The sequence below is a fragment of the Brevibacillus schisleri genome (genome assembly GCF_055685845.1).
This window is the reverse complement of record NZ_JBVNDM010000001.1, coordinates 4,438,248-4,495,918: the sequence shown is the minus strand read 5'-3', so window position 1 is coordinate 4,495,918 and position 57,671 is coordinate 4,438,248. Positions and strand designations below refer to the sequence as shown.

Annotated in this window: 20 protein-coding genes and 1 pseudogene (2 of these 21 cut by a window edge); 17 read left to right on the top strand and 4 right to left on the bottom strand. The window is 46.3% G+C overall.

Annotated features, from left to right (window positions below; all coding sequences use genetic code 11):
• From istB to ACUUHJ_RS20955, 9 genes and pseudogenes are all read left to right on the top strand, one after another.
• On the top strand, positions 1-67 hold the 3' portion of the coding sequence (istB, locus tag ACUUHJ_RS20995; RefSeq protein ID WP_087349016.1) for an IS21-like element helper ATPase IstB. Its footprint begins 677 nt before the window's first position; 67 of the gene's 744 nt are visible here — the last part of the coding sequence; its start codon lies beyond the left edge, outside the window; the stop codon is at positions 65-67.
• A gap of 576 nt (positions 68-643) precedes the next feature.
• Positions 644-1,039: pseudogene (locus ACUUHJ_RS20990) on the top strand (DUF4280 domain-containing protein); the annotation flags it as partial.
• Positions 1,040-1,915: 876 nt separating this feature from the next.
• The gene (locus ACUUHJ_RS20985; protein WP_472299806.1) at positions 1,916-2,326 is read left to right on the top strand and encodes a hypothetical protein; all 411 of its coding nucleotides are present in this window, start codon (positions 1,916-1,918) and stop codon (positions 2,324-2,326) included.
• Between the two features lie 339 nt (positions 2,327-2,665).
• A complete protein-coding gene (locus ACUUHJ_RS20980; protein WP_472299805.1) occupies positions 2,666-3,034 on the top strand; it encodes a hypothetical protein in 369 nt (122 codons plus the stop codon).
• Between the two features lie 102 nt (positions 3,035-3,136).
• Positions 3,137-3,547 (top strand): hypothetical protein, encoded by a 411-nt coding sequence (locus ACUUHJ_RS20975; RefSeq protein ID WP_472299804.1) that lies wholly within the window; start codon positions 3,137-3,139, stop codon positions 3,545-3,547.
• A 959-nt stretch (positions 3,548-4,506) separates the two neighbouring features.
• Entirely contained in the window at positions 4,507-5,019 is a 513-nt protein-coding gene (locus ACUUHJ_RS20970; RefSeq protein ID WP_472299803.1) for a DNA polymerase III, read from the top strand.
• Positions 5,020-5,292: 273 nt separating this feature from the next.
• Positions 5,293-5,949, top strand: coding sequence for a hypothetical protein (locus ACUUHJ_RS20965; RefSeq protein ID WP_064201998.1), 657 nt, complete (start codon positions 5,293-5,295; stop codon positions 5,947-5,949).
• Positions 5,942-6,478: an accessory gene regulator B family protein gene (locus ACUUHJ_RS20960; protein WP_289673752.1), complete on the top strand. Its 537-nt coding sequence runs from the start codon at positions 5,942-5,944 to the stop codon at positions 6,476-6,478. Before ACUUHJ_RS20965 ends, ACUUHJ_RS20960 begins: the two co-directional genes overlap by 8 nt.
• Positions 6,468-6,602, top strand: coding sequence for a cyclic lactone autoinducer peptide (locus ACUUHJ_RS20955; protein WP_015892250.1), 135 nt, complete (start codon positions 6,468-6,470; stop codon positions 6,600-6,602). Before ACUUHJ_RS20960 ends, ACUUHJ_RS20955 begins: the two co-directional genes overlap by 11 nt.
• Positions 6,603-6,853: 251 nt before the next feature.
• Here the strand turns inward: ACUUHJ_RS20955 and ACUUHJ_RS20950 are convergent, their stop codons facing one another.
• The 4 genes from ACUUHJ_RS20950 to loaP form a co-directional block, all read right to left on the bottom strand.
• Complete coding sequence (locus ACUUHJ_RS20950) at positions 6,854-7,267, bottom strand: hypothetical protein (protein WP_472299802.1); 414 nt, start codon at positions 7,265-7,267, stop codon at positions 6,854-6,856.
• 160 nt (positions 7,268-7,427) lie between these two features.
• The gene (locus ACUUHJ_RS20945) at positions 7,428-8,246 is read right to left on the bottom strand and encodes a lipase family protein (RefSeq protein ID WP_472299801.1); all 819 of its coding nucleotides are present in this window, start codon (positions 8,244-8,246) and stop codon (positions 7,428-7,430) included.
• A gap of 38 nt (positions 8,247-8,284) precedes the next feature.
• Complete coding sequence (locus ACUUHJ_RS20940) at positions 8,285-9,115, bottom strand: lipase family protein (protein WP_472299800.1); 831 nt, start codon at positions 9,113-9,115, stop codon at positions 8,285-8,287.
• Positions 9,116-9,309: 194 nt separating this feature from the next.
• Entirely contained in the window at positions 9,310-9,843 is a 534-nt protein-coding gene (gene loaP / locus ACUUHJ_RS20935; protein WP_289673749.1) for an antiterminator LoaP, read from the bottom strand.
• 285 nt (positions 9,844-10,128) lie between these two features.
• On the opposite strand from loaP, the gene ACUUHJ_RS20930 reads away from it, so the two are divergent.
• From ACUUHJ_RS20930 to ACUUHJ_RS20895, 8 genes are all read left to right on the top strand, one after another.
• Complete coding sequence (locus tag ACUUHJ_RS20930) at positions 10,129-10,977, top strand: 4'-phosphopantetheinyl transferase family protein (protein ID WP_289673748.1); 849 nt, start codon at positions 10,129-10,131, stop codon at positions 10,975-10,977.
• 85 nt (positions 10,978-11,062) lie between these two features.
• Positions 11,063-14,365, top strand: coding sequence for an ACP S-malonyltransferase (gene fabD / locus ACUUHJ_RS20925; protein WP_472299799.1), 3,303 nt, complete (start codon positions 11,063-11,065; stop codon positions 14,363-14,365).
• Positions 14,366-14,403: 38 nt separating this feature from the next.
• Complete coding sequence (locus tag ACUUHJ_RS20920) at positions 14,404-15,204, top strand: alpha/beta hydrolase (RefSeq protein WP_173605526.1); 801 nt, start codon at positions 14,404-14,406, stop codon at positions 15,202-15,204.
• 7 nt (positions 15,205-15,211) lie between these two features.
• On the top strand, positions 15,212-16,027 hold the full coding sequence (locus ACUUHJ_RS20915) for a methyltransferase domain-containing protein (protein WP_289673745.1): 816 nt from the start codon (positions 15,212-15,214) through the stop codon (positions 16,025-16,027).
• 19 nt (positions 16,028-16,046) lie between these two features.
• The gene (locus tag ACUUHJ_RS20910) at positions 16,047-24,260 is read left to right on the top strand and encodes an SDR family NAD(P)-dependent oxidoreductase (RefSeq protein ID WP_472299798.1); all 8,214 of its coding nucleotides are present in this window, start codon (positions 16,047-16,049) and stop codon (positions 24,258-24,260) included.
• Complete coding sequence (locus ACUUHJ_RS20905; protein ID WP_472299797.1) at positions 24,257-36,169, top strand: SDR family NAD(P)-dependent oxidoreductase; 11,913 nt, start codon at positions 24,257-24,259, stop codon at positions 36,167-36,169. Before ACUUHJ_RS20910 ends, ACUUHJ_RS20905 begins: the two co-directional genes overlap by 4 nt.
• Positions 36,166-57,609, top strand: a complete 21,444-nt coding sequence (locus ACUUHJ_RS20900) for an amino acid adenylation domain-containing protein (protein WP_472299796.1) — start codon at positions 36,166-36,168, stop codon at positions 57,607-57,609. The genes ACUUHJ_RS20905 and ACUUHJ_RS20900 overlap by 4 nt, the downstream gene beginning before the upstream one ends.
• A gap of 2 nt (positions 57,610-57,611) precedes the next feature.
• On the top strand, positions 57,612-57,671 hold the start of the coding sequence (locus tag ACUUHJ_RS20895; protein ID WP_472299795.1) for an SDR family NAD(P)-dependent oxidoreductase. The gene runs 11,142 nt beyond the window's last position; the window shows 60 of its 11,202 coding nt (coding positions 1-60); it begins with the start codon at positions 57,612-57,614; its stop codon lies beyond the right edge, outside the window.

Sequence of the window (57,671 nt, the reverse complement as noted above, 5' to 3'; positions counted from 1 at the left end):
CCGAGCTCACATTTTTGCAATGAACGGTGATAGTTACCGATTTAAGCAAAGTCTGAAGCAATCGTGATCATGAAAAAGTTACCCACCCGTCGGGTGGAATAATTTTTGCCATGGTGGTCAATTTTTTGATGAGCACGGTGGTCAACATTTTGATTGACATTCACATTAGCCGACAGCTTTTGTCTGGTGAAGAGAAAATAGGCCGATCACGGTCTATTTTTTATTTTGTTGCTTGAGACGAAAGGAACCGGGATGTTGTCGAGTATCCACTCATAAAAACATTTGTTAAAACCCTTGAGAAATAAGGGTTTTTTTATGCCCTCAACCATCCTCCCTGATTACATAACCCCCAAGAGGTTGCCGCTTGATTCTTTTTGCATTTTTGGCACCACATGGAAATATTCGTTTATTTAAATCCATGTTGCAGGTATATCGAGCTGGGTAGACTTAAAACCGAATAAGGTGGTTTTTTGTACATAAAGGTGTATTTGTAACTTTATACCTATTGCTCGTAATCATTCTACATCCGATACCTCAGAATGTGGGTATTATTTCCTTTTTACATATAGATTGGATATCCAGCATATCGATCACCATGAGTCTTCCATCTGTATTGAATCCTTTACAGAGAGGAGGAGACTGAATGCCCAATATTGAAGGTATCAACATCCAACAATCAAGTGCGGAACGCAAGAGCTACGTGGTTGTGGGAGCTATTTTATCTTGCAGCAGCGGAAGTAAACAGAGTCGGCTAAAAATGCCGTTCAGCCATGGTGTTTTTGTAAAAGGAAAACCGCAAATGAACATCATGGATTTTGTTCCAAATGTAAATATCATGCCCTTTGGAAAGTGCAGCAGCTTACAAAATCCCACAGTCGCTTCAGCCACGGCAGCTAACAACGGTGTACTTACGCCAATGCCATGGATAGATGGGAAAGCGGACAAAATGGTCGGTGGTCATCCTGCATTGCATAATAAATCAACAAATATGTGTTTTTATTGTGGGCAGATCAAGATAGAAGATGACGGGCAGGATTTGGGTGGTGTGACGATAGGAAATCAGTCGACTGCAAATAGCGGGCCGTCAACTGCTGGTTTTGGACAAGGACCAGCTTGCGAGAAGCCGCAGGAGAAGCCCGGCATGTGGGATAGTTTCGTCAAAGGAATCTCGATGCTGGGAGATGTTCCTGCTGCGATGCAAAAAGCGGCAAGTGAACTGCCAGGGGCTTTGGAGAAAGCTGCTAATGATTTGCCAAAAGGTTTGAAGAAGGCAGCAGAGGAATTACCAAAGGGTATTGAAGTGTTTGTGAAGGAAGGCTTTATCGAGCCAATGCAAGAAGACTTGGATACGTTGCGGGATGAGGATATCAATCTCGAAGATGCACTTGCAATCAGTGGGCTTGCCGTACATGCACTGACGTTGGGGAGAAGTAAAAATGTTAAGGATATAGTGAATGCGTTAAAGAAGGGAACGGGTAATGTTAGACCTGTACAGCAAATTAATAATAGATTTCCCGATGATGTTCAAACTGGAAAGGAGTTTTCTTTCAATATCGAAAATGGATATTTGAAAAACACTAATGGTCTTACAGGAGTAGATTTTGTTATAGACATGAATGGAGGACTTCATATTGGGAGAGGGCATTCCTTTTTGGCAAATGGGCAGTCAGTTCAAGCGGCAGGAAAGCTAAAGCTTAATGGTCAAGGACAGGTTCGAAGTATATCTAACCTATCTGGTCACTATACTCCTACAGTTGAGCAAGCAAAATTATTCCCACAAGTTCTTGAGCAAGCAGGGGTGAAGACTAAAAATGCTTGGTTTGATATTTATACTATAGAAACAACTCCTTCGGGTTACGTAAACACAAATGAACTTGTTAAGATTTCTAGCACTAAGTTAAAGTAGGTGATGAACGTGGAAGAAATAAAACAGATGAATAAAGATATTTTTAGAGAAAATTTATTAAAAACGATTGAGGAAATTTCCAAAAAGAAAAGATTGATTTTTAACGATTGCAAATTTGTTATACAGCCTGTGAAAGAAAAAGACAAGCCGCTAAACGGTGCAGATGATATGATGAGGCTAAACATTTTAAGTGAAGAAAACATTGGGAACAAGCGATTAACATTGGATAACACTGTAAATTTACTTTGTGGATTACAACCATTAGTACCAATATGGATAGATGTACTTTTCGTCGAAATGAATGAAAATGCTGCTATTTTTAAGTTACGGTGTAGTCTAAGGTTTAGAAAGCCGTCTTTATTAAGAAATGTAGAAACTGGACATGCTCCGTTCAAGGCTATAATAGAAGAAATTCTCTAAATAACGCTTAGGCTCCTTGTGAGGGCCTACCCAGTGCCGAATGAACCGCTTCACCTTACAATCACTAGATTAACCTTTGTTCTGCCTGAGGAAGTTTTAGAATGTTTGAAAACGGTATACTTAACTATGATTTGAAGGTTGATATATCTGACATTTTTTGCATTTTTTAAAGTCAATCAATAAACGGTCTATACTAAGGCTACGCACGATGAATAAGCCGCTCGGGTAAAGTACCGGGCGGCTCTTTTGTTGAAATAGTAGGTGAAGGACATAGTGCTTAAAAATTCTGGCGTAAGTCAGGGTGTTCCAAGCTAACAGCGGGACGTCTGCTGCTGGTTTTTGGCTTGGACTAGCATGTGGGATGATTTCGTCAAAGGAATCTCGATGCTGGGAGACGTTCCTGCTGCGATGCAAAAAGCGGCAAGTGAGTTGCCAAGCGCTTTGGAGAAAGCAGCAAATGATCTGCCAAAAGGTTTGCAGAAGGCGGCCGAGGATTTACCTAAGGGTGTTGGAGCGTTTGTAAAGGAAGGCTTTATCGAGCCAATACAAGAAGATTTGGATACGTTGCGGGATGACAAAGTTGATCTTGCGGATGGAATTGCAATTGGTGGACTTGCCTTGGGTGTACTTAGTCTGGGGGGAAGTAAAAGAATTAAGGGTTTATTGGATGCAGCAAGGAAAGGGAAGAAGAGAACTGGTGGAGGTTAAAACAATTTAAGGAAGATTAAAGATACTAAAGGTCTACGTAATGATTTACCTTTAACTGAGAGCCAAATCAAGGAACTTACAAATTATGCTGAAAAGTTAGGGATGCCGAAGGAAAACATTAATGTAGCAGGTCCTGATGATACCTCCCCGACAGGGTTATTATTTGATACGATTCTAAACATTAATAATGACGTTCTTCCTTCAAATGCAGCAGGGAAATTGTCTGCGAATAGTAGAATTACTGGAAAAGCTACCATAGCACACGAAGTAGTAGGGCATTATGAAGCGGGTCTAGCTGGGAGGTCCTTCCAAGTCATGGATGAAGAACTTAGGCCTATTATTAGGAATTTTGCGTTGGATGAAGCACAAGCAAGCATACGTGCTGCAAGGTTTGCTCCTGATTTAGCACAAACGGAAAGAATTATGCTTTTACGCGATGGAATATCTAGGCTACGAAACGCAGGAATCAGAATCAGAGATGTAAGGGAATTACTTTTCATTGATCGTCGATAGAAGGGAGAAAATCTTTTGGAGATAATGAGATTAGATAATGTAGTTGATATGCCCGGGCGGGGTTTGGTGCTGATCGTTAGCTTTGTTGAATCGGATACACACGACATTACACAACTAAAAAGAATAGTTGGTTCAAAGATAGTCGTAAGCAGCGTGAATGGAACGGATTTCGAATTTTTGGTTAAAGATATTAGCGTGTCATTTTCGATTTCAAATAGCCCTCTTATAGGAATAAATATTAAAGAACGAGTGAATATCGAGGAAATAAAGAAGGGATCCATAGTATATTTCAATAGGGATTTATCGGACGGTAATCCCCATAGAGTAGAGTGTAGCGATTAGAAATATGGATAGTATCTAGGACAATTTTACGAGGATCATACCGCACAACCAACACCCCTACCCTTGATTGGCTTCAATGGAGAAATATGTGCACTATACTTTTGAAGGGTTTACAAATCTGACAGACCTGACGCTCTTGACGGTTTTTGCAAGTCAATTGATAAACACTCTATATTAAGGCTACGCACGATGAATAAGCCGTTCGGGTAAAGAACCGAGCGGCTCTTTTGTTGGAGTGGTAAGCTGTGAGACAGAGTGATGAAAAAGTTCTTCCGTATGTGTCTAAAGTCGCATAAGGAAAATACTGTGAGTTCTTTAAGCAATAGGGCTTTACCTCCCATTTATACCACTCGACCCAAATAGACCATCTACCCATAATAGGGCTCAATATGGGAAAGCTGTTGATGTACAGAAATTAAGGCAAATCCAAACTGGCCAAATCCTAATAATCCGAATCCAAACCGGATAACCAAGTATTATAAAGAATTTGATGGAAACATCAGTACACCTGATACTCCAACGGGAAGTCACAGAGTTTTTGAACATCTAGATGACCCTACCAGAAGTTCACACTTCCCATATGTGCCAAGAAATAAAGAATGAGTGGGTGAGAGAAAGTGAGTATATTGTTGTATCATGCTTATTTACCTGAAAATCACGCACATTTTGTTTCGAAAGAACAAGTCATGCAAGAAGGAATACAATACTTTACAAAGTCTAATAATCGTTATAGTAACGGTGGTAGAGTAAAAAATGAAAAGACTGAAAGTTTGAGACCTTTTGGTATACCGGATTGGGTTAATTTTAAAGAAGCTATAGGTGTTGATATATCTAATCGTTTTTTTAAAGCGTTTTGTTTTCCTGTGTTTACTGATAAAATTCTCGTATTTGATAGTGAGATATCCATTTCTATCTATGACCAAGCGTTCTACGATGATTTCAAGGATTTTGATGAAGAAGCCTTGAACTTTGACACAGGAGAAAGCCTTGAGCATTGGATTAAGTTGTATTGGGATAGCATGATGACACTTCAAGAATACTTGTTAAGAAGACCTTATCCAAAACCAGAGATATTAGTGTTTGAGTCAATTCCTAAAGAGATTATTCGAGTGTGTGAAGAAAAATCGTAAACTGTGCGTATTTGGTTCGGTAGGGCTACTCAGTGCCGAGTGAGTCCCTTCATCTTACAATCCCTAACATAGGGTGTCCATAATGTCGTACAATCGACAAGGTTATTATCTTGATAATTTGTACCTCAAGCACTTCTTTACTTCAAAACTCATACTTCTAGGCTCAATGACACTCGAACGCACTAAAATGTCAAATCTGGTAAATTAAAGAAGGATTCTGTCGTTTCTAGTAGAATATAACCCTCATATAAGTAATTGAGGTGAAAAAGTTCCATGCTGTTTGTCCTATTTTCAACATTGGAATACCTTGCAATATTTGCTCTTATGACTACGCTATTTCGGTTTGGTTTTTTGGTGCATATCAATCGGATTCTCTTTGTGAGTCTGGTATTAATGCTTTTCTCGTTTGGGCTGCGACAATTTACGCCATATGGAGACTATGCAACCATAGCTCAAGTCGTCATAATCTTTGGGGCATTAATCCTGGTATGGAACGTGAATTGGGGACATGCTGCCTTAATGACCATTATAACAGCTGGAATTTACTTGGGGATTCAGATGATGGAAGTGTTCTTCCTGACCGTCATAGGAACCTTAGAGACAATTGAATCGTTAGAGGATCGAACCATCAACACCGGGTTCATATTCCAGACAATCTCCGCAGTACTCACCTTTGCATTATGCTACGGGCTTCGGAAATGTAGACTGCAATTTACATTCGTCAGAGACGGAGCGCCTTTCTCTCTTTACCACAGAGTCAACATGGTGATTTTATCACTAATCATTGTAACAGGTGTATTGATAACGGTCCTGTTTAAATTAGCAAGTACATATGGAATTGGTTCCCTTGTGTGGATTTTCTTTGGGATGGCAATCGGAATCACAATACTGGCATGGTTGGCTATAAAAAGGGATGGGGAATATGATTGAAACTCTTGCTGAAAGAATAGCCATACAACTAAAGGCGATCAATCCAAATGAAACGAAGTCAGTTCCTACCATGAAATTTGGGCTAATCCTTATCATCAACATGCTGCTCATCATTACGATTAGCCTTACCCTTTCCCTCATGATAGGGACATTTCAAGGAACATTACTCACATTGGCCGGATTTTTAGTACTACGCCAATTTTCAGGAGGATTTCACTATTCATCGTCTGTCTACTGCACCATAACAAGTATTTCGGGAGCGGTATTCATCCCTCTCATTACTCTTCCTACTGATTTTATCACCCCGATTATTATCATCACATTCGTTCTAGTAGCACTTTTTGCTCCGCAAGATATGGAAATGCAATCACGATTATTCAAACAGAATCAGACTTTGCTCCTCAAGATCATCTCAATTCTCATCGTCAGTTTATTATTTTTCATAGAAAGTGAGACACTGGTTAAGACCTTCTTTGTGCAAGCACTGACACTAATTCCACTGAAAGGAGGTGGAAAAGATGAAAAATAAAGCGATGATGTTCGTAGCGAAACATGTTTCAGCAATTGCTTCATTTGTTGCAGTACTGGCAGTATCTACAGCATCCTTCGGTTTCGTGGGAAAACCTGAAATTCCAGAAGAATTAAAGAAATAAGAAGCAAGGAACGACACAGACCATTTCTCACTCGATTTCATATCGACTGGGAAAGCTGGTTGCCTCATTGAGCTTTTGTGAAATCCTACTTTAGTAAGAGATGGTATAGTACTTATAGACTGCTTCTTTCAGAGCGTTACCAATTATCTCAACCCCTTGGTAGACAAGGGGTTTTCTTATTTTTTTGAATCAAAGGGGACTGTCTTATAGACGGAAAATCGACTTTTGAGACAGCCCCTTTCTCTTAACGCTTAATGAAACTTGGAAATAGCGAATTTAGCTGTAAAATTCATTTTTTTCATATAGGAAGAATTCGTTCCAGCTTGAAATTGGACAGAAATATTGCCGTCTTTTTCTGCTTGGAAGACGCGTCCGTACGGTGAATTAGCAGGGTATGTACCAATCACTTGATTATCTGCATCAAAGACGGTATAAGAGATCGGGAATCCTGAATTGTTTACAAAAATCGTAAGTTCTTCTCCCTTTTTCAGCGAAAAAGATTCTTTTTGCGTCACTTCGTATGAACTCAGAGAATAGTATTTCGTAACCTCTTGCATGTCTAAAGCCGTTGTTGCCGCGCTAGCTTTTGAGACTTCCACTCCTGGCAAATATCCACCCGAAAGTACTGCAATTCCTAATGCTCCAGCTAAAATGACTTTTTTCATAATCATAATGCCTCCTTTTTTGCTCATTCAAGAGCGAAAGTAAATATTTGGAAATTATAACCATTATAGTCTTGATGAAAATGATTATCAATAAGTTTTTCAAAGATTACTCTCACGGAGTGATAAACAGGACATAAAAAAAGAGAGTGATTCAATGGAATCAACATCCCCCTAAAAACGGCACACACATCCCCGTATCTGGACAAAACCCCTCATTCTCCACGCACAACCTCTCCGTAAATCCAGGGTCCTCCTGCGCCAGAAACTTAAAATAACAAACAATTTCATGATTCCTTACAGCTAAGCTATTCAACTGAAAATCCAACAAATGCTTTCGATCGACATGCTGGTAGTACAACCCTTTTTTCGTAAACGGAGGAGGGTACACCTTGGAAGGCAAAGTCGGAATAATATCATGAACATTCACGATCCGAACACTGTTCTTTACAGTCTCATTAAACCGCGAAGCAAAGACAGGATCTCCGACACGAGGGCTCCCATACGTATACACAAAAGGTCGCGTAAACTTCGTATTCACGGCAATATCCAAGCCGGCAAGTGCGGCCAAACCTCCCCCTAAACTGTGCCCCGCAACAAATAGTCTTTTCGATCTAGGGAGCTTGCTCAGCTCCTGAATCAATTCATCTCGCGCGGATTGGTAAATGCAAGTAAACCCACGGTGGGTCTTTCCTGCCTTTCTGACAAAAGGATAGGGGACTTGATACAAATCTTGATCTGACTCATTGTCGTTAAACGTGCGTGTTCCCCGAAGAGCAACCACGATATTGTCTGGTGACTCGGCTACAAAACCAAATACCTCGGGCTCCGGCGTCTCGACACCAGCCAATGCTCGAATCGCAGAGCGCTGACAATACCCTTGTGGCAAGACAAGGGAGTCTGTTTCAAAAAGCTGATAGGCCTGATGGATCATGGCCGCAAGTAAAATCGCATCTTCACTGTTATATATACGATCGATCATTCATGTGTCTCCCTTTCTCGGTTTCAAGGCTGTAAAAGCTAGCATTTGCCTTGAAACGGAATACACGTATCGGTATCGGGACAAAACCCCGGGTTTTCCACACATAGTGTTTGCGCGTAATCAGGGTCAAACTGGGTGAGGCTTTGAAAATAGCAGGCGATACTATCGTTGCGAGGCGTATTATTCAGTTGAAACGAGATCGGAAACTTGTTTTTTACATGTTGATAATAGATGCCCTCCTGGGTAAAAGGAGGTGGATATTTTTGGTCGGGGAAGGTAGGAAAAGGGTCGTGAACATTGACAATCCGTAGACTATTTGGAACGACTTTATTGAACCGTGAAGCGAAGGGAGGGTCACCAATACGCGGACTGCCATAGGTATAAACGATGGGGTGTCTAAACTGCGTGTTTACCGCTATATCTAAAGCTGCCAGCACAGCCAGAGCGCCACCGTAGTTGTGTCCAGTGATAATCAGCTTTTTTGATTTGGAAAACTGATTTATTTTTCTAAGTAATCGAGCGCGTGTTGACTGATACAGGCATGTAAATCCACGTGAGGTTTTCCCTGCATCTGTAACAAAAGGATAGGGAATTTGTATGATGTCATAGGCTGCTAAAAGGTCTGCCGGATAGGCTGCGTACCCTCTAAAGGCAATGATGATTTGATCTTTTGATTCTGCTACAAAGCCATACATATGTTCAGTTGGATTCTCTACGTCAGCAGAAGCTCGAATGGTGTATCGCAGTTGAAAACCTTTGGGTAAGATAAGCTCGCCTTCAAAAAATAGTAGATAAGTCTGATAGCTCATGGCTGCAAGGAAAATGGCAGCCTGACTAGTAAACATGTTGTCTTCGTCCGAGAAAACCATGTAGACAAATTCCTTTCCAAACAAGAATAAGGAACAAACACTTTTAAGATCGTGCATCGAACTTTTGTTTGTCCCTCCCAAATGAAAACAGGTCAATCCTATTTGAATGTTACTTACCATGAGCCTATGTTTTTACGATGGAATGCGTGCTTGTATGAAGAAAATAAAAAGGGGCGCGTACGCGACGCTCCCAATTACAAAGGTTTTGAGAGGATTTCAATTCCCACATCAATTGTTTTCTCTACTCCCATGAAGGTTAAAAATATTTTAGCCCTGTTTTTGTGCTTGTCCACTTTTTTGATAATGCCTTCCAGTCCTTTGAGAGGACCAGATTCTACGATCACCTTTGAATTTTCCAGATATACTTTTGAATAATCGACAACCTCACCGTTCCCCATGAGTTGGAGTATCGGGGTGATTTCTTTTTCATCAATGCTTGAATAATACGCACCCTGATCTTGCGAATAGTAACTACCGTTATTGACCAAACGCAAGCTCCTAGGGATTTTTTTGATTTTATGGAACATTTCGTTAGTCATTTCAGTCTGAATAAGTACATATCCAGGAAAAAAATTCTTCAGGACGTTATACACCATGCCTGACTTTTTCTCAGGCACCAATCTCTTCGGCACAATGGATTTTAAAGACTGCTCATTAAAATAGAGTCTGAGGTACTTTTGAACGATTTCTTCTTTACCGGATTCTACAAAGATGGCATACCATTTCAAGATGAGCAATCCTTTCATTATGAAGTGGATTCGTAAGTATCTGGAGTGCTTACTACCTTTCCAAAAATAGGAATGATTGAGTGGATAAATTCACAAAAATTATGGTATTATACTAAATATATCCAATTCCTTAGTGTTATGCAATAAATGCGGTTGTTGTAAGATTCTGTATAAATAGAAAGAGTTAGCTACATCAGCTTCTTATCGAAAGTAAAATCTCTCAGGGAATTTAATCGCTGTTTCGGCACGTTAAAGGAACGAGGGAGGTCATACGGAGAAACGGTAGTGTGTAGAACTATTTACCCACGAACCGGGGAAGCTCTGCCCTTTGGCATAGTCGTAGAACGAGAGAAGGCGGAGATTGGATTGCATGTATTTCCACAGACCTTTACGAATGAATTCGTTATCAAAGGGACAGATAGAGAGTTTCGTGCTAGTTTGTGCATGGGCTACTTTTCTGTTCCCGTAGATTTTTTAAAAATAGTAAAATTCCTGCACCCAAGAGAATTCGAGTACTATTTTCATCTGGAGTATGAACGGAGAGTAAAAAGCTACCTGACAGGAAGATATGTCGCCAAAAGAGCCATTTCGTTTTTGAATGGGGAAGAGAGTTTAGATCGAATATGGATTGAACAGGGCATTTTTCATCATCCTGTCGTAAACCTACCGAATCCAGCGCATCTCCAAGTGAGTATCACCCACTGTGATGATCTTGCAGCTGCCATTGCTTTTTCGGAGGAGCTACCGATGGGGATTGATGTGGAGAGAATTAGCGTTGATAGAAATAAAGTTCTAGAGACGCAAATGACTGTGAAGGAGAGCAGCTTGTTGTCCTGCTTGCCTTATTCCTATGAAACGACGCTCACTCTTTTCTGGACAATCAAGGAAGCGTTATCCAAAGTTTTGAAGACTGGCTTAACAACTTCTTTTCATATCTATGAAATAAGCCAAGTGGAGATAAGGGATGGGGTTGTGTTTAGTCTTTTTGAAAACTTTCCTCAATACCGTACTGCCTCCTACATCCTAGGTGACTATGTGTGTTCGATCACCTATCCGAAAAAAACAGAGTGGAGTACTGCTGTAGTAAAGGATCTACTTCAGGAGATAGAACAATCCATGACAAATCACGGATAAAGCTTCCCCATAAGCGGTCAATTGACCAGGCTGTGGGGAGTTTTCTTTATAAAAACCTTTCATAGAAACAAGGGGTGCATCATACATGGAAAAGCCTGTAGTGTTTATGTTTTCTGGACAAGGGTCGCAGTACTATCAGATGGGGAAAGACCTTTTTGATCAGAATCCAATATTTCGCAAGTGGATGCTTCGGTTAGATGAAAAGGTACATTCCCTGATCGGGGAGTCTGTCCTTGCCCAGTTATACGATGACACAAAGCGACGAGATGATATATTTGATCGCACCCTTTATACGCATCCCGCTATTTTTATGGTGGAATACGCGCTGGCCCAGGTTCTCATGGAAAGCGGAATAAAGCCCGACTATTGTCTGGGGAGCAGTTTGGGGGAGTTTGTGGCGGCGGCAGTGTCTGAAATCATGCCTGTGGAAGAATTGCTGCAACTCGTGGTTGAACAAGCCACCCTTTACGAAGCGTATTGTCAGAAAGGGAGTATGCTTGCGATTCTCCACAATCCCGATTTGTATGATCAAGAGCCATTCTTGCATCGAAATAGTGAGTTGGTAGCGGTGAATTTTCATTCGCATTTTGTCATTGCTGGGAGCAGTCATCAGCTACAACGCATGGAGGATTATGTCAAAGGCAAGGGGATTATTTGTCAACGACTACCTGTATCTTATGCGTTTCACTCCTCTTACATCGATCCGGCTGAACCACATTATCGTGAGGTATTGAAACAGAAATCATTTGGAATTCCCCAGATTCCCTTTGTATCGGGTGTTTATGGTGAAATCATGAAGGAGCTACCTGCTGACTACTTTTGGCAAGTGGTAAGAAAACCAATGCAGCTTCCAAAAGCTGTCCAAGGGCTGGAGAAGCAGCAAAGCTACATCTATTTGGATTTAGGACCAGCAGGCAATTTGAGTAATTTTACAAAGCGAAATTTGCCGCAAGATTCTCAGTCAGAATGCCATTCCATCATCACGCCTTTTAAAAAGGACGGAGAAAATGTAGAGCGCATCAAGCAGCTTTTCTCAAATAAAAGTTTGAAAACCAATAGAAAGGAAGGCAGAAAAATGACCACATATGTTTTCCCAGGGCAGGGCTCTCAAATAAAAGGAATGGGAGGCTCTCTTTTTGATGAGTTTCCAGAAATAACGGCGAAAGCTGATCAGATATTAGGCTATTCCATCAAAGAACTATGTCTCTATGATCCAGACAAGCAATTAGGTAAAACGCAATTTACCCAGCCTGCTCTGTATGTGGTCAATGCGCTTAGCTACCTGAAGAAAGTGAAGGAAACCGGGAAAAAGCCTGACTATGTGGCGGGGCACAGCCTGGGTGAGTACAATGCGCTTTTTGCATCAGGGGTGTTTGATTTTGAGACAGGGCTGCATTTGGTGAAAAAAAGAGGTGAGTTGATGAGTCTGGCCGTCGGTGGAGGGATGGCGGCTGTGATCGGGTTTACTTTGGAGCAAGTGGAACGCGTATTACATGAAAATCATTTGACCAGCATTGATATTGCCAATCACAATTCTCCCTCCCAATTTGTGATTGCAGGTCGGAAAGAAGATATCGAGCGTGCCAACCCTGTTTTTCAGGAAGCGGGCGTAAAAGTATACATACCGCTAAAGGTGAGCGGAGCATTTCATTCCCGTTACATGAGTGATGCGAAGATGAGCTTTGAGGACCATTTGAATCAGTTTGCGTTTTCTGATATGACCATTCCGGTGATTTCCAATGTTCACGCAAGACCCTATAAACAGCGTGATGTGAAACGAAATTTGGTTGAACAAATTACACACCCAGTAAAATGGAATGACACCATTCGATATCTCCTGGCCGTGGGGGAAAACGAAATAGAAGAAGTCGGCCCTGGTACTGTATTGACCAAATTAGTTACTACGATCCGAAATGAAGCAGAGCCGCTGATCATAGAAGTGGAAGAAGAGAAAGAAAGTATGGTGCAAGAGGCAAAGCCGGTTGCGATCACCGTACAGGCTGAAGAGAGAACAAACAGCATGGAGCAGCCAAAAGAAATTACCGCTTTTTCGCTGGGAGATCAACCATTTAAACAGGACTACAATTTGAAATATCCCTATCTAGCAGGAGCGATGTACAAGGGAATTTCCTCGGAAAAGCTGGTCATTAAAATGGGGAAAGCCGGGATGATGGGCTTTTTCGGGAGCGGTGGCTTGCAGCTGGATAGAATCGAGCGAGCCATCCAACAGATTCAACGTGAACTACAGCAAGGCGAGCCGTATGGGATGAATTTGTTGCATCATCCAAGTGATCCGTCCATGGAAGAAAAAACCGTCGAGCTTTATCTGGCTTATCAAGTGAGGGTGATTGAAGCATCTGCGTTTATGGCGATTACCCCTGCGTTGATCATCTATCGGGCCAAGGGATTAAGCCGGGGGATGAACGGGCAAGTGGAGGCGGCAAACAAAATTTTTGCCAAGGTATCACAGCCTGAGGTAGCGGAAGCCTTTTTAAGTCCCGCACCTGAGTACTTGATAGAAAAATTGGTGCAAGAACATAAAATCACGAGGGAAGAAGCGAATCTGTTACGGGAAGTCCCAATGGCGGATGAGTTAACGGTGGAGGCCGATTCAGGTGGAAATACCGATCACGGTGTAGCTTCTGCTCTGATGCCTGCAATGATCAGGCTCCGAGATAACATGATGCACAAGTATGGATACCGTAAGCCGATCAGAATCGGGGCTGCGGGCGGCATTGGAACTCCGGAAGCAGCGGCGGTCGCTTTTATGCTTGGGGCAGATTATATTGTGACAGGTTCAATTAACCAGTGCACAGTGGAGGCGGCGACCAGCGAGTCGGTGAAGGATTCGTTGCAGTTGGCCAATGTTCAAGACACAGAGTATGCTCCTGCAGGTGAAATGTTTGAAATGGGAGCCAAAATTCAAGTGTTGAAAAAAGGCTTATTCTTTCCAGCGAGAGCGAACAAATTGCACGACCTCTATCGTCAATACAACTCACTTGATGAAATCGATGAGAAAACCAAGCAGCAGCTCCAGGAAAAGTATTTTAAACGCAGCTTTGAAGAAGTGTATGAACAGCTGAAAATCACTTGCCCGCCTCAGGAACTGAAAAGAGCGGAACGGACGCCGAAATACAAAATGGCGCTCCTGTTCAAATGGTATTTTAACCGCTGTTTTGACTGGGCCTTGGATGGAGCCGAAAGCTATAAAGTGGATTATCAGATTTACTGCGGACCTGCGTTAGGCTCTTTTAATCAGTGGGTGAAGGGAACGGCTGTTGAAAACTGGAGAGACCGTCATGTTGATCTCATCGGTGAAATGCTGCTCAAGGAGACGGCCAATCTCTTGAATCAGCGTATCCACGCCTTAACAGGTTCGAGTAAGTAAAGAAGGAATGACTCTCAAATAAGAAAGGAACGGCGAAAATGAATTTGGAACTAGAACTAGTAGAATACCATCCGCAGGGCGTTTCTAACGAAGCGCCTCTTCTTTTTGTGCATGGAGCATGTCATGGAGCATGGTGTTGGGAAAAAAACTTCCTTCCTTATTTTGCGGACAAAGGCTTTTCTTCTTATGCGGTGAGCCTTCGTGGACACGGTGAAAGTGATGGTTTTGACAATCTTCATACTTACACACTACAAGATTACACGGATGATGTTCTTGAAGTGATCGGGCGTCTAAAAAACAAGCCAGTGCTGATCGGGCACTCCATGGGCGGAGGCATCGTGCAAAAGATCTTGCACCAGTATCCAGATATCATCTCGGGTACTGTTCTCGTCGCCTCGATTCCTCCGCATGGCGGGATGCGTGACTTATTCCGATTGATGTTCAAAAATTTTAAAGAAGCTATGCAGTTGTTTACATATAACGAAAAAAGAGATGCTTCATTGCTTGCCAATGTCTTTTTTTCCAAGGAGCTACCGATGGAAAAAAAGGACGAGTGGGTGAAGCTCCTGCAGCCTGAATCATTGAAAGCAAGAACCGAGATGAATGGAAAAATTGTTCCCAAAACCATCAGTGCAAAAGCTCCGATGCTGGTCCTCGGCTCTAAGCAGGATCGGATGATTTCTGAGAAAACAACGCGCCGAATTGGCAAAACATACGGAATCGAGCCCGTTCTGTTCCCAAATATTAGTCATGACATGATGCTTGACCCTGAATGGGAAGCTGTTGCTGGCGAGATTTTGGCTTTTTTAAACGAATCGATATCTGAACGGCGGAGGTAGGAAAAACATGGAAGGTTCTTATCAAATCGCAAACATTGCAACGAATGTTGAGGTAGAAATAGAACGCTTGAAATCGCAGGTGGAGTTGTTTTGGGAAAAAGAGCTGAAGCATTACATCGAGTTTGGTCTGACAGACGGGATGTCGGTCATAGAGCTGGGCTCGGGCCCGGGATTCGTGATGGAAAAGGTCATGCAGGCGTTTCCAAATGGCAGAGTGACGGGATTGGAGCTTGATCCTCTTCTCGTTGATTATTCCAGAAACTATTTGACGAAAAAGCAATCGGATCGATTTGAGATCGTCGCGGGTTCGATTATGGAAACGGGCTTACCTAGCGATTCCTATGATTTTGCCATTACGCGCCTCGTATTGGAGCATTTGCCCGACCCAGTCGGTGCGGTTCGTGAAGTGGCGAGGTTGTTAAAGCCAGGTGGCAGAGCCGTATTCATCGACAATGATTTCGAGATGCACATCATGACCACCCCACATGTACCAGAATTGAGAGAGTTGTATGATGCCTACTGTGCTGCACGCTATGCGGAAGGCGGCAACCCGAAAATCGGTCGTGAACTGCCAACAGTGCTCAAGCAAGGCGGACTTGGAAAAATAGATTTCGAAGTCATTTGCGCTCATAGTGAGCTACTCGGGTACGAAATGTTTCTAAAGTCTGAGGGTGTAGGCATTCCTGTGCAGTTGGTGCGTGACGGTTATTTATCGAGCAAGGCGTTGGGCAAGTTATCTGTGGCATGGCGAAACATGCTGAATACGGACGGACATTCTATTCTCAGACAGCTTTACATGGCTGTTGGTGAGAAATCGGTGTAGAGATCGGGGGGAGTCGAGTATGAAGGTACTTTTTCATTCATTTCATGATGTGGAAACGATAGTGAAAGAAGTAATGACCGACTTAGTAAAAGCTACGACGAATCCCTTGGATTTCGATAAAAGTTTTGTGGAATTAGGTATCAGCTCGGTATTGTCAGTAGAAATGGTAGAGATATTGAATGAGAAGCTAAGCATAGACTTGGGGATTGAGGCCATTTTTGATCACGAGAATACCAAGTTGCTAGCCACGCACATTTTCGGAAAATATCAGCCAGCAAGCCGTACCGAGTCCGATAACGGTTCACCAACGATTGCGAGCAAGATAAGGAAAATCGTGGCTCAGCTATTGGATACACCTGTGGAAACCTTGAACTTTGATAAAAGCTTCATTGAGCTCGGCATCCATTCTGTATTGGCGGTCGAATTAATAGAAGCGATCAATGCTGACTTGGGGATTCATCTTGGCGTAGAAGTTATTTTTGATTATCCAGAGGTGGGGGAGCTGGCGGAATATATCTCTCTGCAATTTGCAACGGAGATAGCAGCAAACGACAGCCAAATCCCGCCAACTGTTTTCGAAAACGAAATTCGCCACTCCGATATCGCGATCATCGGTATAGCAGGCAAATTTGCTGGCTCAGATTCAGTGGAAGAGTTTTGGAAGCATATAGCATCTGGCGACAGTTGTATCGAGGAAATAACACGCAGAGGCTGGGAAGCGGATCAATATTACGGTGGGCTTCTCAAGGACATTGATCAATTTGATGCATCTTTTTTCAACATTTCTGCCGATGAAGCAAAAAGTATGGACCCTCAACAACGGTTGTTCCTGCAAGAATCCTATAAAGCTTTTGAAGATAGCGGATACTCGGTTGACCAGTTAGCAGGGAGAAAAGTAGGTGTGTTTGTTGGAGGGCGTCGTTCAGACTACCAAGAGAAATCCATGTTGGCCGAAGGTGTCTCTTCACAAACGATGCTAGGCAATGAAATGTCGATGCTAGGGGCAAGACTCTCCTATTTTTTAAATCTCAAGGGCCCCAGTCTTGCTGTAGATACAGCTTGTTCTTCTGCTTTGGTAGCCATTCATTTGGCTTGCGACAGTCTTCGCAGGGGAGAAACCGAAATGGCTCTTGCAGGCGGCGTCGCGATTCACAGCTCCCCTGAATTTTTTGTGATGTCCTCGAAAATGGGGGTGGTCTCACCGGATGGAACATGCAACACCTTTGACAATGATGCAAATGGCATGGTGTTTGGAGAAGGCGTTGGGGCGGTCGTACTGAAACCAGTTGCGAAAGCAGTGGGAGATGGCGACCATATTTATGCAATCATCAAGGGCTCAACGGTGAATCAGACAGGAAAGTCAAACGGGATTACCGCACCGAGCATGCTTGCCCAAAAAGAATTAATTGTGGATGCCTATGAAAATGCAGGGGTTGATCCAGAAACAATCAGTTATATCGAAACGCATGGGACAGGCACGCAGCTGGGTGACCCTATTGAAGTGAAAGCATTGATTGAAGCATTTCGTTCATTTACGGATAAAGCACAATTTTGCGCGATTGGCTCACATAAGCCCAACATCGGTCATACCACGATGACATCGGGACTGGCGAGTTTGTTTAAAGTGGTCATGGCGATGAAATATAAGAAGATCGCTCCGACGATCAGCGTCAAGGAAGTCAATAAGCATATCAAATTGACCGGAAGTCCTTTTTTCATCAATACCGAGCTCATGGAGTGGAATACGAGTGATGCCACTCCGCGAAGAGCAGGTGTGAGCGCTTTGGGATCGAACGGAACCAATTGTCATTTGATTTTGGAAGAAGCACCTACGCTACAACCGCAATCAGGCAATCAGCAAGCAGGAGCCTATTACTTGTTTCCGTTTTCAGCCAAGAGCCAGTCAGCTCTCACGCAAAAACTGGATGAAATGTCCCAATGGTTAGCAAAAGAAGCGGGACGTTTTCACGAACAAGATATTTCCTTTACCTTGTTCACAGGGAGAAGCCATTTTTCGCATCGTTGCATGTTTATTGCCAAGGACGTAGATGAATTACGGAAAAAAATCGCGGAAGTAATGGAAACGGGAGCATCTGCTGACTATTTTGTCCAAGATGAAATAGACGTGCGGCTAGAAAAGAGCTTGAAAGAGTTCGGAGAAAAATTATTGGCAGAAGTAGCAGAGAACCTTTCGCTATCCAACCAGGCAAGGAAAGAAAAGTTGTCCACGCTTGCCGATTTATTTGTAAAAGGATACAAGCTGGATTGGAGTTCCTTCTATAAAAACGGCAGATACAACCGGGTTCCTTTGCCCGCCTATCCATTTAGAGGGGAGCGATATTGGTTGCCCAAAACCGAGCGACAGGATCGCTTGCCCAATACTCATCCCGAATTGTGGAAGGAGATGGACGAGCTTCTCGCCAAGCTGTTATGGGCGCAAATGCAGTCCATCGGTTGGTTCACTGACAAGAGTGTGAATGTCGCTGGCCTCAAGGCAAAAACAGGCTTCCCTCCGCGTTATGAAAAATGGTTGGAAGAGAGTATGGCGATGTTAACTCGTCACGGTTATCTCGATGGCTGTGATGGAGAGCAATGCTTGGTGGTCGATCCGACTTTGATCGAAGTAGAAGCGGTATGGGAAGAATGGGATCGACGTAAGGTGGCTTGGCGAGAAGATGCCAATCTGGAAGTGCGGATCAGATTGCTGGAAGCCACGATGAAATCTTTGCCGCTCATTGTAACAGGCAAGAAACTTGCTACAGATGTCATGTTTCCAGGCTCTTCTATGGAATTGGTACAACCTATTTATAAAAATAACCCAGTGGCAGATCACTACAATGAAGTACTCGCGAAAACAGTCGCAGCCTATGTGGAAGAGCGGGTGAAAAAAGATCCTTCTGCAAAAATTCGCATCATAGAGATCGGGGCGGGGACGGGCGGAACGAGCACCTTTGTGTTTGAAAAGCTGAAGCCTTATCAGCCGTTTATGGAAGAATATTGCTATACCGACATCTCCAAAGCATTTTTGATGTTCGCACAAAAGGAATATGGACCGCATGTTCCGTATTTGACCTATCAAATTTTTAATGTGGAAGCCCCTTTTGCGGAGCAAGGGGTTCAAGAGGGCTACTACGATCTGGTGATTGCGGCTAATGTGCTGCATGCCACCAAGGATATTCGCAAAACCTTGCGCCATACCAAAGCTGTTTTAAGAGAAAACGGTTTGGTTCTTTTAAATGAGATTAGCAGTAATTCCTTGTTCCTTCATCTGACCTTTGGTCTTTTGGAGGGCTGGTGGCTGTCTGAAGATACAGATGTACGTATTCCTGGTTCTCCTGCCTTAACTCCGGCATGTTGGCAAACGGTACTGGAAAGTGAAGGATTTCACACGATCTCTTTTCCAGCTCGGGAAGCGCATGATCTGGGACAACAGATTGTCATTGGAAAAAGCGATGGCGTCCTTCACCCTGATGTTCGTATCGATTCGACCGTTTCGCCTATCGCACGCGAGACTGTACAGCAGGCAAAAGTTGAAGGAAAAGTCTCTTCCCAGCCAGCACCGCAAAACATTCCAAGCCAATCTGTAGTGACCGAGCAGACGGTGACGGATTATGTGAAGGATATGATCATTGAAAAGCTGGGTACCGCATTGGAAGTCGATGTTGATTCGATCGATGTGGAAGAGCCTTTCAGAGATTATGGATTGGATTCGATTCTTGGCGTTCGATTGGTGCAAGAGATCAATCAAGCGTTGGCGATTGAAATTGAGACGACAATTCTTTTTGATTACAGTTCAGTAAATCAACTTACAGGCTATATTTTGTCTGCGTACAAAGAGGTTATTGCTCAAGCGTTAGGGCAGAAGATCAGTCTATCCGAGCAGAGGGAAGATTCCGTCCCTGCTATTCAGACCGAGACATCTGTCCATTCAGCACCTGTGCTTTCAGAGGAAACAGGGAGTGTGTCAGAAAAAGCTTCGTCCCCCACTGAACCCATTGCGATTATTGGAATGAGTGGTACGTTCGCCTCGTCTGGCAACGCTGACGACTTATGGGACCACTTGGTGAACGGCTTAGATTTGCTTCGGAAAGTGACTCGCTGGGATTTATCAGCGTACGGCTTGGACGAGGCAGAGGGCTATCAATACGGCGGACTTGTAGAAAATATTGACTTGTTTGATCCGCTTTTTTTCAATATCTCCGGTTTGGAAGCTGACTATATGGACCCGCAGCAACGCTTCTTTTTGGAGGAATCCTGGAAAGCGTTGGAGGATGCTGGCTATGCGGGTCAAGGTGTGCAAGGAATCCAATGCGGCGTCTACGCGGGATGCGCAAAAGGTGATTACGATCGTCTCGTGGGAGAGAATCCTCCTGCCCAAGCATTCTGGGGGAATATGGAGTCTATTGTGCCTGCTCGGGTTGCTTATCATCTGGACTTACAGGGACCAGCTGTCACGATTGATACGGCTTGCTCGAGCTCCTTGGTGGCGATTCATATGGCGTGTCAAGCCTTGCGGACAGGTGAGATCGACATGGCATTGGCAGGTGGTGTCTTCATTCAATCTACGCCGGGCTTTTATTTGTCTGCCAAGCGAGCAGGGATGCTGTCACCGACAGGACGCTGCCACACGTTTGATGAGCGGGCAGATGGTTTTGCGACGGGGGAAGGCGCTGGTGTCGTTGTCCTGAAACGTCTCTCGGAAGCGATCGCTTGCGGTGATCATATTTACGGTGTCATTCGAGGCTCGGGAATCAATCAGGATGGAACGACGAATGGGATTACAGCGCCGAGTGCGAAGTCTCAGGAACGCTTGGAACGCAATGTCTACGATACATTTGACATCAATCCTGAGCAAATTACAATGGTCGAGGCGCATGGAACAGGGACCAAGCTGGGAGATCCGATTGAGTATCAAGCACTTACCCGCGCATTTCGAGCCTATACGGATAAAAAGGAATTTTGTGCGATTGGATCGATCAAGACGAATATTGGACATACCCAGATCGCAGCAGGTGTTGCAGGGGTCATCAAAATCCTTTTGTCATTGAAGCACAAAAAAATCGCGCCATCCCTGCATTTTAAAGAGGGGAATGCCAACATTAAATTTGCAGAAAGCCCTTTTTATGTCAATACAAGCCTGCAGGAATGGTCAGTGGAGCCGCAAGCCAAACGCTGTGCTGCGATCAGTTCCTTCGGAGCCAGCGGGACAAATGCGCATATGGTAATCGAAGAGGCGCCGCAGGTAAAGCGGAATCATGCAAAAAAACCGGGCTATTTGCTTGTGCTGACGGCGCGTACTTTTGAACAGTTGCGTCAGCAGGTTGCCCAATTGCTTTCGTTTTGTGAAAAAGCACCGGAGATGGATTGTGGAAATATCAGCTATACGCTGTTAGTAGGCAGAAAGCATTTCCATCACCGCTTCTCTTGCCTTGTTCAAAATACAGCCGAGCTTGTCCAGCTTTTGAAAAAGTGGCTAGAAACAGGAAAAGCATCACAGGCTTTTGTTTCTGAATTAAATGAAAAAGATCATCGTGAACAAACCGCATTGAAACGTTACGGAAATCAAAGTATCGAGAAGCTGCATGTGACGAGTCAGGCGAGCGAATATTTGGAGCAGCTATCTGTGATCGCGGAATTGTTTGTGCAGGGATATGGATTAGACTATGACAAGCTGTTCGCGAACGATCAGTATTCTCGTATTCCACTTCCCACGTATCCTTTTGCCAAGGAACGCCATTGGGTACTGGAAAGTGAAACAAAAGCATTTGCTGTAAGGGGAGCGGCAACTACCATCACAGCATCCGTGATCCATCCCATGCTGCATCAGAACACTTCTACTTTTTCCGAGCAACGGTTTAGCTCCACCTTCACGGGAGAAGAGTTTTTCTTGGCGGATCACGTAGTCAAAGGGCAGCGGGTATTACCGGGAGTTGCCTATCTGGAGATGGCAAGAAGCGCGATGGAGCACGCTGTAGGAGAAGACGTCTACGGGAATACGTCTATGAAGCTACAGAATGTCATATGGGCTCGTCCGATCGTTGTAGGCGATCAGCCTGTTCGGGTACATACGGGCCTCGTACTCGACGAAGATGGTGGAGTATCCTACCAAATTTATAGCGAGGCAGAGGGCAGTGATGCCGAGAGCGCGGTACACAGTCAAGGTAATGCTGTACTTACTCCTCGCTCGGAGTTGCACATGCTTGATTTATCCGTTTTGCAAGAGCAGTGCAGCGAGCAGGTGATTTCATCCGAGGAATTCTATGAGTTCTTCAGAGCGATTCAAATTGATTATGGACTCGGACATAAAGGAATAGACAAGGTATATGTCGGGCCTGGACAAGTCTTGGCAAAGCTGGTTTTACCGTTAGCGGTCACCGGGTCAGAGGATCAGTTTGTCTTGCATCCAAGCTTGATGGATTCAGCTTTGCAGGCATCTGTGGAGTTGACACTTTCTTCTCGTGACGTGATGTCGTCTGACAGTTTGACAAAACGCAAGCCAGTGATGCCTTTTGCCCTGGAGGAAATGGAAATCATCCGCCCGTGCACTTCTGAGATGTGGGCATACGTGCGCTACAGCGACGGTAGCCAAGCAGGGAATAAGGTAGAAAAATACGATATCGACCTATGTGACGTCACAGGAACGATTTGTGTACGGATGAAGGGATTCACATCTCGGGTATTGGAAAGAGAGATCCAAACAGATCGTCCAGCAGCAAAAGGGGCAGTTGAGACCGCAAGCGAATCGCTGATTGGAACCATGCTGCTGAGCCCTGTTTGGGAAGAGGTTGTAGTGGCGTATGGTTCGGAAACGCCACTTGCAAGCGATCGTATTCTGATTGTTTGTGCAGATGACGAGAACCGAAGCCTTGTTCAACAACGCTATCCGCGGGCATCTGTTATGGAGATTACGCCCGCAGAAAGTATAGATGAACTAGCAGTGAAGCTGGAGCAGATTGGTTCGATTGATCATATCATCTGGATTGCGCCATGGATTGATTTGGAATACCTGGCAGAAGAGGCCTTGATCATCGAGCAGGAGCGCGGTGTATTTCATGTATTTCGCTTGCTAAAAGCCCTGCTCAAGCTGGGCTACGATACCAAGGAGCTAGGATGGAGTCTCGTAACTTTCCAGACTCAACCGATTCATCCGAACGATGTGGTGAACCCCATTCATGCCAGTCTTTACGGTTTAGTTGGTTCGATGGCAAAAGAATACATGAACTGGCGTATCCGTCTGGTTGATCTGGAAGCTGGTCGTGCTTGGCCTATAGAGGATGTTTTCACACTTCCGCCAGATGCTGAGGGGAATGCGACGGTTTATCGCGGAGGAAAATGGTATCGTCAGGAATTAATTCCCTTGCGTCAAATGCAAAGGGAACAGGCTTCCTACAGGCAGGGGGGAGTCTATGTGGTGATCGGAGGCGCTGGCGGTATTGGCGAAGTCTGGAGCGAATACATGATCAGCACCTATCAAGCGCAAATCATCTGGATTGGACGCCGAGAAAAAAATGCAGAGATCCAAGCCAAAGTGGATCGACTTGCAAAGCTCGGACCTGCTCCTGTCTATATCGCGGCGGATGCGACGAATCGCAAGTCCTTGTACTTTGCTTATGAAGAAATCAAAAAACGATATAAACAAGTGAACGGAGTCATTCATTCCGCAATTGTTCTACTAGATAAAAGTCTCGCGAATATGGACGAAGAGCGCTTCCATGCGGGGATTTCGGCAAAGGTAGATGTAAGCGTGCGGATTGCTCAAGTATTTGATCGGGAGCCGTTGGATTTTGTCATGTTCTTTTCATCGATCAATTCATTTACCAAGTCGCCTGGACAAAGCAATTATGCGTCAGGTTGTACGTTTAAGGATATATTCGCCCACCAGCTATCGTTGCATAGCCTCAGTGAAGTGAAGGTGATGAATTGGGGATACTGGGCGAACGTAGGCATTGTTGCCACCAAAGATTATCAGGAGAGAATGGCACAGGCAGGATTAGGCTCCATTGAACCTCGTGAAGCGATGGCGGCTTTGGAAAACCTGCTTGCAGGACCGATCAATCAAGTCGCGTTGGTGAAAACAACGAAATCACAGGCCATGCTTAAAGTAAATCCGGATAAATCCATTTACATCTATCCTGAAAAGCTAGTATCCCACATCGAACGTGTAAAGAATGAGATGCCCAAACTAGAGTTTTCGTCTCAACGCAGACAATCTGAAATGGAGGCTTATAAATGAATACAATGGATAAGCTTCTCAGTGAACTACTCTATGGTCAATTACAGTCAATCGGGCTGTTCACGGTAAAAAACCAGACGATCGGAGAACTCAAAGCCAAATTGCATAACAGGTACGGCAAATGGCTGGAAGAAAGCATAGCCGTTCTCGCACAAAACCAGTATCTTGCGTACGATGGAGATTCACTCATCGCAAACGATACTACCCCCATCAATCTCGAAACCGCATGGGAAAAATGGGAGGAAGAAAAAACAGCATGGCTTAACGATCCGAATAGTAAAGCGCAGGTGATTCTGTTAGAGGCAACCATGCGCGTACTGCCAGATATTTTGTTAGGAAAGATTCCAGCTACAGAGATCATGTTCCCTAATTCCTCGATGGAACTGGTAGAAGGGATTTATAAACACAATGAGGTTGCGGACTACTTTAACGAAGTGCTCGCCAATACGATTGTTACCTATGTGAAGCAGCGTACGGAGCAAGATCCTTCTGCTCGGATTCGCATTTTGGAAATCGGGGCAGGTACAGGTGGAACGAGTGCGATCGTACTGCCAAGGCTAAAGCCCTTTCAGAAGCATATCGAGGAATATTGTTATACCGATCTTTCGCAAGCCTTCTTGCTTCACGCCGAAAAAGAATATGGAGCCGAAAATCCATATCTCACGTATCGGATTTTTAACGTGGAAAAGCCTGTTGAGGAGCAGGGGATCGCTGCGGACACCTATGATCTCGTGATTGCCACGAATGTTCTGCATGCGACAAAAAATATTAGCCAAACCTTGCTCCACGCCAAAACAACGTTACAGAAAAATGGCTTGCTGATTCTGAATGAATTAACGAGCAATACCTTATTTGCTCACTTGACGTTTGGCTTGCTGGATGGCTGGTGGCGCTATGATGATCCAGAATGGCGTATTCCTGGCTGCCCCCTGTTAACGGTTGAAACATGGCAAAAGGTGTTGAAGAAGGCAGGATACCGATCTGTTTTCTTGCCAGCAGAAGACCAGCTGGATTTATGCCAACAAATTATTGTGGCAGAAAGCGATGGGGTGATTCGTCACAGCAGCCAACCGAGGCAATCGGCGGTAACCGTTGCGTATTCGCCTGCAAAAAAGCAAGCCTCAAAGCTGAAGGCGATGCCAGCCAAAAAACAAGTGCCTGTACGCACGACACCAGCGAAAAAATCAGGCAGAGTCACAGAGGAATTACTTCGCGAAAAAAGCACGGCTTATCTCAAAACGTTAATTGGTGAAACGCTCAGAATTCCGACCCACCAGATAAAATCATCTGCGCCATTAGAGCAATATGGGATAGATTCGATTCTGGTTGTGCAATTGACCAATTCGCTTCGCAAAGATTTTGCGAATATGAGCAGTACGATTTTTTTCGAGTATCAAACGATAGATGCCTTGGTAGAGTATCTCATCGAGACGCAAAAGGAAGCGTTGCTCAAGGTAATAGGAGTAGAAGCACAAGAAGCAATTGACGAAGCATATCCGAACGAGCTAGAGAATGAGGGTATGACCGACTCTGCTTCAACGGCGCACACCGATCTTCCTGTGAGAAACACGAGACGCTTTTTATCCGTTCGGGAACAAGAAAGAAAGGAATCCATTTCGCCTTCATCGGTGGTGCGGGATGTGGCGATCATCGGTCTTTCCGGGCGTTATCCGCAGGCGAAAAATGTGGATGAATTCTGGAATCGTTTAAAAGAGGGGAAAAACTGCATTTCTGAAATCCCTAAGGATCGCTGGGATTGGCAGAGTTACTTTGACGAAGAAAAAGGGAAAAAGGAATCGATGTATACAAAATGGGGCGGATTTATCGATGATATGGATAAATTCGATCCCTTATTTTTTCAAATCTCTCCCAAAGAAGCCGAGGAGATGGACCCGCAAGAACGGTTATTTTTACAAGAAGCCTATGCGAGTATTGAGGACGCTGGATATACGCCTACAACTCTGTGTGAAAGCAGAAAAGTAGGCGTTTTTGTCGGCGTGATGAATGGCAATTACCCTACGGGAGTCACTTATTGGTCGATCGCGAATCGCCTCTCTTATCTATTAAACTTTCAAGGTCCGAGCGTGGCGGTGGATACGGCTTGCTCCGCTTCTCTCACTGCAATTCATTTCGCCTTGGAAAGCTTGTACAGCGGCACAAGCGAGTGTGCAATCGCAGGGGGGGTCAATCTCATTGTCGATCCCGTCCACTACATGAAATTGTCAGCTTTGACGATGCTCTCTCCTTCGAATCAATGCAAGTCCTTCGGCGATCAAGCGGACGGCTTTGTGGATGGAGAGGGTGTAGGAGCTATCGTCTTGAAGCCTTTGGATAAGGCGGTAGAAGATGGTGACCATATTTACGGAGTCATCAAAGGAAGCATGATGAATGCCGGTGGGAAAACGAATGGCTATACCGTCCCGAATCCGCAGGCGCAGGCGCAGTTAGTGGCGGATGCCCTACAGCGTGCCAAGGTACATGCAAGAACGGTCAGTTATCTGGAAGCACATGGAACAGGAACGGAGCTAGGAGACCCGATCGAGGTTGCTGGACTTACTCGCGCCTTTGAAAAAGACACCCAGGACAAACAGTTCTGTGCATTGGGATCAGCGAAGTCGAATATTGGACATTGTGAAAGTGCGGCAGGGATTGCTGGCGTAACGAAAATATTATTGCAGCTGAAGCACGCGCAATTAGTGCCATCCTTACATTCCCGTACACTCAATCCCAATATTGATTTCACCAAGACGCCGTTTGTGGTTCAGCAAGAGTTGGCAGAGTGGAAACGACCGATTGTAGAGATCAATGGCACAACCAATGAATATCCACGAATTGCAGGGATTTCCTCGTTTGGTGCAGGGGGAAGCAATGCCCATGTGATTATTGAAGAATATATTCCGGAAGAGCAAAAGCAATCCGGTTTGAAAATCACACCTCAGAACCCGGCTATTTTTGTTTTGTCGGCAAAGAATGCGGAGAGGTTGTATGAGATCGTTCAGCAGTTGTTAGCTTTTATCCAGGAACACTCCTTGTCCGATGAGCACTTAGCAGACATGGCGTATACGCTTCAGGTAGGACGTGTAGCCATGGAAGAGCGCTTTGCTGTCATCGCAGGCACTATGACGGAGTTGCAACAAAAACTAAGAGCCTATGTAGAAGGGCAAGAGCACATTGCTGATTTGTATCGTGGTCAGGTAAACCGAAATCAGGAAATGCTGGATATTTTGACGTCCGATGATGGATTAGAAGAAACGATTGCGAGATGGATGGAACGTGGAAAGTACAGCAAGCTTCTCGACCTGTGGGTGAAGGGCTTATCTATCGATTGGAACAAGCTTTATCAGGAAGAGCAACCGGGTCGTATCAGTTTGCCGACGTATCCTTTTGCCAAGGAATCGTATTGGACCCACGCCAGGTCTGTTAGCAGCAGCGCAGGTGTGAGCTCGATTCATCCTTTCTTACATCAAAATACATCTGATTTCATGGAGCAGCGGTTTAGCTCCATGTTTACGGGACAGGAGTTTTTCCTGAGTGACCATGTCATCAAGGGGCAACGTGTCTTGCCAAGTGCGGCTTATCTGGAGATGGCACGGGCAGCGATCCAGCAGGCGACGGGAGGGCTTGATTCGGAGCGAGAACCGGAAGGACTCCGTTTCAAAAATGTGGTCTGGACGCAACCTTTGGCTGTTGGGCCAGAGCCCGTTCAGGCACATATCGAACTCTATCCTGAGGAGAATGGTGAGATTGTTTTTGAGATTTACAGCGATAGCAACCAGGACCGGGAACAAACGACGGAGATTGTACACAGCCAAGGAAGTGCCGTGTTGTGTTCCATTCCAGATATTCCATCATTCGATCTCTCCGTATTGCAGGAACAGTGCAGCCTACGCACACTCAGTGCGGAACAATGCTATGACGCTTTCAAAAAGATGGGAGTCGACTATGGGCCTGCACATCGTGGGATCGAGCAGATTTTGATTGGTCAGGAGCAGGTGCTGGCGAAGCTGTCGCTACCTTCTTCCGTGGTGAAGACCCAAGGCCAATTTGGTCTGCATCCGAGTTTGCTCGACGCAGCTCTACAGTCGTCACTTGGCTTGATGATGGCAACCAGTGATTTTTCGCTGATCCTTCCCTTTGCTCTTGAAGAAATGGTGATCGTAGGTGCTTGCTCCTCTTCCATGTGGGCACTCATTCGCTACAGGGAAGGCAGTAAGGCTGGAGACAGAGTGGAGAAGTTTGATATCGATCTGTGTGACGAGAACGGAAATGTCCAGGTGCGGATGAAGGGCTTTTCTACGCGCAAGATTGCAAATGAATCTGTTAGATCAGAAGTAGAAGCGCCAAAAGCTTCCGTTCCCCTCGAAGAGGAGAAGGCCATTGCTTCCTCCTCACTGATGGAACAGGCAATCCCTTATTTTAAAAAGCTGCTTTCCTCCGTGATCAAATTGCCAGCAAATAAAATGGAAGCAGACGCCTCGTTGGAAAAATACGGTGTCGATTCCATTGTGGCTATGCAGATGACCAAGGAGCTGGAAAAGCAATTTGGTTCGTTGCCAAAAACGTTATTTTTTGAATACCAATCGATAAAAGAATTAACCGGGTATTTTCTTGATAACTACCGTGAAAATCTGATGCACATCCTGGGGATGAGGGAAAATGCGGAAGCCTCCCTCACGCAAGAACCAGAAGCAACGATGGTGGACGAGAGGAAAGCACAGACAGAGCGCAGTAGCAAAAAACGCAAGTCTCAACGATTCGCGTCCCTGCGCATGGAAACCCAGCGAGCAAAAGGGGCGTTGGACATTGCCATTATTGGGATGTCCGGACGTTATCCCCAAGCATGGAATATCCATGACTTTTGGAAAAACCTACGTGATGGCAAGGATTGTATTACCGAAATCCCAAAAGACCGTTGGGATCACAGTCTGTACTTCGATGAAGCGAAGGACAAGATCGGTAAGTCGTATTCCAAATGGGGTGGCTTCATAGATGGTGTTGATCAATTTGATCCGCTGTTCTTCCATATTTCCCCACGGGAAGCGGAGCTGATGGACCCGCAGGAGCGGTTATTTTTACAGTGTGTCTATGAAACGATAGAGGATGCAGGGTATACGCGCGAAACGCTTGGCAAGCACGAAGGCTTGGGAGGCAATGTTGGTGTTTACGTAGGCGTTATGTACGAGGAATACCAGCTCTATGCGTCCGCTGAACAGGCGTTGGGCAGAGCTCTTGCGATTGCGGGGAGTCCAGCTTCTATCGCAAACCGCGTCTCCTATTTTTGCAATTTCCACGGTCCGAGCATGGCGGTCGATACAATGTGTTCGTCTTCGTTGACGGGTATTCATTTAGCGTGTCACAGCCTGCAGCGCGGCGAATGTGAGGTTGCGATTGCAGGTGGTGTGAATGTTTCTATTCATCCAAATAAATATTTGTATTTGTCGCAGGGCAAGTTCGCCTCCAGCAAAGGACGATGCGAAAGCTTTGGGGAAGGTGGAGACGGTTATGTACCTGGCGAAGGAGTCGGAGCCGTATTGCTCAAACCTCTGGCAAGAGCAATCGCTGATGGAGACCACATCTATGGTGTGATCAAAGGAAGCGCTATTAATCATGGTGGAAAAACAAACGGCTATACGGTTCCCAATCCTCATTCTCAATCAAGAGTGATTCGTCGAGCTTTTGAAGAAGCAGGAATTCATCCGAGAACGGTCAGCTATATAGAGGCACATGGTACAGGGACTTCCTTAGGGGATCCTATTGAAATTGCCGGATTGACGAAGACCTTTCAGGAATACACGAAGGAGAATCAGTTCTGCGCGATTGGTTCGGCCAAGTCAAATATCGGGCATGGTGAGAGTGCGGCAGGGATCGCAGGGTTAACCAAAATATTGATGCAAATGAAATACAAAAGACTAGTTCCGTCCTTACATTCCCGCACACTTAATCCAAACATTGATTTCAGCAAGACTCCATTTGTGGTGCAGCAAGAGCTTGCGGAATGGAAGCGTCCCGTCATTGAAATCAATGGGGTAACGAGAGAATATCCTAGAATTGCGGGGATATCCTCCTTTGGCGCGGGAGGAGCAAATGCTCATCTCGTAATCGAAGAATACCGCGAAGAGGAACAACGCCCACAATTCAGCGTCTCGGCAAAAAATCCAGCGGTCATCGTACTGTCAGCGAAGAATAAAGACCGTCTCCGGGAGCAGGTGCATCGGTTGTTGTCTGCTATTCGGGAGCAAGTGCTGACGGACAACGATCTAGCAGAGATTGCCTACACGCTCCAGGTGGGACGTGAAGCGATGGAAGAGCGGCTCGCTGTGATCGTCAAGTCGATCTCCGAGCTTGAAGCAAAGCTAACGTTTTATTTGGAAGACGAGGCTGACAGACAAGACCTGTTCACGGGTCAGGTTAAGCGGAATAAAGAAACGATGGATGTTTTTGCCGCAGATGAGGATTTACAACAGGCAATCGATACATGGATCACCAAAGGGAAATACGCAAAGATTTTGCAGATGTGGGTACAGGGGCTGATTTTTGACTGGAACAAGCTCTATGGGGAAACAAAGCCTCGTCGAATCAGCTTGCCTGCCTATCCTTTTGCAAGAGAGCGCTATTGGCTGCCAAAGGTGGAGTCACAAGCCATTGGTTTTACCGCAGGGGAGCTGGCTTACCTGTATCCCTTGCTGCATCAAAATACGTCTACACTATCGGAGCAACGGTACAGCTCGACGTTTACAGGGCAGGAGTTTTTCCTTAGAGATCATGTCGTGAACGGACAAAAGGTCTTGCCTGGGGTAGCTTATCTGGAGATGGCGCGAGTGGCTGTGGATATGGCAGCAGGTGTCCGAACGGATAACCAATCGGCGATTCAACTGAAAAATATCGTGTGGGCGAAACCAGTTATCGTGGAAGATGCCCTCACTCAAGTACACACGGGATTATACCCGGAAAAGAATGGTGAAATCACTTTTGAAATCTATAGCCAGCCAAGGGAAGCCGAGGAAAGTCGAGTAGTACATAGCCAGGGAAGAGCAGTACTACGATCAGCTATGGAGGCGCCAGCGCTCGACCTTTCCGCCATTCAAGCTCAGTGCACAGAGAGCAGTTACAGCTTTAGCCAATGCTACGAAACGTTCCATGGGATAGGACTGGCATACGGTCCATCACACCAAGGGATTGAGAAGCTGTTTGTCGGGCCAGATCAAGTGCTGGCGAAGCTTGTTTTGCCTTCTTCTGTTACGGATACAGCAGAAAAATTTGTCCTTCATCCGAGTGTGATGGACGCGGCATTACAGGCATCGCTCGGTTTCATGATGGGCACAATCGACCTTCAGCCCTCCCTGCCTTTTGCCTTGGAGGAATTGAACATTTACCGTGCTTCTACAACTGCTGTATGGGCGTTGGTTCGATATAGTGACGGCCATGCAGCTACGCAAAAAGTGCAGAAGCTCGACATTGATTTGTGTGATGAGCAAGGCACGATTTGCGTTAGCATGAAGGGATTCACAACGAGGGTGCTCGAAGGTGAAAAAGCTGCCGGAGTTGCAAAAAACAAAGGTACAGGTGAAGCAGGAAGAATCACTAGTACGTTGATGCTCCAGCCTGTTTGGATCGAAAAAGGCATTCCCAAGGAAGCCAAAGCACCTGAATTTGAACAGCATGTGGTGATGCTTTGCGAACCAGGGAAGATTTCATCGGAAAGTCTTTCATCTCAGATAAACGGTGCGCGGTTCCTTGTGTTGCAATCCGATCAGAAAGGCATAGCGGAAAGATTCCAAGCGTATGCTGTTCAGGCGTTTGAAGAAATAAAAGCCCTTCTTCAAGCAAAACCAAAGGGGAAGGTCCTGATTCAGATAGTTACTCCTCGCCAATCGGAACAACGATTGTTTGCTGGATTAGCTGGTCTGTTGAAAACCGCACAGATCGAAAACCCGAAAGTAATCGGGCAGTTGATCGAAATCGATTCAACAGAAGATTCAGCGGAATTGGCGGAAAAGTTGAGAGCAAACAGCCTTTGCCCTACAGACAGCCAGATTCGCTATCAGTTAGGGAAAAGATATATAGCGGGATGGAGTGAGGTTGCTCCCCATTTTGAAGTCAGTATGCCGTGGAAAGACAACGGGATTTATTTGATCACAGGCGGAGCAGGGGGCTTGGGACTTCTTTTTGCCGAAGAAATGGCGGAGAAAGCCCGTGGCATCACCTTGATTTTGACGGGACGCTCTGCGCTGACTGAGGAGAAGCAAGCGCAGCTTCGTAAGCTTGCGGACAACGGAACTGGAACCAGAGTCGAATACCGCCAAGTGGATGTCACGAAGAAACTGGCCGTAGAGGATTTGATTCAAAGTATCCAAGTAGACTTTGGCGATCTTCACGGGATCATTCATGGGGCGGGAGTGACTCGCGACAGCTTTATCCTGAAAAAAACCAAAGAAGAAGTACAAGCAGTTCTCGCGCCAAAGGTTGCGGGACTCCTTCATTTAGACGAAGCGACTAAGGGACTGAATCTGGATTTCTTTGTCCTCTTTTCTTCAGCCGCTGGAGGCTTAGGCAATATGGGCCAAGCAGATTATGCGACGGCCAACGCCTTTATGGATAACTACTCCGCTTACCGCAACGAGCAGGTCGCGCTAGGTAAACGGCGGGGTCAGACTATCTCCATCAATTGGCCTCTGTGGAAAGAGGGCGGAATGCAGGTAGGCGAAGAGACAGAAAAGAGATTGTGGGACGATCTTGGCATGGTTGCTATGCAGGCAGCTTCGGGTATCAACTGCTTGTATCAGGGGTTAGCTTCGGGACAAGATCAGTTGATGGTCATGGAAGGTGATCGTGTACGGATGAAGCAGAGGCTGATGGGAGCAACGGCAACCTCCGTGACCGCAACAGCTCATTCGAACAGCTTGCAAAGTGAGATTCAAGCGTCTTTGCGGAAAATGGTCGCTGATGTGCTCAAGGTGGAGAAAGAGGATATAGATATCTACGCGGAGCTCCATGAGTACGGCTTTGACCAGATTAAGCTGACCGAATTTACAAACAAGCTGAATCAAGCCTATCAGCTTGAGCTTACTCCAACTGTATTGGTAGAGTACCCGACCCTTCTTGCTGTCTCGCAATACTTGTTGGAAGCATACCAGGATCGGTTCATACAATCGTTCCCCCCAGCAGAGAGTGCAAGTATTTCTGCAAAAATAGAGAAAGAACAGCCAATTTCCGGTGGGCAACAAGATGTGCTTCGGGCAAAAGTAAGGGAACATCTGAAAAAAGAAGTTTCTGCTGTTATCAAGCTCCCCGCCTATAAAATCGATGAGGAAGCTCCATTGGAGAAATACGGAATCGACTCGGTTATGGCGATGCAATTGACCAATCAATTGGAAAAAGCGTTCGGTTCGCTGTCGAAAACGTTGCTCTATGAATACCAAAACATAGAGGATTTGACAGGCTATTTTGTAGCTCATCATCGAGACAAGGTCTTCGAAATCATGGGGGCTGGGAAAAACGCAGAGACAAGTACAGGAGAGGATGTTGCTAATGCTCTGCCTACTGCTGACTCCATAACAGCCCATCGTCGTCGTTTCTCACGCTTTGTTACGCGTGAGCAGGCAAATAAACAAACAACCTCTGACCTAGACATTGCGGTCATCGGTATTTCTGGTCGTTATCCGCAGGCTTCCACAATACAGGAATTTTGGAACAACTTGCGGGACGGCAAGGATTGCATTACAGAAATTCCGCAAGAGCGCTGGGATCACAGCCTGTATTTTGACGAGACTCGGAACAGTCAAAGAAAAGCATACAGCAAATGGGGCGGCTTCATAGATGGTGTCGATCAATTTGATCCGCTGTTCTTCCATATTTCTCCGCGGGAAGCGGAAATGATGGACCCTCAGGAACGCCTTTTTCTGGAAACCGTGTGGAATCTGCTCGAAGAGGCAGGACACACGCGAGAGGTATTACAAAGTCAATATGAGAATAAAGTCGGCGTCTATGTAGGGGCGATGTATCAGCCGTATCACGCATTTGATACGGATATCGAAAAGAGCTCGATCATTTCCCTGTCTTCCTACCATTCGATTGCCAACCGAGTCTCTTACTTCTTTAATCTACAAGGTCCAAGCATGGCGATTGATACAGCGTGTTCTTCATCTGCCATTGCCATTTATCATGCCTGCGAGAGCTTGATTAAGGGAGAAAGCTCGCTCGCTATCGCGGGTGGCGTGAATGTTTCGATCCATCCTAAGAAATACCTAGGCTTAAGTCAGGCCCAAATGATTGGAAGCCACGCAGATAGCAGAAGCTTTGGCGATGGAGACGGATATTTGCCAGCAGAAGGCGTAGGCGCTGTACTATTGAAGCCTTTAGCCAAAGCGGTGGAAGATGGAGATTCCATCCTAGCTGTTATCAAATCAGCCGCGACCAATCATGGCGGACGTACCAATGGCTTTTCTGTGCCTAATCCCAACGCACAAGCGCAATTGATAGAAGAGAATTTTGCGAGAGCGGGTATCGACCCACGGACGATCAGTTATGTAGAAGCCGCCGCTAATGGCTCGCTGCTGGGAGATCCGATTGAGTTGAAGGCATTAACAAATGCTTTTTCGAAGCAAACAGACGATGTCCAGTTTTGTGCGATTGGTTCGGTGAAATCAAATATCGGTCACGCCGAGGCAGCTTCTGGTATTTCTCAGCTGACGAAGGTGATTTTGCAGCTACAGCATCAGGAATTAGTTCCCTCTATAAAAGCGGAGCCGTTGAACCCGCATGTCCATTTTGCAGAAACGCCTTTTTATCTGCAAAAAGATCGACAAAAGTGGGAGCGACCCGTAGTGAGAATCAATGGGGAAGAACGAGAGGTTCCGCGCCGAGCGACGATCAGTTCGTTTGGAGCAGGCGGGTCAAATGCTCATTTGATCCTCGAAGAATATATTCCGGTGCAAAGAGAGATGAAATCCATTTCTGCTGACACTTCACCTCAGATCGTGGTTTTCTCGGCAAAAAATGCGGAGCGATTGGGTGCCGTTGCCAAGCAGATGCTTGCATTTGCCCAGCAGCAAGCGTTTTCCTTGGCGGATTTTGCCTATACGCTCCAAGTGAAACGAGAGGCCATGGAATGCAGGCTGGCTATGGTGGTTCAAGATCGAGATGAACTGGTTCATGGATTACAGGCGTATTTGGAAGCGGTCGAAAAAGGCAGCGAGCCAACTGCATCGATTCCTATCTATACAGGGGATCTCGAAGAAGACCTTGCAGGAGTGAGAAATCTTCTTTCAGGCAAGGTAGGAGATACGGTGTTGCAGGTTCTTTTAGCAGAAAACAATCTGGACAAACTTGCCCTTCATTGGACGCAGGGAGGGAAAATTCCTTGGGAATCCTTGCATCCAGAAGAACGTCGCATGATGTCTCTGCCTACCTATCCTTTTGCGAGAGAACGCTATTGGCTCAGCACTGAAACGGTCACTCCACCTATGGAAAAAGAGACGTTAACGATTGATATCAACCCGGACAGCCCAACAGAAGAAAACATCCAGCGGGATATGGCACAATTTCTCTCACGGGAATTACACCTTTCGGAAGGGCAAATCAAGCCAAACAAATATTTCTTGGACTATGGTATGGATTCGATCATGGTGACCAAGCTGATTCGTCATTTAGAGCAGCGCTGGAACATCAAGATCAGAGGGCGAGAAGTGCTGGAGAACCCAACGATGAAGTCCTTGGCACATCTCCTTGCGATAAAAATAAAAGAGTGCAGTCATAAGGAGATCGCTTCCACGACTGATTTCGAAACAATGTCTCCGGATAGAGGGGAACGGACGGAGAATATTGCAGTCGATATGTTGCAAAAATTCAAAGAAGGCCTACTAAGCCTGGAAGAGATCGAACAGTTAATCGACAAAGGAGGGATAATATGATGCGACGGGAAATCCTCATGGCTTACAAAGAAGGTAAGCTGTCTGCTGCGGAAGTCCAAGAGAAGCTTCTGGAGCTGGAAAACCCATCGTTTACAAGTCCTCTGTCCATCGGGCAGCAAGGATTGTGGATGTTGCAAAAAATGTCCCCTACGATGAGTGCGTATAATGTTCCGTTATGCTTTTGCATCCGTCAGAAATGGGACGTAGCCTTATTTAAACAGGCCTGCCACCATGTCTGGAGACAGCATCCGATTTTACAGCGTTCGATTATGGAAAAGAAGGGTGTTCCGTATCTCATTCAACGTCTAGAGCAATCGCTTACCATTGAGCAGGAGGACATCTCACACCTAACGTCTCAGGATGTATTGCCGTATCTCAGGCAAAAAGTAAAAGAGCCCTTTTCATTGGAAAAGGGTTCTTTACTCCGTATTCATCTATTGTCGCGTTCAGAAGAAGAGCATTATGTGCTGATTACGGTCCATCATATGATCTTTGACGGACATTCCTCCTTGTTAATCCTGCAAGATTTGGTCCAAACCTATATCGGGCTGGTTGAAGGAAAACAGCCAAAAGTAACTCCGAATTCAACGGATTACGCTGACTTCGTAAAATGGGAACAGGACATGATGGCAAGTGCGGAAGGTGGGGAACATCGTTCTTACTGGCTGGAGCAATTTTCAGGGACGCTTCCACAACTGGAGCTTCCTGCCGATCGCCCACGTTCTTCCGCACCAAGCTTTGAGGGGCAGGTTTATACGCACGTATTTTCACGAGATGTGAGTCAGCAGGTGAAGCAGCTCTGCAAGCATTACCGTATGAACCCATCTGTTCTTTTGTTAGGGATGTTTAAAGCCTTATTGTATCGCTATACAGGTCAAACGGATGTGATTGTCGGAATGCCGACGATGGGACGTCCAGAAGAGAGATTCGATTCTCTGATTGGTTATTTTGTCAATATGATTCCCATTCGCAGTCAGGTAACGGGGGAAACGTCTTTCTCCCAGTTCGTTCGGGAATTGCAGCTTACGCTAATCGACGGGATGGATCACGCTGTCTATCCTTTTCCTGCGATGGTTCGGGAGGCAAATATTCCTCGACTTCATGGAAATTCACCCGTATTCGCTATCATCTTTACGTACCAAAATTTTCTGCAATCGCAAAACTTGCAGCGATTTTATGATGAATGTCAAACCAAGCTTGCTATCGAATTGATTGATGGCGTTCATCAAGAGGGTGAGTATGAATTTGAGTTAGAAGTGTTTGAGCAGGAAGCCGAGTTTGTCCTGAATTTGAAATATAATCCGCATGTACTTGATCAAGCGACGATACAACGGATGGCCGCGCATTATCAAAATATCGCAAACGCAGTCATCAAAAATCCTGACATCGCTTTGGATGAGATACCACTTATTTCTGTTGAAGAACGAAACCTGCTACTTGTTGAGTGGAATGCGACGGAAGAGGCATTCCCGCAGGCGTTATGCATCCATGATTTGTTTGAGAAGCGAGTTCAACAAACGCCAAATGCTGTGGCAGTTGTTTATGAAAAGCAGTCGTTGACCTACCGTGAACTGGATGAGCGGGTTACCAAGCTAGCGATCTTTTTGCAGGCTAAGGGAGTAGGCGCGGAAGCTACAGTAGGAATTTGTGTCGAACGTTCTTTGGAAATGGTCATCGGCATTTTAGGCATTCTGAAAGCTGGCGCAGCCTATGTTCCATTGGACCCAACCTATTCCACAGAGCGGTTGGCATACATGGTAGAAGACAGCAAGAGTACTTTGGTGCTTACTCAGGCTCGCCTTTTGGACAAGGTATCTTCAGCCGCAGGAGAAAGTACGAATTGCATCGTGTTTGACAGGGATTGGGAAGAAGTTGCGCAGACAGCCAAGCGACAAACAACGCTTAACCGGGTAGTAAACCCAACCAATCTGGCTTATGTGATTTATACATCGGGAAGCACAGGGAAACCCAAAGGGGTTATGGTGAGTCATGAAAGTATCATGAACACCCTCTTTTTCCTGGAAGCTCGTTATCCGGTTATGGAGAACGATGTTTATTTGCTGAAAACCAACTATGTGTTTGATGTTTCGTTGTCTGAGCTGTTTGGTTGGTTCATTGGTAGAGGGCGTCTGGTCATTCTCCCGCCACATGGGGAGAAGTCGCCAGAAATGTTAGCGGAATCGATCGTGAAGCATCGCGTGACGCATGTCAATTTTGTCCCAGCGATGCTGAATGTCTTCGTCAACGGCGTTTTAGCGAATCAGTCATTCCTGGAGGATTGTCCGCTAAAATACGTGATGGTTGCAGGAGAAGCCTTCCCAAAAGAGTTGGTGAAAAGGACGGTTGCGACTTTTCAAAAGGCGAAGATCGAAAATATTTACGGACCAACAGAAGCCTCTATTTATGCGGCATGGTTCTCTTGCTCTGAAAATGAACTGGTCAGCAGCAATACACCGATTGGCAGACCTGTCGCAAATACGCAACTCTACATCGTTGATCGCCAAATGAATCCCGTGCCGGTCGGTGTGCCAGGAGAGCTTTGTATTGCAGGAAAAGGCTTGGCTCGCGGGTATTTGAATCGCCCGGAGCTGACCGCAGAGAAGTTTGTAGATAACCCGTTTACACCGGGGACCAAGCTGTATAAAACAGGTGATGTAACACGTTGGCTCCCTGATGGAACGATTGAGTATTTAGGCCGAATCGATCATCAGGTAAAAATTCGAGGCTTTCGGATTGAATTGGGTGAGATCGAGAGTCAACTAATGGCTCATCCACAGATTCAAAGCGTTGTCGTGTTGGTGAAAGAAGAGGGAGATCATAAACGGTTGGTTGCTTATTATGTTCCGAAAGCAGGTGCCAACCATGAGCAGCTTGAGCCCTCAAAACTACGCGAGTATTTGAGGGAGAATTTGCCAGAGTACATGCTCCCGGCATTTTTTATTTCCATGGATAAAATCCCGTTAACCGCTAATGGAAAAGTGGATCGCACAGAGCTGCTGAATCAAAAGCTGGTGGTCACACAGGCGAAGAAGCAGAGCCTTCCGCAATCTGATATTGAGCAAAGGACTTTGAAAATTTGGCAGGATGTGCTGAATGTAGAGGGGATCAGTCCAGAAGATGGCTTTTTCGATGTGGGTGGAGACTCGATTCTCGCTACCATGGTTGTCGCCAAAATGACGGAAGAATTTCAGTGCGATCTAAATGTGACTACTCTATTTAAGTACGTCAATATTCGAGAGATTAGCGAATATATCGCCGCAAGGAAAGAGAAGGAATTAGATAAGCAAACGGATTATGTCAATCCGAACCAGACAACGGCGTATAGCGATGGACAAGCGGAGGAGTCATATCCTGATTATTATGAGGATAGCATCGCGATTATTGGAATCTCCTGCCACTTCCCGGGAGCGAAAAATCATAGAGAGTTTTGGGAGAATTTACGAAACGGCGTAGAAAGTGTACGTTTCTTTTCTGATGAAGAGATCGATCAATTACATCTGCCTGATGAATACTTGCAGAACCCGAACTTTATCCCGGTACAGTCTACCATAGAAGGGAAGGATCATTTCGATCCAGGATTTTTTCACCTATCAGCCAGAGACGCAGAATTTATGGACCCACAGTTTCGACTATTATTGACCCATTCATGGAAGGCATTGGAGGATGCAGGGTATACACCAAAGCAGGTACCGCAGACGGGTGTATTTATGTCGGCGAGCAATAGTTACTATCAAGCGCTCTTGCCGCATTTCACCAAGGAATCACCGAATGTCATGAAAGACCCCAATGAATATGTCTCGTGGGTTTTGGCGCAAGGTGGAACGATTCCCACGATGATTTCTCATAAAATGGGGCTGAAGGGACCGAGCTTTGCCGTCCATTCCAATTGTTCTTCCTCATTGGTTGGCTTGCATTTGGCTTATCGCAGCCTGCAATCGGGGGAATCAAAAGTGGCTTTGGTAGGCGGCGCAACTATTTTCCCTACGACTTATACAGGGTATGTCTATCAAGCTGGATTGAACTTTTCCAGTGATGGTCACTGCAAGACATTCGACGCATCAGCAGACGGTATGATCGGTGGAGAGGGAGTCGGCGTGGTTGTCCTCAAAAAAGCTTCCGATGCGATCAAGGACGGCGATCATATTTATGCCCTCATGAGAGGAATTCGCATCAACAATGACGGGGCAGATAAGGTCGGATTTTATGCGCCTAGTATAAAAGGTCAGGCTGAGGTGATTCAGCAAGTACTAGAGGACACCAAGGTTCATCCTGAAACGATTAGCTATATCGAGGCGCATGGAACGGGTACTTATTTAGGAGATCCGATAGAATTCGCGGCGCTCAATGAAGTCTATACACAATACACATCCAATAAACAGTACTGCGGACTTGGATCGGTGAAAACCAATATTGGACATCTCGATACAGCCGCAGGGTTAGCAGGCTGCATTAAAGTAGCGTTGAGCTTATACCATAATGAAATTCCTCCGTCGTTAAACTATGAAAAGCCGAATCCAAATATCAATTTGGATCAATCACCGTTTTATGTCGTTGATACGCTCAAAAAATGGGAGGATGCGCCTGTTCCCCACAGAGCGGCGTTAAGTTCATTTGGCCTTGGTGGGACGAATGCTCATGCGATTTTTGAACAATGGAAGGTTGGGGCAGAATCTAAGCATGTTAGCGTAAGCGTTGATAGCGACAATCGCGTTTATTTCGTGCCGTTATCAGCCAAAAACGATGATCGTGTTCTAGCGTACGCCCAGCAACTCGTTGATTTCCTTAAAGTTAATCAGGAACGAGTCCATCTAGCAGATTTGGCCTACACTCTCAAAGTAGGAAGAGAAGCGATGGAGAGCAGGGCTATTTTTATTGTCAAAGATACAGCGGAACTCATTCAAAAGCTGCGTGACTTTTTGAGGGGAGCGAAACAAACAGCGGGTAGCTTTAAAGGGAATACAAGGCAAGCAAGCCACGAAGTCTCCCTATTGAAAAAGAATGGGTCTAATCGTGAGTTATTTACCAAGCTGTTTGCAGAAGGCAATGGAGAAAAAGCAGCCGAGCTGTGGAGCAAGGGTCTGGATATCGAGTGGGAAGTCCAGTACAGCGATGTAAAACCGCGTCGCATCAGCCTGCCTACCTATCCTTTTGCTGAGGAGTCCTATGGGGTTCCTGAGAATGTGTACAAGGAGTCGGTAGCGGCTTCTGTACAGATTACGCCAATCTCTTCAACAACGCCAGAAACGCTGCTACTCCAACCGTGCTGGAACGAACAGGAGATCACCCAAAAAGCTGGCTCACCTGCCTTTGCAGAGCATCTCGTGATCCTTTGTGAATGGGCAGAGGAATTCCAAGAGCGTATCCAATCCGAAATGAACGGAGTGCGCTGCCTGGTCTTACAACCACAATCGCAGCAGGAAAGTATCGCGGAACGGTTCCAAGCCTACACCGTCCAGGCATTCACGGAAATCCAGCGAATCCTTGCCAATAAACCAAAGGGAAAAGTCCTGCTTCAGCTTGTTGTGCCTGCCAAAGAGGAGCAACAATGCTTCTCCGCCCTCTCTGGTTTGCTGAAAACCGCTCACTTGGAGAATCCCAAGCTGGTTGGACAGCTCATTGAAGTGCAAGCAGAGGACAAACCAGCGGAATTGGTCCATAAGCTCCAACAAAACAGCACCGATGAGAAAAGCAAGCACATTCGATATCAGGATGGCAAGCGATGGGTGAGCGGCTGGACAGAAATGAAAGCTTCCGGGCAAGCGGAGCATGTATGGAAAGATGATGGCGTTTATCTGATTACGGGCGGTGCAGGCGGATTAGGCTTGATTTTTGCCAAGGAAATCGCTCAGCAAACGAAGGGAGCGACAGTGATTATCACGGGTCGTTCTTCCTTGGAAAAAGAAAAGACAGCCACATACAGCGAGTTGAAAGCACTGGGAGCCAATATTCTATATCGTCAAGTTGACATCACACAAAAGCAAGCGGTAGAAGATTTATTCCAAGGCATCAAGCAAGAGTTTGGTAGCCTCACAGGCATCATTCATAGTGCGGGAGTCATCCGCGATAGTTTCATCATTAGAAAAACAGTGGATGAAGTGGCGCAAGTGCTGGCGCCGAAAGTTTCTGGACTGGTGCATCTTGATGAGGCAAGCAAGGATATGGCGCTTGATTTCTTTATTTTCTTCTCTTCTGGCGTGGGCTGCTTCGGGAATGCAGGGCAAGCCGATTATGCTACTGCCAATGCCTTTATGGATCAATACGCCAAGTATCGTAGTGGTTTGGTGAAAGCAGGTGAGCGTCAAGGCCAAACACTCGCTATCAATTGGCCGCTGTGGAGAGATGGCGGTATGCGTGTGGATGAAGCGACAGAGAAGATCATGGAGACTAGAGGCATGGTAGCGATGCCGACTGCAAGCGGGATACAGGCGCTGTATCAAGGGGTGGCTTCCGGCTCTGAGCAGATGCTGGTTATCGAAGGCCATCTGCCAACACTCAAGGAACAGTTGCTAGGTACTCCTGCCGTGTCGCAGCTCGATTCCACACCGATGCAGGATGCGAATCTATTAGTCGATACAGGCGTGTTAAAAGAGAAAACGCTCTATCAGCTAAAAATGATGTTCGGTCAAGAGACGAGGCTTGGAGCAGGTAAAATCGCTGTCGATGAACCGTTCGAAACATACGGAATCGATTCGATTATGGTGATCCAGCTGAATAAAAAGCTAGGGGATGTCTTTAGCGAATTGTCCAAGACCATCCTGTATGAATGTCAGACGCTTGACACCCTTGCAGATTATCTCGTCGCTGATCACATGCCAGAATGCATGAAGTGGACGGGGCTAGATCGTCAGGGTGCGATCAATCGTGGAACTCCAACACCACAGGTGCAAAACGAACGTGATACAGCCAGCCATGAACCGACTCGCAGTGTAGCCGTGCAATCAGAAAAGCAGATAGCGCGGGAGCCGATTGCCATTATCGGCATGAGCGGTCGTTATCCAAAAGCACGATCGCTAAACGAGTATTGGGAGAATCTGAAGTCCGGAAAGAATTGCATTACGGAAATTCCGGAAGAACGCTGGTCACTGGATGGCTTTTTCGAGCCTGATCCAGACAAGGCAGTGGCAGAAGGAAAAAGCTATGGAAAATGGGGCGGCTTTGTAGACGGATTCGCTGACTTTGACCCGCTCTTTTTCAATATGTCACCGTGGGAAGCGATGCATTTTGATCCGCAGGAACGTTTGTTTATGGAATCGTGCTGGGAAGTGCTGGAGGATGCGGGTTATACGAGACAACAGCTTGCCGAAAAGTACAATCGACGGGTCGGAGTGTTTGGAGGGATCACCAAAACAGGGTTCAGCTTGTATGGACCTGATTTATGGAAGCAGGGTGAATTGATTTACCCGCACACCTCGTTTAGCTCACTGACGAATCGTGTTTCCTATTTCCTCAACCTCCAAGGTCCGAGTATGCCGATTGATACGATGTGCTCCGCTTCGCTCACTGCGATTCATGAAGCGTGCGAGCATTTGTATAACGGGGATTGTGAACTGGCGATTGCCGGCGGAGTCAACCTGTATCTGCACCCTTCCAGCTATGTCTTCTTGTCAGCACTGCATATGCTGTCCGTGGATGGACAATGCAAAAGCTTTGGGCAAGGCGGAAACGGTTTTGTACCGGGAGAAGGCGTAGGTACAGTGCTGCTCAAACCACTGTCGAAGGCAATAGCGGATGGCGACCATATCTATGGATTGATTCGTGGAACCAGCGTGAATCACGGCGGAAAAACGAATGGCTATACAGTACCGAATCCAACTGCTCAAGGAGAATTGATTCGTCAGGCACTGGATAAGGCAGGCGTTCATGCCAAGACCGTAAGCTATATCGAAGCGCATGGAACAGGCACGGAGCTTGGCGATCCGATTGAAATTTCGGGGCTCATCCAAGCCTTCCGCAAGGATACGCAGGATACGGGATTTTGTGCGATTGGTTCTGTGAAATCCAATATTGGTCACTTGGAAGCGGCGGCTGGAATAGCAGGAGTGGCAAAAATATTGCTGCAAATGAAGTATCAACAGCTTGTCCCAAGTCTGCATGCGAAAGAGCTGAATCCGAATATTCCGTTTTCGAAAACGCCTTTTGTCGTTCAGCAGGACTTGGCTGAATGGAAACGACCACTTATTGAAATAAATGGCGAAAGGAGAGAATTCCCGAGAATTGCCGGGATTTCTTCTTTTGGTGCAGGAGGGTCCAATGCACATGTTGTGATTGAGGAATACATTCCTGCGGTCAAGGAACGCCCGTCAATCACAGTCAGCCCGCAAAATCCGGCGATCATCGTCCTGTCGGCAAAGAATAAGGAGCGTCTCATCGAACAAGTGAAGAGACTGTTAGCTTCGATTGAGGAGCAATCCTTTACAGATGTGGACTTGGCGGATATTGCGTATACGCTCCAAGTGGGACGCGAGGCAATGGAAGAACGCCTGGCCCTGATGGCGAGCTCGCTTTCAGAACTGGTAGAGAAGTTGCGAAGCTTTCTTGCAGGCGAGGACAGCATTGCCGACCTCTATCGCGGTCAGGTAAAGCGCAGCAGGGAAACAGCAGACATCTTTGCAGGCGATGAAGAGTTACAAGAAGCGATTGAAAAATGGATGAAACGCAAAAAATTCGCCAAGCTTCTCGATTTCTGGGTGAAGGGCTTGAATATGGACTGGAATAAGCTTTATGACGACAAAAAGCCTCGTCGGATCAGCTTGCCTGCGTATCCTTTTGCCAGAGAGCATTACTGGCTGCCCAAACCGAAGACACAGCCGTTAACTCACACAAAAGGTACGTCTGGTCTGACTGCTTCCCTGCATCCTTTGCTGCATCAAAATACTTCGGATCTCCGTGAGCAAAGATTCAGCTCTACTTTTGATGGTCAGGAATTCTTTTTATCGGATCATGTTGTAAAAGGAAAGAGAATTCTGCCTGGGGTTGCTTATCTGGAGATGGCTCGAGCAGCTGCGGATCTAGCAGCGGGAGCGTTGGAAGACGAGCAATTCACGATGGAGCTGAAAAATGTTGTATGGGCGCAACCGATAGTGGTGGAAGACAAGCCTGTTCAGGTACACATCGGGATTTATCCTGAGGATAACGGCGACCTTCGTTATGAAATTTACAGCGAACCGCAAGTAGAGGCCGAATCGGTGGTACACAGTCAAGGGAGTGTGGTGTTTGCAGGGATCACTGATGCACCCACGCATAGTCTCGCTGCGCTCAAAGCCCAATGCAGCTATCGCACGCTTCAGGCCAGTGAGTGCTATGAAGCCTTTCAAACAATGGGACTTGCTTATGGGCCAGCCCAGCAAGGAATTGAGCAAGTGTACGTGGGAGAAGGACAAGTATTGGCCAAGCTAGCCATGCCTTCCAAAGTTGCCGAGACGCAAGGAGAATTCGTCTTGCATCCGAGCATGCTGGATTCGGCATTACAATCCTCTATCGGTTTATTGCTTGGCACAGGCGATACAGCAATTCTGAAGCCAATACTGCCTTTTGCACTGGAGAAGTTGAGCATTTTTAGTCAGACTTCCTCCCAGATGTGGGTATGGATTCGACAGGCTGACGGCAATAGGACGGGAGATAAGGTACAGAAAGTAGATATTGATTTGTGTGACGACCAAGGAACGGTTTGCGTGCGTATGCAGGGCTTCTCGGCACGAGTGCTGGAAGGTGAAGTAGAGGCGATGGATTCCAAAGGGAAGCTCGGAACACTGCTGGTTCATCCTGAGTGGAAGGAACAAGCGGTTGTGAGCAACGCCGAAGCGTCTGACTATACACAGCGGATCGTGATGATGGTCGAATCGGATCGAGTTTCTTGGGACAATCTCCAAGCCTACCTGAATGGAGTCCGCTGCCTTCCTTTGCAATCCGCACAAGAAGGCATTGCCGAGCGTTTCATCGATTATACATCGCAGATACTGGAGGAAATTCAAGGGGTTTTCAAGCAAAAAGTACGCGGTAAGGTATTATTTCAGATTGTCGTTCCCTTGCGAGCAGAACAGCTGTCTTTCACCGCTTTCTCTGGTTTGCTGAAAACGGCAAAATTGGAGAATCCCAACCTGGTTGGACAGGTAATCGAGATAGAATCGGGCGACGACGAATTCGAGATTGCTGAAAAAATAAATGAAAATGCACGCTGCCCATTGGATGTTCAGATTCGATATCGATCTGGAAAGAGATATGTGGCTGAGTGGGTAGAACTCGATGCTCCACAAGAAACGAGCATTCCGTGGAAAGACGGTGGGGTTTATCTTATCACGGGCGGGGCAGGTGGACTGGGTTATATTTTTGCCAACGAAATTGTACAGAAGGTTCAAAAGGCGAACCTGATTCTGACAGGACGCTCCCCATTGGATCAGGAGAAGCAAGGTAAACTCCATAACTTGGAAAGAAATGGTGCAACAGTTGAATACCGCCAAGTTGATGTGACACAGAAACAGGAAATGACAGAATTGATCCGCACGATTCAGCAGGACTATGGGCGTCTTCATGGCATTATTCATAGTGCTGGCGTGCTTCGTGACAGCTATATCCTCAAGAAAACCAGAGAGGAAGTTCAAACGGTTCAGGGTCCGAAGGTTACGGGTCTCATCAATCTAGATGAGGCCACTAAAGATGTAGAACTGGATTTCCTGGTGCTGTTTTCCTCGGTGGCTGGCAGCTTGGGGAATATCGGACAAGCAGACTATGCGTGCGCCAACGCCTTTATGGACGGATTTGCTCACTATCGCAATGAATTGGTTGCGTTACAGCAACGTCACGGACAGACATTGTCCATGAATTGGCCATTGTGGAAAGAGGGCGGAATGCAGGCTGACGCAGAGGCCGGTGACATGTTGGAGCATAGCAGAGGAGTAGTCGCTATGCAGACTGCGACGGGGATTGCAGCGATGTACCAAGGCTTAGCCTCTGGAAAAGCACAGGTCATGGTGCTGGAAGGTGATCTGGCCAAGCTCAAGCAAACACTGTTTTTGCAAACGCAAGTCAACAATTTTCAATCCAAGCATTCGGTAACAGTGGATACCAGCAGCCTGTTGCAAAAAGTGGAACTTGCCTTAATGCATACCGTGTCGGAGCTGCTTCAGGTTCCTACCACGGACATTGATGTCAGAGTGGAGCTGTCTGAACTCGGATTTAATCAGGTTCTACTAACTGAATTCGCCAACAAGCTCAATCAGCAATATCACATCGGACTGACTCCGACTGTTTTCGTGGAGTGTCCGACGCTTCAGCAGCTTGCATCCTATCTACTGGAAGAATTTGAAGACAAGCTGGTCAAACAGGTGCAACCAGTGGCATCGATCACACCAACCAAGGTAGCGCAAAATGAAAAACAAGCGACAACCAGTGTGGAAAATAATGTTCTCCACGAAAAAGCAACTTATTTTGTGAAAAAGGAATTTGCCGAGGTTCTGCAACTGCCTGTGAATCGAATTGAAGAAGATGCCGCGATGGAGACATACGGAATTGATTCGATTCTATCCATGAAATTAACCAACCAATTAGAGAAAAGCTTTGGCTCACTGCCGAAAACCTTATTTTTTGAGTATCAAACGATTCAAGAATTGATTGGATATTTCCTGGATTCCTATCGAGACAAAATCATTGAAGTCTTGGGTCTTACGGAACAGCAGGAAACGGTTGTTACCCGAGAAACAGCATCCGTGTCAACAGATGAGAACACGTCGAAAAGGCCAATGAATAGCCATCGCAGAAGCAGTCGCAAAGGCTCGCGGTTCATTTCGACTCAGAAGGAAACCCAACCAGCCAAAGGAGCAGGAGCTTTGGACATTGCGATCATTGGGGTTTCTGGACGTTATCCGAAAGCGCGGAATATCCAAGAGTTTTGGAACAATTTGCGGGATGGCAAGGATTGCATTACGGAGATCCCCAAAGAGCGCTGGAACCACAGTCTGTATTTTGATGAGGATAAGAACAAACGGGGGAAAACCTACAGCAAATGGGGCGGTTTCATAGACGGTGTGGATCAATTCGATCCGCTGTTCTTCAACATTTCTCCTCTGGAAGCAGAAATCATGGACCCGCAGGAACGTTTATTTCTAGAGTGTGTGTATGAAACCTTAGAGGATGCAGGTTATACCCGCGAATCTCTCGGATCGTCCCAAGGCTTCAGACTTGGCGGAAATGTCGGTGTTTATGTGGGCATCATGTATGAAGAGTATCAACTGTATGGTGCACAAGAAACCATGATGGGCAGACCAATGGCCCTTGGCGGAAGCTTCTCATCAGTAGCGAACCGTGTTTCTTATTTCTTTGATTTCCATGGTCCTAGCGTAGCTGTTGATACCATGTGTTCCTCCTCGCTAACGGGCATCCATTTTGCCTGCCAAAGCTTGCTGCGCGGTGAATGCGAGGTTGCGATTGCGGGTGGTGTCAATGTTTCCATTCACCCGAATAAATATTTGATGCTCGGACAGGGAAAATTTGCTTCCAGCAAGGGACGATGCGAAAGCTTTGGGCTTGGCGGCGACGGCTATGTGCCCGGAGAGGGTGTCGGCGCGGTGCTGCTTAAACCTCTGGCGAAAGCAATCGCCGATGGAGATCAAATTTACGGTGTGATTAAAGGAAGCGCTATTAACCATGGTGGCAAAACAAATGGCTATACCGTACCGAACCCGAATGCACAAGCGAGCGTAATTGGGCGTGCCTTGAAGGAGGCAGGAATTGATCCGCGGACGATTAGTTATTTGGAAGCCCACGGAACAGGTACTTCTTTAGGAGATCCGATAGAGATCGCAGGGTTGACCAAAGCCTTCCAGGCGTACACAACTGACAAGCAGTTTTGCTCCATCGGATCAGCGAAATCCAATATCGGGCATTGTGAGAGCGCAGCGGGAATTGCTGGGCTTACGAAAATCCTGTTACAGCTCAAACACGGACAGCTAGCACCATCCTTGCATGCGGAGGTGCTAAACCCGAATATTGATTTTAGCACGACTCCGTTTGTCGTCCAGCAAGAGCTGGCGGAGTGGAAACGTCCTGTCATTGACGGTCAGGAAATTCCAAGACGCTCCGGTGTGAGTAGCTTTGGTGCGGGTGGCTCGAATGCTCATATCGTTTTGGAAGAGTACATTCCAGACGATGAGAAACGTCCAGCTATCCAAGTAAGTCACGTAAATCCAGCGATCATTCTCCTGTCAGCGAAGAATGAAAGCCAGCTCCACGAACAGGCACAGCGATTGTTAGCGGTGATCAAGGATCGGACCATTTCTGACATGGACTTAGCAGATATTGCTTACACGCTTCAAATTGGGCGAGAAGCCATGGAAGAGCGACTGGGTGTGATGGCCAGCTCCATTCAAGAGCTTCAGGAAAAGCTGACGCAATTTGTAGATGGACAGGAAAGTATTACAGATGTATTCCGTGGACAGGTGAAAGGAAACAAAAAGAAAATCGCCGTGTTTGAAGCGGATGAAGATTTGAAACAGGCCATCGATGCTTGGATCAGCAAAAGAAAATACACCAAGCTGCTTGATCTATGGGTAAATGGAGGCGTGGTTGATTGGGACAAGCTCTACGGTGAGAAGAAGCCTCGGCGCATGAGCCTGCCTACGTATCCGTTTGCAAGAGAACGTTATTGGATTCCTCAGATGGATACGCAATTTGCGCGCGAAGTGGCAGCGGCATCAGAAGGGTCGCTCTTCCTTCACCCATTGCTCCAGAAAAATACGTCTGAATTGTTGGAACAGCGGTATAGCTCCACCTTCCGTGGACAGGAATTTTTCTTGGCAGATCATGTTGTGAATGGTCAGCAGCTCTTACCGGGTGTTGCCTATCTTGAAATGGCACGCGAGGCAATCGATCAGTCAGCGGGAGCCTTGAAAGCGGGACAGAATAGCTTGAAGCTCACAAATATTGTGTGGGCTAAGCCAATTGCTGTCGATGATCAGCCAGTCGACGTTCACATTGGTCTTCAGCTCGAGGATAGTGGGGAGATTGGCTATCGAATTTACAGTGAGCATGCAGGAAATGAAGCAGAAGAGATTGTGCACAGTCAAGGAAGTGCTGGATTCCATACGGTTGCCGAGACGCCGACGCTTGATCTCGCTGCGTTACAAGCCGCGTGCGACCATGGTATCTTGAGCGGCAGCCAATGCTATGACGGTTATAAAAGAATGGGAATCCAGTATGGTCCTGCGCTGCAAGGAATCGAGCAAGTGCATAAGGGCATGGAGCAGGTGTTGGCAAAGCTGTCCCTACCTTTCACTGTTTTGGGGACAGAAGAACAGTTTGTGCTGCACCCCAGTATGATGGATTCTGCTTTACAGGCGGCGATTGGTTTGTTTATGGGGGCTGATGACAGGAGCTTCGATTACCAGCCTGATTCGCTCAAACCAATCTTGCCTTTTGCGCTGGATGAGCTGGAAATCTTCAGTCCATGCACGCCGCAGATGTGGGCGTATATTCGCTACAGTGATGGCAGCAAAGCAACTGATCATGTACAGAAGCTGGATATTGACTTATGTGACGAGCAAGGGAACGTTTGCGTCAGAATGAAGCGATTTTCGTCTCGTAAGCTGGACGGTAAAGCGGTAGACTTCGAAACAACTGAGGCACAAGGAATGTTGATGGTTCATCCTTGCTGGAAAGAGCAAGCAGCTGTCCAAAAAACGGTGACTCCTGTCTATGCACAGCATATCGTGATGATGGCGGAAGGCTTTGAATCGTCGCTTGCAAGTATTTCAGCACAGATGAACGAAGCGCACCTGATTTCTTTGCAATCCCAACAGGGTGGCATTGCGGACAGATTCGAGGCCTATGCTTCCCGAGTATTTTTGGAAATTCAAAGCATCTTTCAACAAAAGATACATGGCAAAGTATTAGTGCAGGTCGTCGTTCCCGACAAAGCGGAGCAATCATTCGTAAGCGGACTTTCTGGCTTGCTGAAAACAGCCCAGCAGGAGAACCCAAATGTCATCGGTCAATTCATTGAATTAAACCCAGGTGAACATGCAGAAGAAATCGTAAACAAGCTGCAAGAGAATGCCTGCCAGCCTATGGATGACCGAATTCGCTATCAAGCTGGTAATCGTTATGTACTGGGCTGGTGCGAAACCAAGCCATTGCAGGATGAGGTCACTATTCCGTGGAGAGAGCAAGGAACCTATCTGATTACGGGTGGGGCAGGCGGTTTAGGGTTGATTTTTGCAAGGGAAATCGCGAGTCAAGCGAAACAGGCAACCTTAATTCTCACAGGTCGTTCACCATTGCGTGAAGATAAGCAAGCGATGCTTCATGATTTGCAAAGGTCAGGGGCAAGGGTTGTCTACCGTCAAGTTGATGTGACGGACAAGCAGGAAGTCAACCAACTCATCCAAAGCATTCACCAGGAATTCGGAGGGCTTCACGGCATTATCCATAGTGCGGGTGTCGTGCGAGATAACTTCATTCTCAAGAAAACGACAGAAGAATGGAACCAAGTGGTAGCGCCAAAAGTTGCGGGTCTTACGAATCTAGATGAGGCGAGTAAAGATCAGCCTCTCGATTTCTTCGTCCTCTTTTCTTCGATAGCAGGAAGCATAGGAAATAGTGGTCAGGCAGACTATGCTTGCGCGAATGCCTTTATGGATGGCTATGCGAAAGATCGGAATGAACGGGTGCGGGCAAAGCAACGTCAGGGTCAAACAGTCTCCATCAACTGGCCGCTCTGGAAAGAGGGCGGGATGCAAGTAGATGAAGCAGTTGAGGAGATGGTGAAGCAAAGGGTTGGAATGATTGCTTTACAGACTGCGACGGGTATTCGTGCTTTTTATGAAGCCGTAGCTTCTCGAAAAGATCAGGTGATGGTAATGGAAGGAGATCTACAACGCCTCCACGCAGCAGTGGTGGGAAGACCGAAGACAACAGAACAAGAAGTCAAAGCTTCTCCCGTCGTACAACCAACGAGTCATCATTTGCCAAAGGAAAAAGCCATCTATTATTTCAAAAAGCTGGTCTCTTCCGTGATCAAGCTGCCGATAGACCGCATCGAAGCAGACGCTTTGTTGGAAAAGTACGGAATTGACTCGATTATGGTCATGCAATTAACAAATGAATTAGAAAAAACGTTTGGTTCGTTGTCGAAAACGTTATTTTTTGAATATCAAACCATCGAAGAAATTGCGAAATACTTCCTGGCAGCGCATCAGGATCAGATGATGAGTATCCTGGGTATGGATGAAAAAGAAGCACCAACGGTATCCCCTGTTAAAAAATCGAGTGCTGCACCGACGATGGTTGCTGCAACGGCAAAACCGATCATCCATAACCGCAGGAGCAGAGGCAATGCGTTGAAGGAAACGATGAGTGAAACCAAACCAGCAAACGACGCCTTAGACATTGCGATTATCGGGGTCTCCGGTCGTTATCCGAAAGCGAGAACCATGATTGAGTTCTGGCGTAACCTGCGTGATGGCAAGGATTGTGTCACAGAAATTCCCGAAGGGCGTTGGGATCACAGCCTATTCTTTGATGCAGATAAGAAAAAACAAGGAAAAACCTACAGCAAGTGGGGGGGCTTCCTGGACGGTGTGGATCAATTTGACCCTTTATTTTTCAATATCACACCAAGAGAGGCTGAAATCATGGACCCGCAAGAGCGCTTGTTCTTGGAATGCGTCTATGAAACGTTAGAGGATGCCGGGTATACTCGTGAATCTCTCGGTTCAACACCTGGCATGGGCCTAGGCGGTAATGTCGGGGTTTATGTCGGAGTCATGTACGAGGAATACCAGCTCTATGGAGCACAGGAAACAATGCTCGGTAGACCGATGGCGCTGGCAGGAAGTCCAGCCTCGATTGCGAATCGCGTTTCTTATTTCTGCAACTTCCATGGACCTAGCATGGCGGTCGATACGATGTGTTCCTCTTCCCTGACAACCATTCATTTGGCTTGCCAAAGTCTACAGCAAGGGGAATGTGAAGCAGCGATTGCAGGCGGTGTCAACGTTTCGATTCACCCTAATAAATACTTGATGCTTGGACAAGGCAAATTCGCATCCAGCAAGGGACGATGCGAAAGCTTTGGCATTGGCGGCGACGGGTATGTACCTGGCGAGGGGGTGGGAGCAGTCCTGCTCAAACCTCTGGCGAAAGCGATTGCCGATGGAGATCAAATTTATGGTGTGATAAAAGGAACAGCGGTTAACCATGGAGGAAAAACCAATGGATACAATGTGCCTAGCCCGAATGCCCAAGCTCGGGTTATTGGACGTGCTTTCCAAAAAGCCGGAATCGATCCACGGACGATCAGCTATCTGGAAGCACACGGTACGGGGACCTCTTTAGGCGATCCCATTGAAATCACGGGCTTAACGAAGGCTTTCCAAGCGTATACAAATGACAAACAGTTTTGTGCCATTGGATCGGCGAAATCAAACATCGGGCATTGTGAGAGTGCAGCGGGTATTGCTGGGGTGACGAAGGTTTTATTGCAGCTCAAGCATGGACAATTAGCCCCATCCCTGCATGCTGAAGTACTCAATCCGAATATAGATTTCAGCGTGACGCCGTTTGTTGTTCAGCAAGAGCTGGCAGAGTGGAAACGCCCTGTCATTGACGGACGGGAAGTTCCACGCCGTGCCGGTGTGAGTAGCTTTGGTGCGGGTGGATCGAATGCCCATGTCGTGATTGAAGAATACATTCCAAAAACGCAAGAGCAGCCTACTGTAATGGCAAGTCCGCAAAATCCTGTGTTGATTCTCTTATCGGCTAAAAATGAAGAGCAGCTTCAACAACAGGTACAACGACTGCTCGGAGCCATTTCAGAACAGGGATTATCCGATGCGGATTTAGCTCAAATGGCGTATACCCTGCAAGTGGGACGAGAAGCGATGGAAGAACGTTTGGCTGTGATCGCGGGCTCGATGATGGAACTTGAAGAGAAATTAAAGCAATTCATAGGTAGACAGAGGGACATTGAGGACCTGTATCACGGACAGGTAAAACGTCATAAAGAGACCTTGGCAATCTTTGCAGCTGATGATGATATGCCGCAAATGATTAATTCCTGGATGAACAAAGGCAAATACGGAAAATTGCTGGATGCTTGGGTGAAAGGGCTAAACATTGACTGGAGCAGCTTGTATGGGGAGAGAAAGCCTCGACGGATCAGTCTTCCAACCTATCCATTTAGCAGAGAAGCTTATTGGGTTCCTGGTGGACATACGTCATTTACAGGTGCAGCATCCCGATTCACCTATGAGCAGATTCCGGTTCAGCCAGACATGCGCATTTTGAAAAAGCAATGGAAGGCTTGCCCAGCGATGCCAGCCAAGGTAGCTCATCGAACGATCGGTATTTTCACAACGGATGAAACGAAGCATTTGGCGATTCAACTGTCCAACTATTTCGCAAAGAGTGAAATCTTAGAGCACAACGAGCTTGAATCACGACTCCATCAGGATGAGACGGAGTGGAAAAACTATGATGGTATCGTAGATTTGGTCGGTTGTGGACATCAGCAGACCGATTCGCTGGCTTGGATTCCATGGCTGCAACAGCTCATTGAGAATGGTCATAAAGAAGGCATAAAGCTATTGGGTGTGACAAAAGGCTTGGAGGCCTTCCAGAATGACGCTGTCCATTTGGCGGGTGCCTCACGTGTTGGCTTGTACCGGATGCTGCAAAGTGAATATAAGCATCTGCAATCACGTCATGTGGATCTTGATCCATTGGCTGATGGAGAAGAACTTGCGCAACAGATTGCAGCAGAGTTTTTCATGGATGATCAGGAAGCAGAGGTTTGCTATCGATCAGGTGAGCGTTATAGCGCTTATCTTCAGGAAGAGATGGTAGCTGACAGTCAGGAGCCAGCGCTTGTATTCCCTGAGAACCATGTTCTATTGATTACAGGCGGTACACGAGGGCTTGGGTATTTATGTGCCAAGCATTTTGTAGAGCGTTATGGTGTCAAAAAACTGGTGCTCACAGGGAGAGAAAGCCTGCCGCCGCGCGAGCAATGGGGAGATTATCAACGCCAAAGCACTTCCGTAGCAAAGAAAATTCAGGCGGTACAAGCTTTGGAAGCGCAAGGCGCACAGGTTCAAGTCTTATCTGTATCCTTAACTGATGAAGAGGCTTGGAAACAGTATGTACACGAGATCAAACAGACGATGGGTCCTATTGGCGGGGTGATTCATTGCGCAGGTTTTAGCGATGATCAAAATCCTGCGTTTATTCGAAAAACGACGGCTGGAATTCAGCAGGTATTACAACCGAAAGTGGCTGGGCTGCATACGCTCTACCAAATTTGCAAGGACGAGCCTTTACAGTTCTTCGTTCTCTTTTCATCTGCTTCGGCAGTCATTCCATCCTTGGCAGCGGGACAGAGTGATTACGCGTTAGCCAATGCCTATATGGATTATTTTGCTTACGCACATGCGGATTCTTGCCCGATCGTCAGCATTCAGTGGCCGAGTTGGAAGGAAACAGGAATTGGTGCAGTTACGACCAAAGCCTATCAACAAACAGGACTCGTACACATCACTGACGAGCAAGGACTGCGATTACTGGATCATATTCTTTTGGAGAAAATGGGTCCTGTAGTTTTCCCGGCAGCCATTAACCAAGAACTGTGGGAACCCCATCAGCTGATGCAACACAAAAAGCAAGAAGCTTCTGCAGCGAACCTGTCGTCTCGTCGTCCACCAGCAGGCAAGCCAACGAAAAGCTTAGTGGATCGTGTGAAGACAGCGCAAACAAGTTTGATTGAGCTGTTTGCGAAGGAGCTGAAAATAGATCCTGCCAGATTGGAGATAGACAAAGAGTTTCCGGACTATGGGATCGATTCGGTGTTACTGGCTCAAGTCATGAACGAGATCAGTAAATGGTTGGGCAAGGATTTGGACCCGGCGATTCTATATGAATATCCCACCATCGAAACTCTTGCAGAATGGCTGTCCAGCAATCACGGTGATTCCATCACTGATGATCTGAAGCTGACATCTCCTGAAATGAACGGCGATCCGAAGAGTCAGCCCATCCGTCGGGAGACTGTGAAAAGCCAAATGGCGAGTAGTCAGGCTGCGCAATATCGGGAGGCAATTCAAAATCCGGCAGACATTGCGGTAGTGGGGCTCTCTTGCCGTTTTCCGGGAGCTCGTAACGTGGAAGAATATTGGAAGTTGTTAGCGGAGGGCCGTTCAGCCATTGGTGCTGTACCCAAGGAACGCTGGGGTTATGAAAATCCCTATCACGCAGGACTTCTGGACGATATTACTGCGTTTGATCCTTCTTACTTCCTGATTGCAAAAGAAGATGCGAAGGCGATGGACCCGCAAGCGTTATTGGTATTGGAGGAAAGTCTTCACCTTTGGCATCAGGCTGGATATACACCGAAGGACATCAAGGGAAAATCGGTAGGCGTCTACATCGGGGCAAGAAGTAATCATCGCCCAAGCGAAGATCGTCTGCATCAAACACAAAACCCGATTATGACCGTGGGACAAAACTATTTGGCTACGAATATTTCCCAATACTTCGACCTTAGAGGTCCCAGTATGGTCATCGATACGGCATGCTCTTCAGCGCTGGTCGGGATGAATATGGCGATACATTCCCTTCGAAGTGGAGAGATTAAGGCTGCTATCGTCGGCGGGGTGAACGTATTAAACGGTGATGAAGCGCATCGGATGTTCCACCAAAGAGGAATTTTAAGCGAGGAGCCAGCCTTCCATATTTTTGATAGACGTGCGGGCGGACTCGTTTTGGGAGAAGGCGTAGGAATGGTTCTATTGAAGACCGTGGAGCAAGCACTAGCTGATGGGGATGAAATACATGCCATCATCAAGGGAGTAGCGGTCAACAATGATGGACGAACAGCAGGTCCTGCTACCCCGAATTTGCAAGCCCAAAAAGAGGTGATGCAGTCGGCACTGGCTAAAGCTGGCGTGAAGCCGGAACAAATCAGTTATATCGAAGCGAATGGATCAGGTTCAGAGGTTACCGATTTACTTGAACTTAAAGCCATTCAGTCTGTCTATCGCTCATCTCATACGGAGGCTTGCGGATTAGGATCGATCAAGCCAAATATCGGTCATCCATTATGTGCAGAAGGGATTGCCAGCTTGATAAAAGTCGTGCTGATGCTCAAACACCAACAATTGGTTCCGTTCCTGTCAGGGCAAGAGCCGATGACCCATTTCCCTATGGAGTCAACGCCGTTTTATTTTCAGCGACAGCTTTCTGAATGGAACGATTCACCCAGAATAGCTGCGATTAATTGTTTTGCAGATGGGGGAACCAACGCCAACGTCGTTTTACAGTCCTGGGAGGAGGCAGTCTCACGTCCGAACAAACGACATTCGATTGCACCTCCGACGTTAAACCGATTTGACGTCTACCGTGAAGAGAAACCCAACCATACGATCAGTATTTGGAAGCGACAAATAGTGGAGGGATAAACGTGCATGATCAGTTTCTCATAACGATCAACCATCCAATCCTCAAAAATCATAAAGTGCAC

What these genes read in the sequence shown, in the direction of transcription:
- ACUUHJ_RS20900 (WP_472299796.1), top strand. Translation starts at nt 36,166, where the DNA reads ATGATGCGACGGGAAATCCTCATGGCTTACAAAGAAGGTAAGCTGTCT.
- ACUUHJ_RS20915 (WP_289673745.1), top strand. Translation starts at nt 15,212, where the DNA reads ATGGAAGGTTCTTATCAAATCGCAAACATTGCAACGAATGTTGAGGTA.
- ACUUHJ_RS20910 (WP_472299798.1), top strand. Translation starts at nt 16,047, where the DNA reads ATGAAGGTACTTTTTCATTCATTTCATGATGTGGAAACGATAGTGAAA.
- ACUUHJ_RS20920 (WP_173605526.1), top strand. Translation starts at nt 14,404, where the DNA reads ATGAATTTGGAACTAGAACTAGTAGAATACCATCCGCAGGGCGTTTCT.
- ACUUHJ_RS20955 (WP_015892250.1), top strand. Translation starts at nt 6,468, where the DNA reads ATGAAAAATAAAGCGATGATGTTCGTAGCGAAACATGTTTCAGCAATT.
- ACUUHJ_RS20965 (WP_064201998.1), top strand. Translation starts at nt 5,293, where the DNA reads ATGCTGTTTGTCCTATTTTCAACATTGGAATACCTTGCAATATTTGCT.
- ACUUHJ_RS20940 (WP_472299800.1), bottom strand. Translation starts at nt 9,115, where the DNA reads ATGGTTTTCTCGGACGAAGACAACATGTTTACTAGTCAGGCTGCCATT.
- ACUUHJ_RS20960 (WP_289673752.1), top strand. Translation starts at nt 5,942, where the DNA reads ATGATTGAAACTCTTGCTGAAAGAATAGCCATACAACTAAAGGCGATC.
- ACUUHJ_RS20975 (WP_472299804.1), top strand. Translation starts at nt 3,137, where the DNA reads ATGCCGAAGGAAAACATTAATGTAGCAGGTCCTGATGATACCTCCCCG.
- ACUUHJ_RS20950 (WP_472299802.1), bottom strand. Translation starts at nt 7,267, where the DNA reads ATGAAAAAAGTCATTTTAGCTGGAGCATTAGGAATTGCAGTACTTTCG.
- ACUUHJ_RS20905 (WP_472299797.1), top strand. Translation starts at nt 24,257, where the DNA reads ATGAATACAATGGATAAGCTTCTCAGTGAACTACTCTATGGTCAATTA.
- ACUUHJ_RS20945 (WP_472299801.1), bottom strand. Translation starts at nt 8,246, where the DNA reads ATGATCGATCGTATATATAACAGTGAAGATGCGATTTTACTTGCGGCC.
- fabD (WP_472299799.1), top strand. Translation starts at nt 11,063, where the DNA reads ATGGAAAAGCCTGTAGTGTTTATGTTTTCTGGACAAGGGTCGCAGTAC.